Consider the following 57,671-nt stretch of genomic DNA (forward strand, 5'->3'; position numbering starts at 1 on the left):
CCCCAGCCCCATCCGCCTCCGTGATGATGATGGTGATCATAGTGATTGTGTCCTCCATGGTGATGATGTCCACCGTTATGATTGTGCCCACCATGATTGTGTCCTCCATGATGATTTCGATAATACAATCCATTATTTTCTATATAATTCATGTTTCTCCGCTCCTTTTCGATTTTTTCATTTTCATATGCGTTAAGAGTGGGATAAAAAATGGGATAGTACACTGTATGTAGGACAAATGCGGAAAGTATAGGTGAAATGTCTATATTTTGTAAAAAAAGCAAAACACCTTATAATAAAGATGTCATATTACATCTTCTATTTAAGAAGTCTATATTGAAAAAAGATTAGGGGAATTATATAGAAATGAAGAAGCCTATCGTTCAATTACTATTAATATTTACAATTGTATCTATCGTTCTGTTCCTATTAAATACATCGTATATCTCGTTATATACATTTGTCGGTGCTCTATGGTCCATCACAATCGTAGGAATTTCATTCGTTATTTTTATAGAAAATAGATCTCCACAAAGTACATTAGCATGGTTTTTAGTATTAGCACTTCTTCCTATTATAGGTGTGCTTTTATACGCTATTTTCGGACGCAGCCGCTGGAGAAGAAAAAAACATCTCCATCGTTCAGAAGAACAAAGAAAATTATTCCGTGAAATATTAGAAGGAAGAAGACTAGAGTTATTACTCACAGTCCCACTAAATGAACGTTCCATACATTTAACAGAAGTCATACAAAAATTTGGAGGCGGTCCTGCCGCAGATAGAACAACTACAAAACTTTTAACAAACGGAGATCAAACATTTTCAGAAATTTTGCGAGCTATAGAGCAAGCAAAACATCATATACATATTCAATACTACATTTATAAATCTGATGAAATTGGTACAAAAGTTCGAGATGCTTTAATACAAAAAGCAAAAGATGGTGTTATTGTACGCTTCCTTTATGATGGCCTTGGAAGTAATACGTTAAGAAGACGATTTTTACAACCTATGAAAGAAGCTGGGATTGAAATTGTAGAATTTGACCCTATTTTTTCAGCTTGGTTACTTGAAACTGTCAATTATCGTAACCATCGAAAAATTGTTATTGTAGATGGCGAAATTGGTTTTACCGGAGGACTCAATGTCGGTGATGAATATCTTGGCCGTTCCAAGAAATTTCCTGTTTGGCGTGATAGTCATTTAAAAATAGAAGGAAAAGCATTATATAAATTACAAGCAATCTTTCTAGAAGACTGGCTCTATGCCTCTAGTGGTTTAAATACTTATTCCTGGGATCAATTCATGAATAGACAATACTTCCCAGGTAAAGAGATTTCAAATGCAGAAGGTGCTGTTCAAATCGTAGCAAGCGGACCAAGCTCCGATGATAAAAGTATTCGTAATACATTATTAGCTGTTATGGGCTCTGCAAAAAAATCCATTTGGATCGCTACACCCTACTTTATTCCAGATCAAGAAACTTTAACATTATTACGCTTAAGTGCAATTGCCGGAATAGATGTACGGATTTTATATCCAGGTAAAAGTGATAGCATCATTAGTGATCAAGCATCTCAATCCTATTTCACTCCGCTTTTAAAAGCTGGTGCTTCTATTTACAGTTATAAAGATGGTTTTATGCATGCAAAAATTGTACTCGTTGATGATACAATTGCAACTATTGGAACAGCGAACATGGATGTACGTAGCTTTGAATTGAATTACGAAATTATTAGCGTGCTTTATGAATCAAAAACAGTTCACGACATTAAACGTGATTTTGAAGAAGATTTTAAACATTCAACTGAAATTAAATGGAACTCTTTCCAAAAAAGAAGTATAAAAAAACGCATATTGGAGTCTTTCATGAGGCTCATTTCTCCTTTACTGTAGGCAATCAACTTCATCTTGATTGCTTTTTCTTTTCCCTTTATCCTCCTTCCTTTTCTTTGCATACCATATTAAAACAAGTTATCATAAGATGTATTACTTTATGAAAATAATGTTAGGTGGGAAATACATGTTAGAACAATTTCATATACATGCTGATTTAAAACAACAGCTTTCTACGATTCATGAAAAGAATAAGCAAGAAGCTGGTGAAAATGCACATTTAATGGGAACGAAAATATATAAAGCGTCTGATAATAGCATTATTGAAGATGCGATTACAGCACTTCTTCTTGGCAAGAATATTCTATTAAAAGGACCGACTGGTAGTGGTAAAACAGTACTAGCGGAAACTCTTTCTTCTTTATTCCAAAAACCAATGCATAGCATTAACTGCTCTGTCGACTTAGATGTAGAGGGTATTTTAGGATACAACACACTACAAACGAAAGATGGTGCATCTGAAGTTTCATTCGTTAACGGTCCTCTTATGAAAGCAATGAAGAACGGTCACTTCCTATATATTGACGAAATCAATATGGCAAAACCTGAAACGTTACCACTTCTTCACGGCGCATTAGATTACCGTAAAATGATTACAAACCCATTTACACAAGAGGTTGTATACGGTGATGAAGAATACCGTGTAATTGCTGCGATTAACGAAGGTTACGTTGGAACAAGTGAACTAAATGAAGCGTTAAAAAACCGTTTCGTTATTATTGAAGTTCCTTACATTCAAGGTGATACATTAAAAGAACTATTATTAGCAGAATCAAAATTAAATGATGTTGCAACAATTGAAAAGTTTGTTGCATTTGCAAGCGACCTTATGCCTTTAGCTCGCGATGGACGTGTAAGTGAAGAAGCAGCAAGTATTCGTGGTATTATCGACGCATGTGATTTAGGTGTATATATTCCTGTTATGCGAGCGATTGAACGAAGCATAATTGCAAAACTTAATGATGAAACAGAACAAATGACTGTCCGTGAATTAGCAGAAAGTTATTTCTTTGAGGGATAATTTATGAGACAAATTTTTAGTGACAAAAAAATTGATGCGTCGCTGTTTCTACAAATGGAAAACTTAATGTATGCCCTTCTAAAAGAAGACGATGCCTATCTTGAATATGGCTATAAAGCATACTACGACGAAATTGAAAAGAAAGTTGTCATTAGTCACTTTTGGGATGATCGAAAAGAAGAAGATACAGTAATCGGATTAAAAAGCGAAGTGTTCTTAAAAGCACTTGGTAATAAACATTACTCGGACATGACTTTAATTCGTTCTTATGCGATTGAATTGCAAGAATCGCCCCTAAAAAAGTTTTTAACACAATTATTTGTTCTATTAGAAGATTTACGCGTTGAGGAAATTGTAAAGAACTTACGTCCTGGCACGAAGCATGTTTTTAAAAGAAGAAAAGAAATGTATCGCAATTACTTTAGCTCACAAAATGAAATCAATCGCGTTCGTAACTATCACGGTGATCGTCTATTTTGCCTATGCTATCTTTCATTAACGAGCGATAAATATGAAATGTTTAATAATGAATATTTCGAACAAATTGAAGCTATTTTGCATGAAACATTCCAAGCTCGTAATACGGAAGATATTATGTATATCGTTGAGAAAATTCGCTACCGCTTAGAGGAGCTTCTTGAAAGTGATATGCTTAACAACTATTTCGGACATGCACCGCTTTATTTATCTGTTCTTGCAGACGAAAAGAACTGTCGCGTCGAAGATTTAGCAAATGATGATACGCAGCTTATAGATGACGATGAAAATAAAAACAAAATGGATGAAAGTTTCTCCACATGGCATCGTGAAAATAAAAATAACGAAAACGAGAACTTTTTACGCTTTGAATTAGAAAGCGGAACAAAAACAAACATGATGGGCGATACTGCTCGTGAATCAGAAGATGGCGACCAAGCACTTGGTTCTGTACAAGGTACTTCTCAAAAAAGTACACAATCCAACTTTGATGGCGCTGATACAGAAGAAGCAAGGGCTTCACACGCTTCTAGTCAAAATGATGGTGCATATGGTAAATATAACACTGGCGCTTCTCATACATTTAAAGAAGCACGTAAACCAAATCCTGATGAGAAAAAGGATTACCAAGCTTTCAAATCAGTCGTTAATAAAGATGTAAAAGAATTAAAGAAAATTATCGAAAAAACGATTGAAAATAAAACGAATGCAAATAGTGATAAATATTACGGAAGACTTCGTAAGAAATTCCTTCGTATTTATACTGAAAAGCAGCCTCGCATGTTTTATAAAAAAGGGCAAGAATCACAAGAGCTCGACGTTGCATTCCAACTATTAGTTGACTGTTCTGGTTCTATGTATAACAAAATGGAAGAAACGAAGAAGAGTGTTGTACTATTCCATGAAGCTTTAAAATCTTTAAAAATCCCGCACGCTATTAGCGGATTTTGGGAAGATGCCTCTAGCGCTAAACCTGAAGATAAGCCGAACGTTATCCATGAAGTTGTAAATTATAAAAACTCAACGTTACCAAACGTTGGTCCAGAAATTATGCAACTTCGTGAAGAAGAAGATAACCGCGACGGATATATTATTCGTATCGTTTCTGAAAAGCTTGCCAAAAGACCTGTGAAACATAAATTCTTACTAGTCTTCACAGACGGTGAGCCTTCTGCGCTAGACTATCAACAAGACGGAATTTTAGATACGCATGAAGCTGTTAAACTCGCGCGTAAAAGTGGTATGGAAGTAATCGGTATCTTCATCGAAGAAGGCGAAGCGAAAGAAGCAACTTATCAATTGATGAAAAACATTTATAACCATCACTTCTTAGTTGCAAATCACGCTGAAGATTTACGACTGAAGATTAAACCATTACTGAAAAAATTATTACTGAAGACGATTGAATAGAAAATAGGAGCCTTGTGGCTCCTGTTTTTTCGTTCAATTACTTTGTTTCTGGTTGAAACTTGTATGGAATGGCTACTTCTAACAAATATTCAAATCCTCCGTCATAGTAGGGGAAGCGCTCATTCGCAATTGTTCGATCCACCCACTCTACTGCAGAAATTTCACCTTCATCTTCCGCAATAAGTTCACCTTTTTCTACATTCGCTCGGAATGTAAAGAATAGCGCATGATTCCCTGATTCTTCAAAGAATTTTTCATTGATCGCAACAAGTCCACCTAACGTAGCAGTTAAACCTGTCTCTTCTTTCACTTCTCTTATTAGTGCTTCCTCTAATATTTCACCTTTTTCCACAGCCCCACCTGGCAATGACCAAACGTTTTGTTCTACATTATGTACCATTAATATTTTATCTGTTTCTTCGTCATGTATTAGTGCATATACGACATCAACTCTTTGCATAAGACTTCTCTCCTTCCAAAAATGAGGAAGAGCCGATTCCTAAGAATCGACTCTTCCTATTAATTCATCACTAACTCAGCTGTGAGCTTTTTTTTTAACTTAGCCAGCATGTCAGTTGTCATTTTGTCTAAATCGTATTCTGCTTTAAAGCCCCACTCTTTCATTGCTGCTGTTGCATCAATAGAGTTTGGCCAGCTATCAGCGATTGTTTGACGAGCTGGATCTACTGCATAATCCATTGTAAACGTCGGAATGTGTTTACGAATTGACGCTGCAATTTGCTCTGGCTCGAAGCTCATTGCTGTAATGTTAAATGCATTTCTATGCACTAGCTTACTTGGATCAGCTTCCATTAATGAAATGATCGCTTGTAAAGCATCAGGCATATACATCATGTCCATATATGTTCCTTCAGCAATGTATGAGGTGTATGCACCTTTTTTAATCGCCTCATAATAAATTTCAACTGCATAATCAGTCGTTCCGCCTCCTGGAGGCGCTACGTAAGAAATTAAACCTGGGAAACGGACACCGCGCGTATCTACGCCAAATTTTTGATGATAATAATCACACAGTAATTCTCCTGCCACTTTGTTTACCCCATACATCGTAGTAGGACGCTGAATTGTATCTTGCGGTGTATTATCTTTTGGCGTTGATGGACCAAATGCACCGATAGAACTTGGCGTGAAGAACTTACAGTTTAATTCACGAGCTGCTTCTAGAGCATTTACAAGTCCACCCATATTTAAATTCCATGCAAATAACGGATTTTTTTCTGCTGTTGCTGAAAGTAAAGCTGCTAAATGAATAATTGTATCTACTTCATTACGCTTTGCGATATCATGTAGTTTTTGTCCATCTGTTACATCTAACGTTTCAAATGGACCAGACGTTACTACTTCACTATCTGTTTCACGAATATCTGTTGCAATAACATTTGATGCGCCGTATACATCACGAAGTTTCATTACTAGTTCAGAACCAATTTGCCCTAAAGAACCGGTTACTAGAATTTTTTTCATTTTCCCCACTCCTCATTTGCAAGCTATTCAAAAGATGTCGTTACTTAAATGATGCCCATTTCTTTTCCTACTTTTTCATACTTAAGAATTGCTTCATCTAACATTTCTTTCGTATGAGCTGCTGTAGGCATATTACGAACGCGCCCTGTTCCTTTTGCTACAGTTGGGAACACGATAGATTTTGCGTATACACCTTCTTCATTTAGACGTTTACTAAATTCTTGTGTTAATACTTCGTCCCCAATGATACAAGGTGTAATTGGCGTTTCACTTTCCCCAATGTTAAAGCCAAGTTCTTTTAATCCTTGTTTCAAGTAGCGGCCATTTTCCCATAAGCGATCGTGTAACTCTGTGCTTTCCATTAAGATTTCAATTGATCTCATGCAAGCTGCTGCATCAGCTGGTGTTAATGCTGTAGAGAATAAGAATGGACGTGAACGAACTTTTAACCAGTCAATTAAGTTTTGTTTCCCTGCTACATATCCACCAATTACCCCAATTGCTTTTGATAATGTACCAATTTGGAAATCAACTTTATCAGAAAGACCGAAGTGCTTTACAGTTCCTGCACCTTTTCCAAGTACACCTGAACCGTGTGCATCATCTACGTATGTCATTAAATCTAACTCTTCTGCAATCTCAACAATTTCTGGTAGTTTTGCAACATCTCCATCCATCGAAAAGACACCATCTGTAATTACCATTAATTTATTGTAAAGACCTGATTCTTTCGCCGCGATTGCTTTTTGGCGTAAATCTTCCATATCAGAATGTTTATAAACAATAATTTTTGCTTTTGATAAACGACTACCGTCAATAATAGATGCATGATTTAATTCGTCTGAAAGAATCGCATCATTTTTATCCATAACAGCTGAAATCGCTGCCATATTACAGTTAAATCCTGATTGATAAGCAATTGCTGCTTCTGTATGTTTAAACTTTGCAATTGTTTCTTCTAACTTAATATGCAAATCTAAAGTACCGTTAATTGTACGAACAGCCCCTGCTCCAACACCGTACTTATGAATAGCACCAATTGCTGCTTCTTGCAAACGGCTATCTGTTGCTAATCCCAGATAGTTGTTTGAAGATAAGTTAATATATTCTTTTCCGCCAATTGTAATGATCGGTCCATTTGAACTCTCAAGCGGATCAATTACGTTATAAAGCCCCTTTGATTTTAAATCCTCTAAATTTTCTTCTAAAAATTTCGCAAGTGTTTTACTAGACATCGTGAAGCCTCCCATCGTTCATGTAAGCGGATTATTGTCTTAATAGTTCTAATAATCCCTCTACTAGCTTAACACGTTTTCAGAATTTATTATAGAAAAATAGTTTAAAGTAACCGCTTACAATTCTAGATTATATATGATTCATTACAATAAATCTATCATTTACTTTTCATATTTGATAGAATTAAAAAAATATTTCGGGAGGTTTCAAACATGGCATTTACAGAATCTGATGTATACAATAACACAGCATTTTTCGAACAATATATGAAACGAAGATACCGAGAAAATAGCCCAAATGAATCCATTGAAAAACCAGTATTCTTTCAGCTCATTGGTCATGTACAAGGAAAACAAATTCTCGATTTAGGCTGTGGTGATGCTAAGTTTGGTGCGGAATTATTAGAGAAGGGATGCTACTCTTATACCGGCATTGAAGGCTCCGAACTTATGTATGAAAAAGCTAAAAAACAACTAGAAAATAAAAATGGATCTGTTCATTTTTTAAACCTCAAAGATTATACCTACCCCTCTTCCACTTTTGATTTAGTAACATCTAGACTCGCCTTACATTATATTGAACATCTTGATACTATTTTTCAAAATGTATTTCAAACTTTAAAAACAAATGGCACCTTTACCTTTAGCGTTCAACATCCCGTTATTACTTCTTCATTTGAAAGCTTACAAACAAGTGGTAAAAGAACGATTTGGCTCGTCGATGATTACTTTAAACTAGGCAAACGGGTTGAACCATGGATTGACCAAGAAGTTATTAAATATCATCGTACAACGGAAGAGTATTTCACATTATTACAGCAAGCCGGATTTACCATTACATCATTAAAAGAAGCTACACCAAATCCAACCTATTTTCAAGATGAAGAAGAGTATAAACGTCGCTTACGTATTCCTCTCTTCCTCTTATTTTCTTGTACCAAATAAAAAAAACGATGAATCACTCATCGTTTTTTTATCTCATTGCCTGAGCAACTTCTTTAACTACACGTCTTCCTCTTCCGTGAGGGATACAAAGCGGTGTTCCAAACAACGGATCCGTACTAATTTGACACTCCATTCGGAATACATCACGTACTAGTTTCTCATCTACCACTTCTTCAGGTTTACCTTGTGCATATATTTGTTTATCTTGAATTGCTACAATGTTATCTGCATAGCGGCATGCTAAATTCAGATCATGTAATACCATAACAATTGTTCTTTGTTCTGTTTCATTTAATTCGAATAATAAATCTAGCACTTCAATTTGGTGAGTCATATCTAAGTATGTAGTTGGCTCATCCAGTAAAATGATATCTGTATCTTGTGCAAGTGTCATTGCGATCCAAGCACGTTGACGCTGCCCACCTGAAAGAGCATGCACATCACGCTCAGCAAATTCTGTCATACCTGTTGCTGCAAGTGCCTTCTGTACCATTTCCTCATCTTTTTCTGACCACTGTTTCAGCCATGTTTGATATGGATAGCGTCCTTGTTTTACAAGTTGCAATACTGTAAGCCCTTCTGGTGCTTGCGGTCCTTGCGGTAAAATTGCCATTTGACGAGCAATTTGCTTCGTTTGCATACTTTGAATAGCTTGATTATCTAACAAAATGTCACCAGTTGTTGGCTTTAATAATCTAGCTAGTGAACGTAATAAAGTTGATTTCCCGCAACCGTTGGAACCGATAAAGATTGTAATTTCACCTTTTGGAATTTCTAAATTCAACTCATCAATAATAATTGTTTCACCATAAGACAACGTCAAGCGTTTCGTCTCCAATGCTTTTTGCATATTCATCTCCCTTTATGAATTCCGACTTTTATAAAGTAAATAAATAAAATAAGGTGCACCAATTGCTGATGTAAATACCCCTGCTGGAATTTCAAGTGGTGTGAAAATTGTACGCCCTATTAAATCTGCAGCAAGTACTAGAATTGCACCGACAATAGCTGCAACTGGGAGCAATGCACCGTATAAAGAACCAACTAGCCTTCGTGAAATATGAGGTGCCATTAAACCGACAAATCCAATCCCTCCGGCGAAGGCAACTGCTCCCCCAATTAAAGCCGTACTAAGTAATAACATGAATACGCGTGACTTCGTTAAAGGAACACCAAGTCCTACCGCAATATCATCCCCTAGCTCTTGCGCATTTAAATGTCTAGCAGCTATAAATGATATTACTGTTAAAATGAGAACCCACGGTGCAAGTACCATAACATTTTGCCAAGAAGAGCCATAAACGGTACCCGTAATCCATACATTCGCTTGGCTCGCTTGATAAATTGGTGCTAACAACATAAATAATGTTGTTGCCGCCTTCGTTAATGCCCAAAATCCAACACCAATTAAAACGAGAATAATTGGTGATAATCCATCATTTTTCCATGCAAATAAGTATACAAAAACCGCTACAATCGTTGCTCCTGCAAAAGCTGCTAACGGCATATAATGAATGCTTACAGTTAGCGCATTATTTTTATCACTAAATAGCGCTAAAAATAATACAACTGCGACACTTGCCCCGCCCGTAATCCCGATGATATCAGGAGAAGCAAGTGGATTTCGAACGAGCCCTTGTAAAATACAGCCCGCTACCGCAAGCGCAATTCCTACGAGGATAGCAATTAAAATACGTGGCATACGAAACTTATTTACAACCATATTTGACATTGCATCGCCATTTCCGGTAATTGCTTGCCATACGTCATAAGGAGCAATTTTCATGTCTCCCATACCTGCGCTCGCAAAGAATAATCCTATTAAAACAACTAGTAAACTTAACAAGACGAGACAAGCTCGTTTATACATTAAAAACGAGAGCTCACCTTTTCCTATACGAAACGGAATATATTTCTTCATTTGCTAAGCCCTCTCTTACGTGCAATATAAATAAAGAATGGAGCTCCAATAAATGCTGTCATAACTCCTACTGGTACTTCTTGTGGCATAATGACATATCTTGCTGCTATATCAGCCAATATTAGTAGTATTGCACCTAACAATCCGCTATAAGGCACTCTCCATCTGTGGTCAACTCCAACAAGAAATCTCGCAAAATGCGGAGTAATAATTCCAATAAATCCAATTGGGCCAGCAACCGCAACTGAACCACCAGACAACAGTACAATAATAAGTAACACGAATGATTTCATTAAAATTGTTCGTTGTCCAAGTCCTTTCGCGACGTCTTCTCCCATCATCAATGTATTTACTTTCCCTGCCATCATAAGAGATGCAATCCATCCTATTAATAAATATGGGAATACAGATTGTAAAATTTCTAACTTTCTCCCTTGCACAGATCCAGCAAGCCAAAATAATACCTCTTCAAGTGCTTTTTCATTTAACACAAGTAATCCTTGTGTTAATGATGAAAATAATGCACTAATTGCGACCCCTGCTAACGTTAACTTAAGAGGAGTAGTCCCTTCTTTTCCTAAAGAACTAGAAGCAAATACAAGTACAGCTGCAACCGCCGCTCCTAAAAAGGCAATCCATGTGAAAGCTGATAATGATGTTACTGAAAAGATTACAATTGCTACAACTATAAAGAACGCAGCACCTGAATTTAATCCAATAAAATCTGGAGAAGCAAGTGGATTCTTAGTTAAAGTTTGCATAAGACAACCAGCAATGGCTAAACTAGCACCAACACTAGCTGCAATTAACGCCCTAGGCAGACGTACATTTTGAATAATAATATGTTCATTGGAACCGTTAAAATGGAAAAAAGCATCCAATGCTAGTTTCCAACTCGTATTTGTATATCCGAAAATAATACTTCCCCAAATACAAATAACGACTGCAATGATTCCAACAAATAATCCAATCCATTTTGCTCGATTTGTTTTTAATAACATGCAGCGTTTCCCCTTCAATGTATAATGATACGTTGTTAGTGTATTTCAACTTAATTCTCATTGTCAACGGAAATGAGAATTATTTTCACCCATATGTATTGACAATCAAAAGATAAAGGCTTAATATCATGCTTGCTATTGAAAAATATTCTCAACATATAGGGGGTACATAATGAATTTCATGCGGAAGAAATCGTTTACAGTATTTGTATTTTTACTAGCATTTTCAATGCTTTTAAGCGCTTGTGGAAAATCAAATAACAAAGAAGAATCTACAAAAGAAGATAATAAAAAAGAAGTGGTTACTGTAGAACATGCAATGGGTAAAACAGAAGTTCCTGCTAATCCAAAACGTGTAGTTATCTTAACAAATGAAGGAACTGAAGCTTTACTTGAATTAGGTGTGAAACCAGTTGGTGCTGTAAAGTCTTGGACTGGTGACCCATGGTATCCACATATTAAGGATAAAATGAAAGATGTAAAAGTTGTTGGTGATGAAGGACAAGTTAACGTTGAAACAATCGCTTCTTTAAAACCAGACTTAATTATCGGTAACAAAATGCGCCACGAAAAAGTGTACGAACAATTAAAAGCAATTGCACCTACTGTGTTCTCAGAAACATTACGTGGTGAATGGAAAGATAACTTCAAATTTTATGCAAAAGCATTAAATAAAGAAAAAGAAGGTCAAAAAGTTGTAGCTGATTACGAATCACGTATGAAAGATTTAAAAGGCAAACTTGGCGATAAAGTAAATCAAGAAATCTCTATGGTTCGTTTCATGCCTGGTGATGTTCGTATTTATCATGGCGATACATTCTCTGGTGTTATTTTAAAAGAACTTGGATTTAAACGTCCTGGAGATCAAAACAAAGATGATTTTGCAGAGCGTAACGTATCTAAAGAGCGTATTTCTGCTATGGATGGTGACGTATTATTCTACTTCACATTCGATAAAGGAAATGAGAAAAAAGGATCTGAACTAGAAAAAGAATATATAAACGATCCTCTATTTAAAAATTTAAATGCCGTAAAGAATGGTAAAGCATACAAAGTCGACGATGTTATTTGGAATACAGCTGGCGGTGTAATTGCTGCTAACCTATTACTAGATGACATCGAAAAGCGCTTTGTTAAATAATACACCTCTAGTCAGCACCCTCCTATGGTGCTGGCTATTTTCTATTTCACTGAAGTGTCACATTATTTCATTTTGTATTTTTATTCCCAATATGTTATATTATAAAAGTAAATAGAATATATTTTCTCTATATCGGAATAAATATTTTAATCTAAATTTTCTGATTAATCACTATTTTATTTTCTTTTAGAATTCAATTATTACATTTGAAAGCGCTTATCATCTCGTTTTCAGGGCAAAATACAGTAACGGTTGAAGAAAAATAGAACTTTTTTAGAAATTTTCTTTCTATTTCCATATAATTCTATTGACTTCTAAATATTTTGTAAATTAAAATGATTACATAAATATCCGTTATACAGGATTAGGGGGAAACAAAAATGGATGCAGCTTTAAAATTAGACAAAGCTGGAGAGCAACAATCACCAAAAAAACATCCACCAGGGTTATACTTGTTGTTCTTTACAGAAGCATGGGAAAGATTTAGTTATTACGGAATGCGTGGCTTATTAGTTCTTTATTTAACAACGAGCTTAGTAAGCGGCGGTTTAGGATTTGATAAAGCAGTTGCAGTTCAAATTTACGGTATTTTCACAATGTTAGTATACTTCACACCGATTATCGGTGGTTGGTTAACTGACCATTTCATTACGAAGCGACATGCCATTACTATTGGTGGTATCATCATGGCACTTGGTAACTTTGTACTATTTTCAATGAACACAAAAACCGGACTATTTTTAGGATTAGGATTATTAGTTATTGGTAATGGATTCTTCAAACCAAATATTTCGACTTTATTAGGTCAATTATATAGCGAAAACGATTCTCGTCGTGATAGTGCCTTCACTATCTTCTACATGGGAATTAACTTAGGGGCTTTTGTTGCTCCATTCATTTGCGGTTATTTCGCAGATTATAAATATGGATTCTTAACAGCTTGTATCGGTATGATCATTGGTCAGATTGCCTTTAACTTATTAGCACCTCGTTACTTAGGATCTATCGGAACAACTGTTGTAGGGAAAAAATCTAAAGAAAAAAATGCAAAAGTAATTGAGAAAAAACCTTTAACAACACAAGAGAAAAAACGTACTGCTGCAATTTTAATTTTAACTTGTTTCGTAGTATTCTTCTGGGCAGGATTTGAACAAGCTGGTAGTTCTTTAACACTTTACACAGATAAGTTCGTAGATCGTACAATCGGTGGATTTACAATTCCAACACCTTGGTTCCAATCTGTAAACCCACTATTCATTATCTTATTAGCATTACCAGTTTCTGCATTATGGATTAAACTTTCGAAAACAAAAAATGGTGATTTAAAAATCCCAACAAAAATGGCATTAGGTATGATTTTACTAGGAATTGGATATCTAGTTCTAACTTTAGCTGTATTAAAAACTGGTAGCGATGAAAGTAATATTACAATAAAGGCAAACTTACTATTCATTGTATTCACTTACATGTTCCATACAATCGGTGAGTTATTCTTATCACCTATCGGATTATCTATGGTAAGTGCAATCGCTCCTGTTAAATTAGCATCATTATTAATGGGTGTATGGTTAGCTGGTACTGGCTGCGCAAACTTATTAGCAGGACAATTAGCTGCTTTCACTCAATCTTTAGGATATTTAGAAGTATTCGCAAGTATCGGTATTATCGTAATTGTACTGGGATTAGTACTTCTTATGTTCTCTAAGAAAATTGCACATATGATGGAATAACAAAAAGACGCTTCTCAATTGAGAAGCGTCTTTTTTATTATTTCTCCTCTAAAGCTGTCACGTCCACATGAACGCTCTCACCAGGATTAGATACATCATACACTTGAGCACTCCCCTTCTGCTCATCACAGCTCTCAATCCATACTGGTACGCCCTCATATGTAACGTCAATTCTACTTGAAGAAGATAAAATTTGTTTCACACGTTTCACATCCATACTACTGTCCCTCCTTTTGCTTACTACACTCCTTTCTATTTTTTCTTTTCCTTTTAGAATATATTCCGTAAGGCAGCATGTTGATTGATAGTCATTTCTTCCTCACATGCTAATATTTACTCTCTCGCTACCTTTCTGACAAATAAAAAAAGACGTATATTCCATACGTCTTTTTCCATAATATTCAAATTTTAAGAAAATAATGTTTTTACTACCGCACTTACTTTATCATTATGGATTTGATAATACACTTCTAATCCTCGTCTTTCAAAGCGCACTACTTTATTTTGCTTTAACTTCGTTAAATGTTGTGAAACCGTTGATTGCGGAATTTCTAATACTTCCTGTAGTTGTGTTACATTACATGTTCCTCTTTGCATAAGTTCCATTACTAGACGTAGACGAAGTGGGTGAGCTAACGCTCTTAACATTTGTACATCTTCTTCTGAAATACGACATTCGAATTGATTTTGGCTCATAAAGTTCCCCTCATTTTCGTTTTTATTTGCGTTTTTATGTTCTTTTTATTTATTTATATATCTGTTCTTATATTTCCTGTTACGACATAACTTTATCAACCTATAAAGCCGAAAAATTTTTCCATCTTTATCAGCAAAAATTCAGGAAAAAATCCTTGCTGATTTTGAATATTATACTATATGATATAACGAAAAAGCAAAATAATGGCCTACGAATACTTTGCTTGCAAACGTTGTTTTATCAAGCTTTTTGTTATATTTTCACCTCATTGAAACGCACAGTAACGGTATTGTAAAATACCGTCTATAATTGATAACCTATCGTAATGTAGTTGAACTATAATTAACCTCTTTGTTACGCTAAAAGGAATTTTCAGTAAAAAGAGATGATGTGATATTAAAAATTTGTTTCTAATTTTTTATTCGTATTGCAAGCGGTTGGACTGTTGTGCAAAACTTTCTATTTAAATCCACTCACCGATCCTCCCTCACACTAGATCAAATAGGACAGATAGGTGCATATATTAAACTTTATACTCGATATAAAAGACGGCATCTAATATACACTTATAGGAAACACGCCATCTGAATAAGTAAAATAATATGCAAATAGTTTATACAGCACACTTAAATTCATTTGAGTGTGTTTTTTGTCTACTTTATGAACAAAGCTTTTCTTTTAACACTATTATGGAATAATTATACTTTTTTACGTTGACAATAGTGTTGAAGGAGAATATACTAAGCATGTAAGTTGATTGTGAATAGTTTCACAAATAATGTGAATTTCTTCACATATAATAGATAGGAGTTGTCATTATTATGAGTACTTGGACACAAATTTATGACCCATTAAACAATATTTGGTTATCTGCACTAATCGCAGCACTTCCAATCTTTTGTTTCATCATTTGTTTAATGGGATTCAAAATGAAAAGTTACATGGCTGGTCTTTATAGTGTGATTGTCGCTATTATCCTTGCAATATTTGTTTATAAAATGCCAGCAACAGTAGCTGTAGCATCTGCTGGATTCGGTGTTTTATCTGGATTTTATCCAATTTGTACTATCGTTATCGCCGCAATTTTCCTTTACAAATTAACTGTTAAAACAGAGCAATTCAATATTATTCGCGATAGTATTTCAAGCATTACAAATGATCAACGTTTACAAGTATTATTAATCGCTTATTCTTTCGGTGCTTTCTTAGAAGGTGCAGCTGGTCTAGGGGTTCCAGTTGCTATTACAGCCGCACTACTTGTAGGTATGGGCTTTAATCCATTAAAAGCAGCAGGTATTTGTTTAGTAGCTAATATTGCTGGTGGTGCTATGGGTGCTATGGGTATTCCAGTTACAGTGCCAGCACAATTAACTCAACTTGACGCATTAACTATTGGTCGTCAAACTGTTCTTATTTTACCTTTCATTAGTATTATTTTACCTTTCTTACTTGTTTCAATGGTCGATGGAATTAAAGGTATTAAAGAAACTTGGCAAGGTATTCTTGTAAGTGGTGTTTCTTTCGCTATTACTCAATTCGCTGTGACTTACTTCTTAGGTGCAGAACTTACTAATATTTTCGCAGCAGTTGTAAGTATGATTGCTCTTGCATTATTCTTACGTGTTTGGCAACCAAAATCTTCTACTAAAGAAGAAAAACAAGAAACTAAAGTATCACATACATTCAATCAAATTTTATACGCTTGGTCTCCATTCGTATTCTTAACTGCATTTGTAACAATCTTTAACTTAAAACCGATTAAAGCTTTATTTGCTCCAGATGGTGCGTTAGCAAACTTAGTATTTAACATTCAGTTCCCTGGTCTTCATAATGCTGTTATGAAAACTACACCAATTACAAAAGCTGATACACCTTTCGCAGCTGTTTTCAAATTTGATGTATTCTCTTCTACAACTACTGCGATTGTACTAGCAATTATCGTTTCACTTATCGTTTACCGCGTAAAAGGTAAAATGGTTAAAGAATTAATGATTGAAACAATGAAAGAATTAAAAGCTCCAGTATATACAATTTGTAGCGTTATCGCTTTAGCTTACGTAGAAAACTACTCTGGTATGTCATCTACACTTGGACTTGCATTCTCTTCTACTGGTAATGCATTCCCAGTTCTTTCTCCAATCTTAGGATGGATTGGCGTATTCATTACAGGTTCAGTAGTTTCAAGTGGTTCTTTATTCGCACCACTTCAAGCAGTAACAGCAGACCAGTTAAACATCGTTCCTTCTACACTCGTTGCCTTAAACGTAGTAGGTGGTACAATGGCAAAAATGGTTTCACCACAATCTGTAGCAGTTGCTTGTGCCGCAGTTGGACTAGTTGGTAAAGAATCTGCTCTATTTAAAACAGCAATGAAATACAGTTTAATCTTCTTAGCTGTTATTAGCTTACTTCAATTAAACGCTGTATTTAATATCTTTTAAAAATAAAACACCGATCCAAGTGGATCGGTGTTTTTCACATTACATTTTTTTATTTTTTAATAAAGAAGCTCCAGCAATTTCAGGGTGAGTCATTTCGAATGGATCTAAAATAATATCCAATTCCTCTTCTGTCAGTACACCATGTTCTAAACATAACTCCCTAACAGATTTCCCTGTTTCAATTGCTTCACGTGCAATACGAGATGCTACTTCATAACCAATATGAGGATTAACTGCTGTAATAATTCCAACACTTTTCTCAACATATTGCTTCAGCAATTCTTCATTTGCCGTAATTCCTTCAATACAATATTCACGGAATACACGGAATCCATTATTCATAATACTAATAGATTGAATTAAATTAAATACAAGCACAGGCTCCATTACGTTTAACTCTAATTGTCCTGCTTCTGATGCTAAGCAAATTGTATGATCGTTTCCGATTACTTGGAATGCGACTTGGTTAATCACTTCTGCCATAACTGGATTTACTTTACCTGGCATAATCGATGAACCTGGCTGACGTGCTGGCAATTGAATTTCAGCTAACCCAACACGTGGTCCAGACGCCATAATACGAAGATCGTTTGCAATTTTAGACATGTTCATCATACATACTTTAAGTGCTGCAGATACTTCTGTGTATGCATCTGTATTTTGCGTTGCATCAACTAAATGCTCTGCACCAACAAGTGGGAATCCACTAAACGTTCTTAAATGTTTTACCACTTGTTCAATATACATAGGATTTGCATTCAATCCTGTACCAACAGCTGTCGCCCCCATATTCACTTCATATAAATGCTGACGAGACTGTTTAATTCTTTTTATATCACGCGCAAGCACTCGGCTATACGCTTCAAATTCTTGTCCAAGGCGAATTGGAACTGCATCTTGTAAATGTGTGCGTCCCATTTTAATAACGTGATCAAACTCTTTTGCTTTTTTACGAAAAGCAGAATGAAGTTCTTCCATTGTAATAAGAAGCTTTTCTAACATCATAAGAGTTGCAATATGAATCCCTGTTGGAAACGCATCGTTCGTTGATTGGGCCATGTTCACATGAGTGTTTGGGCTAATTTTCGCATACGCCCCTTTTTCATATCCCATACGTTCTAACGCTCTATTCGCAATTACTTCATTTGTATTCATATTAATAGAAGTTCCGGCTCCGCCTTGAATAGGATCCACGATAAATTGATCATGAAACTTTCCATCAACAATTTCTTGCGCTGCTTCTGCAATTTCATGTCCAATGTCTTTAGCTAAGTAACCAGTATCTATATTCGCAAGCGCCGCCGCTTTTTTCACAATTGCCATTGCTGTAATGAGTGATGGATGAATGCGATATCCTGTAATTGGGAAGTTTTCTACGGCACGTAATGTTTGTACACCATAATAAGCTGCACTTGGTACTTCTTTTTCACCTAAAAAATCTTTTTCTATACGTATATCCTTCGTTGCTATCATTTTTATCACCTATACTTTTTCATTCTAAATCCTTATCCAAAAAATCCGCCCTCTAAAAACACGAGTATCATTCAGAAGAATTTTTCAGTATCCACCTTCACTATATAGCACCTTTTTTGAAAGCGCAAACATTTATTTTTCTGTATATCCTTTTTATTAAAGTTTATAGAAAATCATTCTTCTACTTTCCTTATTTCCACTCGTTTAATTTGATGCATATCCTTTTCAAGGACTTTAAAATAAAAACCGTGTTTCTCAATAATATCTCCTTCAGCAACGATTTGTTTTTGTACCATAATCCAGCCACCAATTGTATCTACATCATCAGCAATTAAATGTATGCCAAGCAAATCATTTACTTCACTAATAAGCACTTTTCCTTCTACGATTTTATAACCTTCACTTATATGCTCTATAGGGGGATTCTCATCTTCATCGTATTCATCTCGAATTTCTCCAACAATTTCTTCTAAAATATCTTCTAGTGTAACAATCCCAGCTGTACCACCATATTCATCATACAATACAGCTAATGGAATGTGTTTTCTTTGCATTTGTAATAGTAAATCATGAATTGGAATATTTTCTAGCACTTCAATAACTGGCCTTGTATATGGCATAATTGAGCACTCCTCATCCCGATTACCATCCATATAACGAATAAATAAATCTTTTACATTAACCATCCCAATAATTTCATCTTTATCTTCACCAAATACAGGATATCTCGTGTACTTTTCTTGCGCGATTACTTTAATATGTGTTTCAAATGGTTCGTCCTCATATAAGCCTACAACTTCCGTACGAGGTACCATAATTTCTTTTGCTACTCTATTATCAAATTCAAAAATATTATTTACATATTTAAATTCCCTTTGGTTAATCTCTCCGCTCTCATAGCTCTCAGATAAGATTAACCTTAATTCTTCTTCTGAATGAGCTACTTCATGTTCAGAAGCTGGATGTAATCCGAATAAACCAGTTACAACCCTCGCTGAACCATTCAAAGCCCAAATAAACGGATACATAACTCGGTAAAAATAAATAAGTGGTTTCGATAACAATAAGCTAACTTGTTCTGCTTTTTGTATAGCAAATGTCTTTGGAGCAAGTTCCCCAATGACAACATGTAAAAATGTAATTACTGCAAAGGCAATAATAAATGAAACTGTACTGGAAATTGCAGGTGAGAATTTTAATTTTAAAAACAACGGCTCGAGTAAATGTTTAATGGTTGGTTCCCCTAACCACCCAAGCCCTAAAGCAGTAATTGTAATACCTAGCTGACAGGCCGATAAATATTCATCTAAATTTGAAGTTACCTTTTTAGCTGCCAGTGCACCTCGTCTTTTTTCGCTAACGAGTTGATCAATACGACTGCTACGTACCTTAATAATTGCAAATTCAACAGCCACAAAAAATGCTGTTAACCCAATAAGAATGACTACCATCAATAATTTTAAAATATCCACATATGCTCTTTAGCTTTCTTAGCTAAAGTTACACCTCCTTTTAAAAAGAAGTTTCACTTTAGTTTCTTCAATTATTGGAAAGCAACTCTATATAAAATCCACCAATTTTCAAACCTCATACAATTCTAAAGGTAAACCATCAGGATCTTGGAAAAAGACGAATTTCTTCCCCGTTATTTCATCAATACGGATCGGTTCCGTCTCAACACCACATTGGTTTAAATGCTTCACAGCTTCTTCTATATTTGTAACAGCAAATGCTAAATGTCTAAGACCGGCTGCTTCTGGAAAACTTTTACGCTCAGGCGGATTTGGAAATGAAAATAATTCGATTTGATACTCTTCTCCTACACATAAATCTAATTTATAAGAATCTCGTTCCTTTCTATATACTTCATTTATCTCTTTAAACCCTAATATCCTAGTATAAAAATCCTTTGACGTCTCATAATTCGAACAAATAATTGCAACGTGATGCACTCTACATATATTCATGCTCTCTCTATTCCTTTCTTTACCAAAGATGCATATTCTCCCTTGAAATGAAAAACATATATAGCAGAATATCTCTTTTAGGGGGCTTACCATGAAATTCATTACTTTTTTCGTCGGACTAATTGTTGTTTTCTTGCTCGCTTATATTGCTAGCAATAATAAGAAGCATATTAAATTTAAACCAATTTTTATCATGCTTATTATACAGTTAATTTTAACCTATTTACTATTAAATACAGAAATCGGCCTCATACTTATTAGAATCATTTCCAGTTTGTTTACCAAGCTACTCGAGTATGCTGCTGATGGAATAAATTTCGTATTTGGTGGTCTTGCAAATAAAGGTGAAATGCCATTTTTCCTTACTGTATTATTACCAATCGTCTTTATTTCTGTTTTAATTGGTATATTACAACATTTCAAAATATTACCATTTTTTATTCGTTGGATCGGGTACTTTCTTAGTAAAATAAATGGTCTTGGTAAATTAGAATCTTACAACGCTATCGCCTCTGCCATTGTCGGCCAATCAGAAGTTTTTATTACAGTGAAAAAACAATTAGCTCAAATTCCAAAACACCGTCTTTATACACTTTGTGCCTCTGCTATGTCAACCGTATCTATGTCTATCGTAGGTGCCTATATGACAATGATTGAACCTAAATATGTAGTAACTGCACTCGTTCTCAATTTATTTAGCGGTTTTATTATCATACTCATCATTAACCCTTACGACGTTAAAGATGACGAAGATATTTTAGAAATCAAAGGTGAAAAACAAAGCTTTTTTGAAATGCTTGGAGAATACATTCTTGATGGTTTTCGTGTAGCCATTGTTGTCGGCGCTATGCTCATCGGATTCGTCGCATTAATTAGTTGTATTAATGACCTGTTCCTCATTATATTCGGTATTACGTTCCAACAATTAATCGGCTATGTATTTGCACCTATCGCATTCCTTATCGGTGTACCCAGTTCTGAAATTGTCGCGGCTGGCAGCATTATGGCAACGAAGCTTGTAACGAATGAATTTGTCGCAATGATGGACCTTAGTAAAATTTCTAATAGCCTTTCTCCCCGTACAGTTGGTATTATTTCTGTTTTCCTTGTATCTTTTGCCAATTTTTCTTCCATTGGTATTATTTCAGGTGCGGTAAAAGGACTAAACGAAGAACAAGGAAACGTTGTTGCGAGGTTTGGCCTTAAATTACTATATGGAGCTACTCTCGTTAGTATTTTATCTGCAATTATCGTAAGCATTATGTTGTAATTAGGTAAAATTTTATCATTTTCTTATCCCTATCTTTTGTATACAATAACGAATAGGTTTCTTATAAATAATCAAGACATCTATTTTTTATACATGTACAATCGCTTTTATTTAGCGTAAAATATTTTTTATGTGTTTGAATACACTTCTAAATGTATACACTTTGATAGTTTTAAAGGAGAAAAAATGATGAAATCCGACACGAACAACAATACGCGAGCCAAAAAAGGACGCTCAAAGAAAAAACGCCTACTTTGGTTCCTTCTTATTCCATTACTAATTGTAGCACTTGGAGCAGGAGGCTACTCCTTCCATATATACAGTAAAGCAAAGTCCGTCTTAAATAACGCTTATGCTGAACTAGGTCGAGGAGATAAGTCCAGTAAACGTGAAAAAGCTGTTAAACCTATGACCGACAATATTTCCGTACTAATTATGGGTGTTGATGAAAGTGATATTAGGGAAAAAGGTTATGGAAAAGCAACTCGAACAGATGCGTTATTACTTGCAACAATTAATAAAAACGATAAATCCGTTAAACTTGTAAGCATTCCACGTGACTCACGCGTCTACATTAAATCACGTGATAAATACGATAAAATCACACATGCGCACGTATTCGGTGGTGTAGACAGCACAATTGATACGGTAGAGAACTTTTTAGATGTTCCAGTTGACTACTATGTAAAATTCAATTTTAAATCCTTTATTAAAATTGTTGATTCTCTTGGTGGTATTACTGTAGACGTTCCAGTTGAGTTCACAGAGCAAAATAGTAAAGATGAAGCAGATGCCATTCATCTAAAAAAAGGACGTCAACATTTAAATGGAGAAGAGGCACTGGCACTAGCTAGAACTCGTCATATCGATAGTGATTATATGCGTGGTCAACGTCAACAGCTTGTATTAGAGGCCATTGCTGAAAAGGCACTATCTCTTAATTCCATTAATAAAATCGGTGGCCTACTAGACGCTGTCGATAAAGATTTAAAAACTAATTTAACTTTTGATGATATGATGACAATTACAAAAAATTCAATGGATTCAAATTTAAAAATGGAAAAAATGCAAGTAGAGGGTACAGATAAATATATAGGTGGTATTTATTATTACGTTCCAAATGAAAAAAGCGTCGATACTATTTCAACTACCCTTCAAAAACATCTCGGTGTTACGAATAAAAATGAACATAAAAAATTATAATAAAAAGGCTGCTAGATCTTTCTAGACAGCCTTTTTATTATATTTTTCAACATATTTTTCATACACATTGTGACAAGAAGTGACAATTATTACAGCGGTGTAACATTTTTTATGAAAACATTACACACACAGTGAAAATAATAGTATACTAGTACGTACATAATGTTATTTTCATCATTTTTATACAAAAAATGTAATACATATATTTATACATAAATTTCTGGGGGGAAATAAATGAAGCTAAGTAAAATACTGATTGGTTCTGCAATTGCTGGGGGCATATTACTTTGTGTAGGCGGTGTTGGGGGATATCAATATGTATCCAAATTAAATAATCAATTAGATACTACTGCATTACCAAATACTACATTTGAAGGTATTTCTCTCGACGGAAAAAATAAGAAGGATATTCAAGCAATTATTAATCAAAAGGTAACTGAGTTAGATCAAAAATCCCTTACCTACATATTCCAAAACGATAAACAAACTTACAGATGGAAAGATTTAGGGATAAATTATAAAGAGAAAGATATTATTGACAAAATCTTCAAAGAACAAGAAGGAAACGTAATGAATCGTTACAAAATGCGTAAGCAAGCTGAAAACGGTGAATTAAAACGTGACTATAAATTAACACCACAATTAAATGCAACAGCTTATGAAACCTTTATAAAAGATAAATATAATGAAACATTAAAAAATCCTGTTAACGCAGAATTAAGTATTGAAGGCTCAACAGTAAATATTAGTCAAAGCCAAAACGGAGAAAAAATTGATAAAGGGAAACTAAGCGGTTTAACAAATGAAGCTATTACTACTGGTAAATCAGATGTTACATTACCAGTTACATTCATAAAACCAGAACGTTCTACAGAAGACATACAGAAAATGGGTATTAAAGAAGTCATTGCTGAATATTCTACTCCAATGGCTGGCCGTAACGGAAATCAATCATTTAACGTAAATAAGTCAGCTAATACTTTAAGTGGGGTTATTGTCGCACCTGATGAAACATTTAGTTTTAACGGTCGCGTTGGCGTAACTGATGCTGCACATGGTTATAAATCTGCAGCAGTATATTCACAAGGTAAAGTAATACAAAGTGCAGGCGGAGGAGTTTGCCAAGTCAGTAGTACATTATACAGTGCAGCTTTAAGGGCAGATTTAGGCATTGTTTCTCGAAGCAATCATTCTATGCCAGTAAATTATTTACCACTTGGGCAAGATGCAGCAGTAGCAGATTATGGTCCAGATTTAAAATTTAAAAATAATACAGGCAATCATATTTATATTCAAGCATTTTCAAATGGAGGTAGTATTACTACACGCATTTTCGGTACAAATACTGGTAAAAATGTTGAAGTTTCTTCTCAAGTAATTAGTAGAACTAGTGATAAAATCACCGCGGTTACGTATAAAAAAGTAACACAAAACGGGGAAGTAATATCAAATGGACAAATTTCAAAAAGCGTATATAAAAGCGCTCCAAAAGAATAGATAATATCAACCGAATAGCATAAAGAAAAAGGCGTGATTTAATCACGCCTTTTTCTTTTGCAGTAATAGTAAAAAAGTTTCAAGATGGTCTTTCGTTTCTTCTAAAGACCACATACGATTTCCTTGCTTCGCAGCTAATACACACGCCTCTTCCCACGCGTTCTTTTTCTTCATATTTATTAATTCATCACGTAATTTCAAAACAATTTCTTCGTCTTCTTGTTCAATAAACTCTTCCATCACGCTTACTATTTCATCCTCATGAATACTTAACGTACAGTACGATTTAAGAAAGTATTGTAATGTCGTATACATAATGTACTCCCCCTTCTTATTTATCAGATGGATAAGAAGTAATAATCTTAAACCCTAATTCTCCTGACTTATCTCTTGCTAAAACAGTAACAGTTTTTACTAACTTGTCTTTTACACTCATATTTTTCTTTATTACCGTTTTTCCAACAGGAAATGAATGAGTTGTATTTAATACGAGACGAGCCTCTTTAGAATTTTTTAACCAATCTTGAATTTCCTTGTCATGTTGCTTCAAGCTATCTTTTACAGCTTTCGTCGCTGTTTCTTTATCATAGTATGTACTTGCGGCTGACACTTTATCTGTCTTCAAGCGATTCTTCAAATCCTCTTCTGACTTGCCTACATGTCTTTCAATCGTATGACCATTTTTAGGTGGTCCTTCCATTTCATCTAAAATATTATCACTAATTTTTTCTACCGATGTAGCTTGATTCCCTGTCTGTTTCTCTGTTTTTTGTTCTTTTCCTGCACATCCGCTTAAGATCAGCATTAATGCCAATAAACTACTGAAGAAAAGACTACTTATTCGTTTCATCATATCACCTCTTCCATGATTATTATCGCAACTTCACTAAAAGTCAATTTCACAACAAAAAAATCTATCAGTTTTCATTTTTTTCATCTATTTTTCCATATTTACCCCAGCAATTTCATCAACCCTCTATTTTTGCCTTTTATAATATATACCCCCTATATTTTTCGATTATTTCCCAGATGAAATCACAGATAACATAACTATAAAACTCTTTTATACAAAGGTTTTTATAGTATTTTTAAAAATATTTTAAAATACCCCTATTTTCATATACCTAATACCCATATAAGGTATAAATACACCTTCTTATCAACGTTTTTCTACATTATGTAAATTTACCCTTGCCTATACAAACGAAATGTGGTGTAATGCAAAAAAAGATAAAGGATTTTAAACAATGGCTGAAACGATTCAAAATTTCTTAACAGAATACTATTCAATCGCAATTCCACTTAGTATCTTAATTAACATCATCATTAGTCTTTTAGGTTTTATCCCTAGTATTTTTTTAACCGCCATTAATATACAGCTCTTTGGCGTAACAAATGGTACTGTTATTTCGATCGTAGGCGAAGCATTAGGGGCTATTATCTCGTTTTATATTTACCGCATGGGCCTTCAAAAGTTCACTCACGATAAAGTAAATAAATACCCAAAGGTAGAGCGTCTTCTTTATGTAGAAGGTAGAGAGGCCTTTCTACTCGTTCTATCGTTTCGCTTGATACCTTTCATCCCATCAAGTATCGTGACTTTATTTGCGGCTCTAGGTAAGATGTCATTACTCTCCTTCAGTATTGCCAGCACAATAGGGAAAATACCGGCATTGTTAATCGAAGTATATTCTGCCTATCATGTCATGAACGGAACAAATGAAGCAAAGTGGATTGTGACAATTGCAGGTTGTATCGGATTATATTATTTGTGGAAAAAATGGAGAAAAAAATAAAGAAGGAGCATAGGCTCCTTCTTTATTTTTGAGGTATTTTATTAATAGCTATCCTTTAAATCCTTAGTTAATACCAACAGCACTAAATGATTGCTTAACTGCTGCTACTTCCGCAGAAGTCGCACCATATAAATCAGCTGCAGCTTGTACTGCACCAGCACGAGCTTGGCTAAATGTAGTAGATTGCGTGAAATATTGTGTGTTTGCACGGTAATAAATTGCACCTAACTTATCTTTACCAATGCCCGTTACAGTTACACCCGAATGCGTACCACCATTTGCTAATAAATAAGCTTGTTTGTTAATGATACCACTGTTTGTATGAACCCCACCGTTATCACTAGTACCAGTGTAACGCTTAGAATAATGGTCTGGATCACCGTATTTCGCTGGATCACTCATAGAGCGAAGCGCATCTCCTGCTTTACCAGGCGTATAAATATCTTCACCAATCTCCCAATCCGGGTTACGGTTATCATAGAATTCTACTAAAGTACCAAAAATATCAGAAATTGCTTCATTTAGCGCTCCTGATTCATTTTGATAAATTAAGTCCGAGCTATTTTCAGTAACAGCATGCGTTAATTCGTGACCAATTACATCAATTCCACCAGATAATGAAGTGAATGTTACACCATCACCATCTCCGTATACCATTTGTGAGCCATTCCAGAATGCATTATTATACTTACTTCCGTAATGAACTGTCGATTTTAACGGAGCTCCTGCATCATTAATAGAGTTTCTGTTAAATGTAGCTTTATAATAGTCATATGTTTTACCTGCATAGTAATGAGCATCTACTGCTGCTGCATCATACGCTGCATTGAAAACATTATCTGCATCTACCCATAAAGTTCCTGGCAATGTAGTACGATTTTTCGCATCATATGTGAAAATTGTTGCCCCGCGCGTATTATCTTGTAAGTAGTAAGATGAACCAGATAACGTTGTATTAAGTGATTTCGTATCTCCTAATACACCTTTACCAGTTCCTACTTTATTTGTTCCTGTTACAGGTTTTACTACTGCTTTCGCATCCTGTTTAGGAGCCTCTTGCTTAACTGGTGATTTATCTTCATTTGTTACATGATCCAATTTATTATATTTATTTAATACTTTACCGCTGTCTGCTTCAATGAAATAGTAGTAGTTTCCTGGACTTGGATCTAAGAAGTTTAGATTTACAACGTATGCATATGTTGTTTCTTCACCATTTTGATATACATATAAGTCCGCTTTTGGTTCTACCTCATATTTCGGTGTTACCCCTAAATCTTGTTGCGCGATTTCAATTGCTTTTGCGCCTTCAATCTTATTTTTATTTTTCAACTTTTCCTTCTTGTCTAAATCAGGTGCAACTGTTCCAGACAATACTTTTAAAGAACCGTCTTTACTTACGTGAGCCACTTGAGTAGAACCCCATACAGGCACTCCTTCGTAAACTTGTTGCATACGTACTACTGTTGAATCAGTTACAGCATCTTTCTTCACTTGTTTCACTTTGAAAGAATCTTGCGCACTCTTTTCCCCTAGCTTGTAATCACCTTTTGCTGCATTTAAGTAATCAAACACAACAGATTCCGCTTTCTTACCAGTCGCTCCAGTTAGATCACCAGAAATAAACTCAGGTGACTGTACTGTCTCATTGTACTTCTTCGTAGAGAGTACATTTTTAGAATCCGCAAATGCAGAGCCTGTCCCTCCAAATGTTGTAACTGCCATTCCTGTCGCTAACACTAACGCTAAACTTTTCTTTTTCATGAACCTTCCCCCTAATAAAAATTTTTTTTGAAAAAGAGTAGTTTTATATTAGCATTATGTTTCCACTATTAATATACTAAAAATTCAAATAATTATTTTCTCAAGTTTTGTAGAATTTTGAGGAACAAATATTGAAAAAACCCTTTCCGATTGGAAAGGGTGGAGATTATAAATTAACTTGTTCAACAGTTTTAGCTTGTTGACCAACAATATCAGGTTTACTGCTATATTGATGTATTCCTCCAGCAACTGTAAGAGTCAATATAAACGCCAATACTCCAAATACCATCTTTTTCATGTTTATTCCTCCTTATTATCATTCATTAAATCAATAACTAACCTATAATATCGATTACTTTCTTCAAATCTCGATAAACTGGAAAAATGTTCTGCTAGTTCAACGTATACTTTCTTTAATTCTATTTTATTTCCTGCAGATTTATACAACGGGATAGCCTCATTTTCCAAAAATGCTTTATAATCTTTTGCTTCTTCAAAATATTTATATCTAAGCATTAAAAGCAAATATAATTTTGCATTAAATCTCTCTTCCTGTTTTGCTGCATCAATTCCCTTATCAATTAATGTCCTTGCCTCTTCCAATTCTTCTAATTTAATGCATACTAATGCCATTTCGTATATTGTATCTAAATAGTTTAAATCTATTTGTTTTTGAAGTTGTAGACTATCTAAATAATATTTTTTCGCTTGCTGATATTTACCTTTTTTATAATAGATACTTCCCATATTACTTAAAGTAATAGCTAATAGTACATCCTTATCAGCAAAAGATGTGGCCTCTCTCAATATACTCTCATACATTTTTAAAGCTTCTTCATACTGACCTTTTTCTGTATAACTTACCGCAATAAGGATTTGGCAATTAATTATATTTCTAAACTTATATTCACTACGAAATCCTTCTAATGCCATATTTACAAAATGAATTGCAAGATGATGAATATCTAAATGAGTATATGCAAGCGCTATATTATAATACAAGCCTGTTTCATGATACCCTTGTTCTTTGGCCATTACTTCTGTTTTTAATAAGTAATCTAGCCCATCCTTCCATCTATACTGTAAACAGCACAATAATCCTCTACTATACATATATAACAACTTCTGAAATGGAGAATATTTTTTATATACCTTCTTCAACTTATCTAATTCTTCTTCGAGTGCAGAAATATCCCTTTTCATAATTAAATAACGTGTATACAGCAGTTTATAATAATTTATAATTTCAAAATCCAACACATGCTTCATTTCACCTTGCAACTCTTCATATATACGTTCTACTTGTTGCTTGTCTAAATGAACTAGTGCATTTAACCATTCATCTAGCTTCCCCTTCACATCTTCTTCTACATCTCTCAAATCCGTCACAGCAATTTCTAGTCTTGTGCAGAGCAATTGTAGAATTTCTTCTGATGCTTCGATCTTTCCATTTTCGATCTTACTTAAGTATGAGACAGAACAAATGCCCTGACATAATTCTTCTTGTGTCATTTTTTGCTGGAGCCGTTTATAAAAGACTTGTTTGCCTATTTTTTCTAATGTTTGTTGCATTGTCCTCCTCCATTCTCATTACCCCCATTACTCTAATAATACATAAAATTTGGAGAAATATAAATTGATAAATATAAATTTTCTAAAAAATATGCATAATTTCATTTTTTTCTCTCTTGACTTCACATCAATATCTCTTCTTTGCTACGAATGGTGAAAAATTGGTATACTATAACCAAATTATGGAGGTGTTCTCGCGATGACTCATTATAAAGACGATAGTTATGCCTTACATACAGACCTATATCAAATCAACATGGCTTATACATATTGGAAAGATGGTATTCATAATCGCCGTTCTGTTTTTGATTTATATTTTCGAAAGCTTCCATTTGAGAACGGCTACGCTGTTTTTGCTGGCCTTGAGAAAATTGTAGAGTACATAGAAAATTTCAGTTTTACTGAAAGCGATATCGCTTACTTAGCAGAATTACAATTCGAAGAAGAATTCCTTCATTATTTACAAAATATGAAATTCACTGGGACGATTCGCAGTATGCAAGAAGGTGAAGTTGTATTTAATAACGAGCCTTTATTACGTGTTGACGCACCACTTGGTGAAGCACAAATTATTGAGACTGCCCTCTTAAATATTGTGAATTACCAAACATTAATTGCCACAAAAGCAGCACGTATGAAACATGCTGCAAGTAATGATGAGCTTTTAGAGTTCGGCACAAGACGTGCCCATGAGTTCGATGCTGCCCTTTGGGGGACGCGTGCTGCCTTTATTGGTGGTTTCTCCTCTACAAGCAACGTTCGTGCTGGGAAACGCTTTGGGATTCCTGTAGCTGGCACACACGCTCACTCTTTCGTTCAAGCATATCGCGATGAATACGTCGCGTTTAAAAAATACGCTGAAACTCATAAAAAGTGCGTCTTTCTCGTTGATACATATGACACATTGAAATCTGGTGTTCCAAATGCGATTCGTGTTGCAAAAGAATTTGGGGATCGTATTGATTTCTATGGCATACGTCTTGATAGTGGTGATATGGCTTATTTATCGAAAAAGGCACGAAAACTACTAGATGAAGCAGGGTTTACAAATACAAAAATTATCGCTTCTAGCGATTTAGATGAATACACAATTATGCACCTTAAATCTCAAGGAGCAAAAATTGACGTATGGGGCGTTGGAACGAAATTAATTACGTCCTTTGAGCAACCTGCATTGGGGGCTGTTTACAAACTCGTTGCGATTGAAGATACTGACGGAAAATTAAATGATACAATTAAAATTTCATCTAACCCTGAAAAAATTACCACTCCAGGACTGAAACGAATTTATCGTATTATCAATCGGGTTAACGATCATGCAGAAGGCGATTATATTGCGTTAGATTCTGAAGAACCAGGAAAAGAAGAGCGCTTAAAAATGTTCCATCCAGTTCACACATATATAAGTAAATTCGTAACAAACTTTGAAGCCCGTGAACTGCATAAAGACATTTTCGTTAACGGTGAAAGAACATATGAACTACCAAGTATATTAGATATTCAAAAATATAATGAACAGAGCCTCTCTCTATTTTGGGAAGAATATATGCGAACTTTAAACCCTGAAGAATACCCTGTCGATTTAAGCCAAGAGTGCTGGGATCATAAAATGAATTACATTCAAACAGTTCGAGAACAAGTTGAAAAAAACATACAAAAGTAAACAGAGAAGTTTCCCCTTCTCTGTTTTTTCAATACTATATGGATATTTGTAAAAAATATATTAAAATAATAAGACGAATGTATCTTATTTGTAAATTTTAATATTATACTATTTTAAAGTAAAATAATATTTGATATTATTTTATTGAGTCAATTTCAACAAAATCACCAATAAAAAAGAGGACGCGGTTCGCGTCCTCTTTTTTATAAATCTTTCACTCGTAATACACGCATTGCATTTAACACTGCAAGTAGTGTCACACCAACATCTGAGAAAACAGCTTCCCACATTGTTGCAATACCAAAGGCACCAAGTAATAAAACGATCCCTTTTACACCTAGAGCAAAGATGATATTTTGCCACACTATACTTCTTGTGCGTTTTGCAATTTTTACAGCTGTCGCAATTTTTGAAGGCTCATCAGTCATAATAACGATGTCTGCCGCTTCAATTGCTGCATCTGACCCTAAACCACCCATCGCAATACCAACGTCTGCACGGGCTAATACTGGTGTATCGTTAATACCGTCACCAACGAAGGCAATTTTTTCTTTTCCGTGCTTCGCTGCATCAATTTTTTCAATCTCTTCTACTTTTTGTTGCGGTAGTAATTCCGCATGAACTTCATCTAAGCCTAATTCTTTACCAACAGCTTCACCAACTGGTTTTGCATCACCAGTTAACATTACTGTCTTTTTAATACCTAGTTCTTTTAACTTTTGAATCGCTTGTTTCGAATCCTCTTTTACCTCATCAGAGATAACAATATAACCTGCATATCTTCCATCTACAGCAACGTGAACTAATGTACCTACTGTTTCTGGTTGCTTAAATTCAATATTTTCTTTTCTCATTAATTTTGCATTACCTGCAAAAATTTCTTTTCCTTGTACTTTTACGACTGTACCGTGACCAGAAATTTCGTTATAATCATCGATTATTTTTTCATCAATTGATTTTCCATATGCCTTTCGAATAGATTGGGCAATTGGATGGTTAGAATATACTTCAGCAAATGCCGCATACTCTAATAACTCTTCACTTGTAGTACCTTCGCTCGGTTCCATTTTTGTAACTTTGAAAACACCTTTTGTTAATGTTCCTGTTTTGTCAAAAACAATATATTTCACATCATTTAAAGCTTCTAAATAGTTACTACCTTTTACTAACACACCACTTTTAGATGCACCACCAATACCTCCAAAGAATCCAAGAGGAATGGATACAACTAACGCACATGGACAAGAGATTACTAAGAACACTAAAGCTCTATAAATCCACTCAGAGAATGTAGCTCCTTCTAAAATAAGTGGTGGAATAAACGCCATGATTGCCGCTGTAATAACTACAACTGGAGTGTAGTAACGTGCAAACTTCGTAATAAAGTTTTCCGTTGGTGCTTTTTTACTGCTTGCATTTTGAACTAAATCTAAAATTTTCGATACAGTTGATTCACCGAATTCTTTTGTAACTTCAATTGTCAACACACCGTTTTGGTTCACAAAGCCACTTAATACATCATTTCCAACTTCAACTTCACGTGGTACAGATTCACCTGTTAATGCTGAAGTATCTACCATTGATGTTCCTTCAATTACTTTTCCGTCTAACGGCACTTTCTCACCTGGCTTAACGATAATATAATCGCCAATTTGTACATCTTCTGGTGATACTTGTTTCGTTTCATTTCCAACCTTTACATTCGCATAATCAGGACGAATATCCATTAATGAAGTAATTGATTTTCGAGAGCGGTTTACCGCAATGCTTTGGAATAGTTCTCCTACTTGATAAAATAGCATTACTGCTACAGCTTCTGAGTATTGTTGAATTGCAAAAGCTCCTACAGTTGCAATTGCCATTAAGAAGTTTTCATCAAATACTTGGCCACGAGTTATGTTTCTTACCGCTCTCCAAACGATATCTCCACCTATTAATAAATAAGCAAGGACGAATAACGGAATTGTTACCATTTGTGGTAAGCCCGCTAATGCAGCAATTGCTGTCAAAATTCCGCCGACCACTAATCTCCCTACCATCTTTTTCACATTTGCTTCACCATGATCATGACTATGCCCGTGGTCATGACCGTTCTTCTCTTCACGAACAACTTTCACGTCTGGCTCTAACTTTTGAACGACATTTGTTATATTTGCTACAGTCGCTTCTAGTTCTCTTTTATTCGCAACTTCTACTCGTAGTTTCTTCGATACGAAATCAACAGTTGCTTCTGAGACAGCTGGCATTTCCTGAACTTTATTTTCAATTTTCATTGCACAGTTCGCGCAATCTAAACCTTCTAATATAAATACTTCTTTAGCAATTTTATTTTTTTGTTCTTCTTGCACTTTAATATGCGGTTCTAATTTTGTAACGAGTTGTTTTGCTTCCGTAACAACTTCGTTTTCTTTATTTTGTGCCGTTTCTAAAATCATTGTCTTTGTTGCAAAGTTTACAGAGCAAGAATTTACTCCTTCTATATTCCCAACACCTTTTTCAATTTTCATTGCACAATTCGCACAATCTAAACCTTCTAACATCAGTTTCTTTTTCACTAACGCTTCAGCCATCGTTCTCCCTCCTCGCGTTCTTTTTATTCTTCTTCGTTTACGTGTTCAAACGCTTGCTCGAAGATATGAATTACGTGCTGGTCAGCTAACGAATAATAAACAACCTTTCCTTCTTTACGATTCTTCACAAGTTTCGCTTGCTTCAACACACGAAGCTGATGCGAAATAGATGATTGTGTCATTCCTAATAAATAAGCTAAATCACAAACGCACATTTCAGCTTCAAATAGCGCATGTAATATTCTCGTACGTGTACGGTCACCTAATACTTTAAATAGTTCTGCTACTTTACTTAAACTTTCATCAGTTGGAATTGTTTGTTTTACTTGCTCTACAACTTCTTCATGAATTATCGTTTGAGAACATGTCTCTTGTGGTGTTTCTACTTTATTTCCAGCCATTATAGCTCACCTCTTTAATTGAACATATGAACAATCATTCATATATCTTATACTCTTATTATATGAGCGCCTACTCATATGTGTCAATGAAATCTGAATTTTTTTATGAACATTCCGTTCACATTTTAATAAGTCGTATACATATTTTCCGCACCCTCTATATTCTCATACAAAAAAGGATGCACAATTCGCACACCCTTTTTCATATTCCGACATAAAAATTCAACAAAGTAATATACATTCCCTTTATTTCAACAAAAGAAAAAGCCTTGCGCGCTCCCTAGACGCACAAGGCTTACTATACTTATATCCCTTTTAATTAAGCTTTTAATTAGCTTGTTCTAAATTATCCTGCGAACTTCCATCGTCTTTTAAATGACTATGTTTTTTCGAATAAACAAAGTATACAACTACTCCAATTGCTAACCAAGCACCGAAGTACATCCATGTTTTTAATGGTAGATTTACCATTAAGAATAGACAACATGCAATCGAAATAATCGGCAAGATCGGTACAAGTGGTACCATAAATCCACGTTGTAATTTTGGATGTGTTTTACGAAGAATAATAACTGACACACCAACCATCGCAAATGTTAACAACGCTCCAATATTCGCTAAATTCGACAATTCTTTTAAATCGATAAATCCAGCAATTAAAGCACTACCAATTCCTGTTAACCAAACTGTAAATGTTGGCGCTTCTGTCTTTTTATTAATTTTCGCGAAAGATTCTGGCAATAAACCGTCACGGCTCATCGCAAAGAATACACGTGTCGTTGCATAAATGTAAGCAAAAATTACTGCCATAATACCAATTACAGCTCCAATTGCGATTACACCTGCTACTTTATCTTGTCCTACAACTTCTAACACATATGCCATAGCTTCTGGTACATCTAATTCTTTATAAGAAACCATACCCGTCATAACGAGACAAACTACAACATAAATGATTGTACAAATGACTAACGAAGCGATAATACCAATCGGTAGATCACGTTGCGGATTTTTTACCTCTTCAGCAGAAGTTGCTAATGCATCAAATCCTAAGAAAGCAAAGAATACTGCTGCTCCCCCCGCGAAAACTCCACTTAAACCGTACGGTGCAAATGGTATCCAGTTTTCTGGTTTCACGTAGAATACACCAACTGCAATGAATAAAACAACGATACCAATTTTAATTAATACCATTATGTTATTCACGCGTTTACTTTCTTTCGTACCTCTTGATAATAACCAAGTTATAACTAATGTAACGATAACTGCTGGTAAATTCACCATACCACCTTGAGACGGAATCGTTAGCAGTGCTTTTGGAATTTCAAGCCCTAATCCACTCACTAAGTTATGGAAGTAACCAGTCCATCCGCCAGCTACTGCGGCAGTCGTTACAACATATACGGATAGTAATGTCCATCCCATTAAATGAGCTACAAACTCACCAATTGTTGCATATGAGTATGTGTACACACTACCTGAAACAGGAAGTGTAGAAGCAACCTCTGCGTAACATAATGCTGCAAATCCACAAACGATGGCTGCAATCATGAATGAAAAAATAACTGCTGGACCAGCATCTCTTGCTGCTACTAATCCAGTTAATACTAGAACTCCTGTACCAATTATCGCACCAATCCCTAGCATTGTTAGGTCAAATGCCCCTAGCGTTTTCGTCAAAGTTTTACTTTTACTTTCCCCTAACAATTGCGTAACGGATTTCTTTTTAAATAGGTTGGCCACGATGTATGCCCCCTTTTGCCAAGAAGAGCTAAGAGATCTTCACTCTTAGCTCTTATCATGTTGTTTTATATATTGTTCGATTTTGTTTTGTATAATGCTTCTATTAGCAAGATACTGTTTCTGCTTCTAATAATTCTTTAGCACCTTTGTACTCTACACCGTGAGCTTCTGCAACTGCTTCGAATGTTACATAGCCATCTAATGTGTTAATACCTTTTAGTAATGCAGAGTTGCCTAGGCAAGCTTCTTTGTAGCCTTTGTTAGCAATTTGTACTGCATATGGTACTGTTACGTTTGTTAATGCAAGAGTTGATGTACGTGGAACCGCACCTGGCATGTTTGCAACTGCATAATGAACAACGCCGTGTTTTTCGTAAGTTGGGTTATCATGAGTTGTAATACGGTCAGTTGTTTCGAAAATACCACCTTGGTCAATCGCGATATCTACAACAACAGAACCTGGTTCCATTGATTTAATCATTTCTTCTGTTACAAGTTTTGGAGCTTTTGCACCTGGGATTAATACTGCACCGATTACAAGATCAGACTCTTTAACAGCTTCTGCAATATTGTAAGGATTAGACATTAAAGTTTTTACTTGGTTTCCGAAAATGTCATCTAATTGACGAAGACGTTCTGCACTTAAGTCGATGATTGTTACATCCGCACCTAGTCCAACTGCAATTTTAGCAGCATTTGTACCAGCTTGTCCACCACCGATGATTGTTACTTTACCACGTTTAACCCCTGGAACACCTGCAAGTAAGATACCTTTACCGCCTTTGTTTTTCTCAAGGAATTGTGCACCAATTTGTGCAGCCATACGACCAGCTACTTCACTCATAGGTGCAAGTAATGGTAATGAACGGTTTTCTAATTGTACTGTTTCATATGCGATAGAAACAACTTTTTTCTCGATTAAAGCTTTTGTTAATTCTGGCTCTGGAGCTAAGTGTAAGTATGTGAACAAGATTAAGCCTTCACTGAAGTGTTTGTATTCGCTTTCAATTGGTTCCTTAACTTTCATAACCATTTCCATATTCCAAGCTTCTTCAGCTGTATCAACAATTTTTGCTCCCGCTTCAACATACTGAGCATCTGTGAAACCAGACCCTAAACCTGCACCCTTTTGAATGAATACTTCGTGATTGTTACGAATTAAATGTACAACACCTGCTGGTGTCATTGCCACACGGTTTTCGTTGTTTTTAATTTCTGCTGGTACCCCAATACGCATAATGAAATGCCCCCTTATAATTAACAGAAAAAAGAGATTCTTTTTTCTTTTTGTAATAATTAATAACTTATGTCCTTATTCTAGCATAACTTAAAAGTTATGAAAACGCTAACATATCATTTTCCTAAAGTTTTTATATTTAGAATAGTGTAAATATATAAAACATTGATTCTATTAGGGGTTTCGTGTCATTCCATTATCTTTCACTCTATTTTTATTATACTGCTTCAAAATAAACAGCAATCATTTATTATTTGACAATAATTTAACAATGTAAGAAACCTAAGCGATAACGTATACATATACAGTTATTACTTTACTCAATACTTTAGAGATATATTCTTTTCACAAAAAAACAGCTGCTAGCATTTAGCTAGCAGCTGGGTAACTTATAAATAACTTAGAAAATAAATCATCTGTCGTTTCAGTAATTTTATCAAACAGATCACTTTCTTCCGCTTCTTGCTCTTTTAACATCTTAATTGTTTCACGTGCATCTTCAGGGTAATCGGTTATAATACCATCTACGTTTAACTTATAATATGCCTTTAAATTTTCCATATCATTTACTGTCCATACGTAAATTGGTTTGTTTAACTTCCTTGCTTCTTTTACTAATTTCTTATTTAACATATATTCTTCTGCTACGTAAAAGTCAGCCTTCACATTCTTTAAGTTAGCTCTACTTGCATACAGTATATACCCTACTTTTATATCTGGATTTGCACGCTTAAACTCTTTAATAAGTGGATAGTGTAACGTTTGAATTACACATTGCTTCTCAAATTCATTATCTTTAATCGTTTTTAAGACTTTGTTTACAAAATCTTTTTCGCCCCCATGAAGCTTCACTTCTATATTAAGTTTGATTTTGCCATTTGCTAGCTTAATGATTTCATCAAGTGTACTTATTTGTCCTGAAAGTCCATCTTGACTAAGGGTAAGCTGCCTTAACTCCGCCATCGTTAAATCTGACACATGCACATTAGCATTTGCGAGACGTTTCAGCTTCAAATCATGTATAACCGCTAGCTCACCGTCTTTCGTTTGTAATACATCTATTTCAGCGTAGTCTGCTTTTGCATCAATAGCACCTTGCACAGCTTCTTTCGTATTTTCTACGCCTTTTGATATATACCCGCGGTGCGCCATAATAATCGGTTCTTTATACGAATTTGAAATAAACGTTACAATGAAGGCAACGACCATTCCCGCAGTAATAATCCCTACAATGTATACGCCAATGAATTTCCAACGATGTTTTTGGAAGAAACATTTATCTGCTTTCGTTTTCGAATAATCTAATCCTTCTTCTAATAAAACATCCTCAACTGGAACCTTTTGTAAGTATAATCGCGTAATCGCCATAATATAAAATGGCGTCACGATAAAGCTGAATAAATACAATGTACTCGTTAAAAATACAGAAATCGTTGATTCAGCTAATAATGCAAATGTTCCTTTCGGGTTTGTAAATTCATAAACACCCCATAGGCACAATAAATACATTCCCAAAAACATGACATATACAATTCCAATTGAAATAAAAAATCCTACTAAAAAGAATAGTACTTTAAAAAAGCTTTCCTTTACTAAAGTTGCACTTTTACGTGCTGCCACGCGAAATGGTTTTTGCTCTAAAACAACAATAGGTAGAACGAAAATCCATCTAAGATTCAAATACGCGACTACAGCAAAGAACGTGTAATAACCAACTTGTCCCATCGTTGTCTTAAACAGCTCTCCTGTAATAAAGTTAGGAATTTGAATTTGCGGGATTAATGCCGTTTCATATCCCATATTTAAAAGAGGCAACAATACGACAGCATATAAAATAAATCCTGGTAAGCAATATGTGAAAAGAGTAGGTAAATACGTTACCGTTTTATATAAAATCGGACGTAATTTCACCTTCTGTCTTTTATGAGCGAAATACGAAATAATAATAAGCACCGCAAATTCTGTAAAGATAAGAAACAGTGCTAACAATGATAAAATTACGATTGCTAAGATGCCATAAGGCGTCTTTAAAAACGCTAATAATTCATCATTTGTCGCATTTGCATAACCACCAAAATACAATAACTTATTAAAAATGATTCCAAATAGCGGAACAAACACAATCGCTGCTAATAATTTATAAGCAAGTTGAAAAGTTAATACATTCCAAAAGGCAAATTTAACTGTTTGAAAGGAATGTCTCATTACTCCTGGTATAGATAGTTTTTTACGGTGTTGCATATATTCCTCCAAATTCTAAAACGGTATTTGAGATGGATTCCATATTTCCAGTTCTAATCCATCTTTTTAATAATAATATATTCCGCTTAACATGAACACACTTATACATATAATGAAAAAAGTGATGGCTACTTCCCATCACTTTTTCATTTATTCTATTTTTTCTCTAGCCCTTGTCCAAATGCTTTCAAGAAGCTAAAACCGAATGTAATAGCTCTATTGATATCTGGATCTTTTAATACTTTAAAGAAATCCATCACTTTTGTTTTTTTACCACTATTTAATTCATCTGTTGCAAATTGCAATCCTGTAACTAAACTTGACGTAATTTGCTTCGTTATTTCTGGGTCAACTGAAGATAACGCTTCTCCTGCCCCCATCATATTATTTAACGCATTTTTAACGGGTTCACGATTTAATTGCTCCACAGCGATTTTTGAAACATCTTCCTTCGCAGCAAGTAAACTAATTGCCGCATCTAATATACCAGCCTTCTGCAACTGTGCTAAAAGCTGCATCGTTTCTTCTACTGCTTCACGATTATTAGATAGCTCATTTAGAAGTTCATCTGCTACTTGCTGTTTCTGTTCTTCCTCTGTTACAACTTTCTTTTTAATTACAGTAATTTCTTTCGCCACTATCTCCGCCCCCTAGTCCACAAGTGATACGTATTGTTTTCTTTGCCATTTTTGCTGGATTTCAACACCGTTTTGCGGATTACGCTTTTTATCTCTCGGGTTTGAAGATGGTAACGGACGATTCCCTTTTTCACGTAGTACACGCATCTTTACCATCGTTTGTTTGTACGCTGGTGTACACGTATAAAGATCTGTCGCCGTTCCAGTTAAAATATTGATTGCCTCTTCATTTACCGTTGCATGCATCGGTAAATATAGCTCTTTCCCCGTTACACGCTCTGTAACAAGTGCCTGTACTTTAATTTTCCCAAATGGTGATGCTAATTCTACAAGGCCACCATCTTTCACATTGCGCTCTAGGGCAAGTTCAGGCGAGATTTCAACGAACACTTCAGATACTTTAGATAAAATACCAGCCGATTTATTCGTCATATTCCCTTCGTGGAAATGTTCTAACATACGACCATTATTTAAAAGTAAATCATACTCATCTGGCGCTACAACTGGTGGTACCCATTCATCTAATGATAGACGAGCTAGTTTATCCGGGAAGTTAAATCCGTCCACATATAATAGCCGTGTATCGCTACCATCATGGCTACCCCAACATAAACTATTCCATCCTTCTAAACGATTGTATGTTGCCTGAGAATATAAAGGTGCAAGCGATGCAATTTCATCCATGATTTCACTTGGACTTTCATAATTCCAGTCCCCGCCAAGCGCACGAGCTACTTTTTGTAAAATCCACCAGTCTGGCTTTGAATCACCAAGCGGCTTCAATACTTCATATAATCTTTGAATACGGCGCTCTGTATTCGTAAATGTTCCCTCTTTTTCTAAGCTTGGTGCTGCCGGTAAAATAACATCAGCAAAACGAGCTGTTTTCGATAAGAACATATCTTGAACAACAAGGAAATCTAAATTCGCTAAAATATGTTGTACATGGTTGGCATTCGAATCTACTAAAGCCATTTCTTCACCCATAACATACATACCACGCAGTTTTCCTTCATCTGCCGCAAGTAACATTGCAATATTATTTAAGCCTGGTGCTTTCGGAATTGTAGTACCGTATGCTTTTTCAAATTTCGCACGGAGCGCATCATCTGAAACCGCTTGGTAACCTGGAAGCCAGTTTGGTAATGTTGCCATATCACAAGCGCCTTGTACGTTATTATGTCCGCGTAATGGATATGCTCCTGCACCAGGACGACGATAATTACCCGTAACAAGCAATAGATTTGAAATTGCTGCTGAAGTTGTACTTCCTCCAGTATTTTGCGTTACACCCATTCCCCAAAGTACACAAGTACCATCTGCTTCATATACCATACGAGCCATTTCTTTCAGATTTTCTTTCGAAATCCCCGTAATTTCTTCTGTATAATCAAGCGTATACTTTTCTACCATTTTGCTATATTCATCAAAATTCTTCACATTTTCAGCTATGAACTTTTTATCGTGCCAATCTTGATCAATAATATATTTCGTAATACCAGCGAGCCATACATAATCAGTTCCTTGGCGCGGATGAATGAATAAATCCGCACGCTCTGCCATTTCATGTTTACGAAGATCCGCCACAATTAATTTTTGGTCATGTAATTTATGAGCACGTTTTACACGCGTTGCAAGTACAGGATGTCCTTCTGTCGGATTTGCTCCAACGATAATGACAAGGCCTGCTTCCGCAATATCTTTCACTGTTCCAGCGTCCCCGCCCATACCGACAGTTTTAAATAAACCGTCTGTTGCTGGAGATTGACAATAACGGGAACAGTTGTCTACATTATTCGTTCCATATATTTGACGGGCTAGTTTTTGCATAAGATAATTTTCTTCATTCGTTACTTTCGAAGAAGAAATAAACCCAAATGCATCACTTCCATATTCTGATTTAATATGCTGCATATTGGATGCAACAACTTCAAGAGCCTCTTCCCATGAAGCTTCAACAAACATATCCCCTTGGCGAATTAATGGCTTTGTAATACGATCTTCACTGTTTACAAAATCCCATCCAAATTTGCCTTTTACACATGTTGAAATACCGTTAACCGGCGCATCTGAAACAGGCTGCACTTTCAAAATGTGGCGGTCTTTCGTCCATACTTCAAATGAACAACCTACACCACAAAATGTACAAACTGTTTTTGTTTTATTCACTTTCGTCTTACGCATCGCAGCCTCTACTTCTGAAACTGCTAAAATACTACTATATCCCGGCTCTACATCCTTTACAAAATCAATCATCGGATCTAACACATCCGGTTTCAATCCTGTCATGAATCCAGCTTCACCTAACATTGATTTCTCCATCAACGCATTACATGGACATACTGTTACACATTGCCCGCAACTTACACAAGATGAGTCATTTATACTTACACCATTGTCCCATATAACACGTGGACGGTCTAAGCTCCAGTCTATCGATATAGTTTCATTCACTTGTAAGTTTTGACATACTTCTACACACTGTCCACAAGCAATACATTGATTTGGATCATATCGATAAAACGGATGTGACATATCCACTTCACACGCACTTACTTTTGGCTCATACGGATATTTCTGTTCCTCAATTCCCATCATATGTACTGTATTGTGGACTTTACAGTTACCATTATTGTTATCACAAACGGTACAATACAGTAGATGATTCTCTAATATTCGATCCATTGCCTCAGTCTGTGCCTCTTTTGCACGCTGGGACTGTCTTTCGATATGCATACCGTTCTCTAATTTCGTTGAACAAGCACGCAATAACTTTCCATTTACTTCTACAATACACGTATCACAAGTTTGAATTGGATCTACTTCTGGTACATGACAAATTTGAGGATGTTCCAAATTACTCTCATTAAATAATTGTAGTATCGTCTTTTCACCTGATGCAGAAAATTCTTTACCATCGACGGTTACACGGACTGTCTGTTCTGCCATAGTTTCCCCTCTCCTTACAACCAACTGTACAACACAATCATGAATCCGTTTTCAAAATCGCATTACTGTACATTTTTTTGAAACGCTCTACCCAAATACTTTCTTATGAAGTCGATTCTAGATGTTATAAGGTATAACTACGAAAGCTTGAAAATATCACTATTCTACAGTTCTATTATATCGTACATATACAATAATAACCAAAATAATCTGTGATCTTCTTGTTAATAGGTGTTTTTATTTTTCCCATTGTTTTATGATAAATGTGGGAGAGAAATACATATAAAAGGGGAATTAAATATGGGGCCTACGCAAGAGACTTATACAATTGTACGTTATCAATCTGGTACATTTTCAAAACAACTTGATGAGATTGTTACAGAATCTCCTATTACTATTAAATTGAATGGTGAAGAATATGTAACAGTCGTATGCACACCAAATTATATTGAAGATATGGTAATTGGTTTTTTAATTTCTGAGGGGATTATTTCTTCCTATAACGATGTTGAAGAACTATGGGTTCAAAAAGATAACGGAATTGTCCATGTAAAATCATCAAAAGTGAATCCGCTCTATCAAACTTTATATAATAAACGATACGTCACTTCTTGCTGCGGAAAAGGTAGACAAGGTTTTATTTTCGTAAACGATGCGGCAAAAGCAAAAGACTTACATGATATACATGTAAAAATTACTCCTGAAGAATGTTTTTACTTAATGAATACTTTACAACAATCTTCCACTACCTTTCGCCAAACTGGTGGTGTTCACAATACCGCGCTATGTGATCGAAATAATATCCTTCTATCAAGAATGGATATCGGAAGACATAATGCATTAGACAAAATATACGGTCATTGTTTACGCAATGATATATCTGTTAAAGGAAAAATTATCGCATTTAGCGGACGTATTTCATCTGAAATTTTACTCAAAGTTTCAAAAATCGGATGTGAAATTGTTCTATCTAAATCTGCCCCAACAAAACTAGCATTGCAACTTGCCCATGATTTAGGCATTACAGTCGTAGGGTTTATTAGAAATGACTCTTGTAATATTTACACACATCAAAAACGAATTGATGGCTATCAATCCAATGTTTAAAAAATAACTCCTCAATCGAGGAGTTATTTTAGTTATAAAAATGTAACATATTAAACACTTGAATAGTTAATAAAGTTAATATATAATTTCATTACATATTAAAAAACAAAACATTGTAGCATATATCTTTTCATTCTTTTACAAATTAAAAGAGACTGCTAACAAAACACATACACACTCTTATAAAAGTAATGGATTTATTTTATTTGAAATCGACCAAGGAGGTTACAACTATGGAAATTCGCTTATTAACGACAGAGGACGCAGAAATATATTTAAAAGTTTGTATGGAAGGTTTAACGAAGAACCCGGAAGCTTTTAGCTCTTCCTATGAAGACGTTTTGAAACATGAGGATCCTGTAGCTGCTATGGCAAAACGATTAAGCAATCCGGATAAGTATACTCTAGGGGTCTTCAAAGATGATGATTTAATCGGCATTGCTACTTTAGAAACAAAGCCTTTTATTAAACAAGAACATAAAGCAAAAATCGGTTCCGTTTTCGTTTCCCCAAAAGCGCGTGGCCTTGGAGCAGGACGAGCTCTTATTAAAGCAATTATTGAAAATGCCGATAAATTACATGTAGAACAACTTATGCTCGATGTTGTAGTTGGTAACGCTGGTGCAAAAAAATTATATGAATCATTAGGTTTCCAGACTTACGGCGTACAAGAGCGTTCATTAAAACATAACGGTCAATATTGGGACGAGGAACATATGGTTCTGTTCTTAAATGATTAATACTTCAATATAGTTTTCCAAAAGCATCTTTTTATTAAGAAAGATGCTTTTTTCATTACAACAATGTAATCTTCATGTCACCTTTATCGATCGTACCAAACCTTTCCATTCATTATACTAAAAATATAAAGTGAAACTTTACTCAGTGGGGAACTACATCCCACGCTGATCGCATGTACTTGATATGTAGAGGAGAATGTGACATGAAACAAAACAAACGAGCTATGCTTTTAATATTTACTACAGCAATTGTAACTTCTGGATTAGCAATTTTACCTTGGTTTATTATATGAACACTCCCCCTAACAATGAAAAAAGCTGATTGCTTCTTAAGAAGCAATCAGCTTTTTTTATATTATAAAATCCCCAAAATTTTATTTACGCAACTTATAATAATAACCATAGATACGGCAACGCACATGACAACCGTATTACGATCTTGCTTTTCTTTTTTTGAAATTTCTTCTTTTGAATTCATGTGTATGATCTCCTTTAAAAAAAAGTGTGAGATAGGAAATTTTTCTTATCCGATGCGAGGTGAATACGAAAACCCTCTCTATCTCACATACACAATAGAATGGAATTGTCATTTTATAAATAAAATGACATGACGTTATGTCGCAACATAGGGTATTTTGTGTCGCTACGTTTTCTATTATAAAAAATAGTTGTGCAAAACTAGTGCATTTTTTATGTCAATTACTCTGAGCGAAAAAATCAGCCCTCCATTCAATCACATAAAAAGAGTTTTTTATTATTTTCATGTAAACTATACAAGTAGAATGAACAGTTTGGGGTGCACAAGATTATGGTAAAAATTTTATTAGTAGACGATGAAGAACGTATGTTACGATTATTAGATCTGTTCTTAAGCCCTCGCGGCTATTTTTGTATGAAAGCTACCTCTGGCCTTGAAGCACTAAAATTAATCGAACAAAAAGAATTCGATATTATTTTATTAGATGTTATGATGCCAAGTATGGATGGATGGGATACTTGCTATCAGATTCGTCAAATTTCCAACGTTCCTATCATTATGTTAACAGCTCGCAACCAAAACTACGATATGGTGAAAGGCCTCACGATGGGCGCAGATGATTATATTACAAAACCATTTGATGAGCATGTATTAGTCGCACGAATCGAGGCTATATTACGCCGTACAAAAAAAGATGGCTTTGTTAGTTTCAATGGTATTGAGTGGGATAAAACGAAACATACTGTCACAGTTTATGATGAAAAAATCTCATTAACTCCTATCGAATTTTCGTTACTCGGACTATTTTTACAAAATACAAACCGTGCTTATAGCCGAGATGATTTAATCGAAAAAATTTGGGGCTATGAAACAGATATCGAATATAGAACAATTGATTCACACATTCGTAATATCCGTGATAAACTACGCAAAAAAGGATTTCCTATTGAAGATTACCTAGAAACGGTCTATAAAGTCGGATATAAATGGAAAAGTGAATAATTACTTCGGTCAGTGGGAAATCGTATACCACTGACTCTTTATTATGAATAAGGTATGGTGAAAAAATGAGTAAACTTTCCCTTAAAATTGGGACATACTTTTTAATATTAGCTTTATGTATTGAAACAATTGCTTTCGTATCTTTTTATAAAAGCCTTTCAAAAATGCGTATTGTAGAGGAAACAGATGCTCTTTTAGAGAAAGGTAATCGCTATAGTAAAAAAATTAAAAGCCGCGAGAGACGGGATGAATATTATAAAGAAATGAAACACGCTGAACATAATAAAAATCCTAAACGTCCTGTGTACCCTGAGTTCGATATTACGAATGAGGCTGCACACTTAGTTGAATCGGAATCAATTTCTAACTCCGATATAGCTATCATTATTACTGACCATAACGGCAAAATTATTTCCACCTCAGAACCCGTAACAAAAGATATGCAAAAACAACTTACTTGTAAAACAGAAACTGTCCCAGACGGCGGATTGGTCGTTGAAAGGAACTGGAAAAAATCAAAGTTCATCACAACAGTAAGCCCACTTAACACAACAAAGTTTCAAGGAAAGCTATATATGTTATTAAAAACATCTTTCCTAGAAAATATGTTACTTAAACTCATGAACCAATTTCTTATCATTAGCGTTTTAACAATTATTTTAACAACAATTTCTGTCTTTGTTTTTTCACGCGTTATTACAGAACCACTTGTAAAAATGAAGAGAGCGACAGAAAAAATGTCAAAATTAAACAAGCCAATTCAATTAGGTATTAAACGAAATGATGAACTCGGAAGTTTAGCAAAAACAATTGAAGATTTATCGAGTGAACTTACGTATATGAAAAAAGAGCGCAATGAATTTCTCGCTAGTGTCGCTCATGAACTATTAACTCCATTGACCTATATGAAAGGTTATGCGAAGGTAGCAAAGAGAGACTCTTTAACAAAAGAGGAGCGAGAAGAATACTTACAAATCATTGAGGATGAAACGGATAGTGTAACCGATCTCGTCCAAGATTTATTTATGCTTGTACAATTAGAACAACACCAATTTGTTATAAAAAAACAAAAAGTGCTTCTTCAGCCATTTTTAGAACGAATGGTAGAAAAAACAAAAACAACATTAACAAATAAGCAAATGCAACTTCATGTATATTGCAAAGATGATTTAGAAGTTTGCATAGACGAAAGACGTATGGAACAAGTTATGTTAAATTTATTACACAACGCTTATCAACATTCGCCAGAAAACACATCCATTACGATACGTGTACTCATGGAAACAGATTCTTTTACAATAAGTGTACAAGATGAAGGTGAAGGTATTCCTGAAGAAGATATCCCGCATATTTTTGACCGTTTTTATCGTGTTGATAAATCTAGAACACGAGCTACAGGTGGAAAAGGCATCGGGCTAGCTGTTGCAAAAGAAATTGTAGAATTGCATAACGGTTCTATTCTAGTAACAAGCCAATTAGGAGCGGGAACAAACTTTATAATCGAGCTACCTTTTGAATAATATGCGTGTGAAAACACCAGTAGTAGTAAACACTACTGGTGTTATTTTGTTCATAAAAACAGCTCATATAAGCTAAGCTTTTGAAATTATTCTTATTTCAATATAAAATAAAGGTACATTTGCAAAGATTTGGAGGGTGATATAATTGGATATCCATGTATTAACAAAAGACGAAGCAGAAATTTACTTAGAACTTCGCGTAGAAGGATTAAAGCAAAACCCTGAAGCATTCAGCTCTTCTTATGAAGATATTATTAATAAAGAGTGTGCGATTGAATATAAAGCACAAAAATTAGCACAAGATGAAAACTATACGCTAGGTGCATTTAAAGATGGAAAATTAATCGGGGTTGCAACACTGGAAACGAAACCATATGTAAAACAAGAACATAAAGCTAAAATCGGTTCTGTATATGTATCTCCAAAAGCGCGCGGACTTGGAGCAGGAAAAGCACTTATTAAAGAATGTCTTGAGCTTGCTAAATCTTTAGAAGTAGAACAAGTTATGCTTGATGTTGTTGTTGGCAACGATGGAGCGAAAAAACTTTATGAATCATTAGGTTTTAAAACATTCGGTGTACAAGAACGTTCATTAAAATATAACGGACAATATTGGGACGAAGAGCATATGGTCTTATTCTTAGATGAAAATAAATAATAAAAAACATCCTCATGTTTGGAGGATGTTTTTTACTTTATTGTAAACCATGCCGTGTGTAATAATTGAATCGCTTTCGCAATTTCTTCCTCTGATAATATCGCAAACCCAAGTAAAACTACATTTTCAGGTGCAGTATCGTCTTTATAGTACGTAGACACAGGATATATTTTGATACTATGTTTCGCAGCTTCTTGAATTAATTCTTCTTCCCGCATTCCATTATGCACTTTTAATAAAATGTGTAATCCTGAATCTTCTCCTATCACTTCAACACGATTAGAGAAATACTTCTCTATTTCAAAAACAAGTCGATCTCTCTTCTTTCGGTAGACGACACGCATTTTATGAATATGTTTTTCCCAATAGCCTTCATTTAAAAATCTTCTAATCACTTCTTGGTCCATTCTTGAAACACTTTGTGTATAAAATAAATATTGCTGTTGATACTTTTTAATTAATTTCTTCGGCAACACCATATAGCTCATCCGTAGCGATGGTAATAATGCTTTAGATAGCGTCCCCATATAAATAACTTTCCCCTCTGTATCTAACCCTTGCAGCGCCGGTATAGGCTTTCCAGAATAGCGAAATTCACTATCATAATCATCTTCAATAATATACCTGCTCTCTTCTTTCTTGGCCCATTGTAAAAGCTGCATCCTTCTCGTAATAGGCATAATCATTCCATACGGAAACTGATGGGAAGGTGTAACAAATACAACATTCGCATTGCTATTTTCTAAATCTGCAATACAAATTCCATCTCTATCTAAAGATAACATTTGGACTCTTGCTTCTCCCTGTTCAAAAACAACCATCTTTCTATGATACCCTGGGTTTTCAACTGCATAATTGCTTCCCTTTAACAATTGAAACAATAGTTTCACTAATATTTGTGTTCCCGCTCCTAATACAATTTGACTAGCTGAACAACGTACACCTCTAGATTCATACAAATAATTCGTAATCTCTTCTCTTAAGCTCGCTTCTCCTTGAGGGTGTCCTAGAAAGAGAAGTTCGTTATTATGCGGCTGCCATATTTCATTTACAATTTTCCGATACATATTGAATGGAAAAGCATTTGTATCAATTCCTGTTTGTGTAAAATCAAATTTATAACTCTTCTCCTGAAACGGTACTTCTTCTATTCTATCTCCGCTATCCTCTATATGAACCATTTGCTCAATCTTGCATACAAAATAACCTTTTCTCGATATCGACTCAATATAACCTTCTGCAAGTAATTGTTCGTACGCTGCCTCTACTGTATTTTTACTTACTTGTAAATGTATCGCTAACTTTCGCTTAGCCGGTAATTTCGTAAAAGGGACAATCGATCCATCTTTAATTTCTTTTTTTATATACTCATACAATTGCACATACAATGCCTTTTTACTATTCATATTTAAATTAGGCGTTAATTCTAACATAATATCTGACCCCTTAATAAAACTAAAATCTGATACTTTTTACAGTACCAGAAGTTATATATAATTCCTTTTATCATGTCACACATAAAAAATCAAATACTGGAGAGGAGAAACATGATAATGAACAATGGTAGACGTATCGGACTCATTATGATTATTACAGGGGCTACATTATGGGGATTATCTGGTCCAATGATTCAGTGGCTATTTCAACATACTAATGTATCCTCAATTGATTTTTTAACAATTCGATTGTTGCTTGCAGGAATATTTATTTTGTCTTTCTTACTTATAAAGAAACAAAACATATTTCAAATTTGGAAACACCCTAGATATTCTATACAACTTATTATTTTCTCTATTCTCGGCATGCTCGGTGCGCAATACGCCTTTATCGAAACGGTTCATATTAGTAATGCAGTCACAGCAACGCTATTTCAATTTCTAGGTCCTGTTCTTATTACCATGTATGTTGCATTTGAACAAAGAAAATTCCCTGCTTCCATGCAACTATTCGCAATTATAGCCGCGCTAATAGGAACATACTTTATTATTACAAATGGCTCAATTGAAAATATTGTTTTATCCAAAGAAGCTATTATTTTTGGACTATTAACAGCAATCGGATTTGCATTTTATACCCTTCATCCGGCTTCTCTCATTAAAGAATGCGGGACAACTGTAGTAATTGGTTGGGGGATGTTAATCGGAGGAATTGCACTACTTATTTATAATCGTTCATTCGGGTGGAATCAATTTTCACAAACCCTTACACTAAAAACTTTTTCTATGCTTATTCTTATCATTATTAGTGGTACCCTTTCTTTCCTTCTATATATCGGTAGTCTTAAATATTTAGCAGCAACAGAAACAAGCATTTTATCTAGCATTGAACCCCTTGTAGCTGCCATCGTTTCAATCACTTGGCTAAATGAATCTTTTGGAACATATCAATTATTAGGCGGCGTATGTATCGTTCTGTCCGTTATTTTTTTGACGATGCCTCAAAAAGAAACCGAACCAACCTATACAACGGAACAAATATAAAATGAAACTTTAATTAGTGGGGACTATCTCCCACTAATTATTAACCTACACCAATCGGGCTTTTACGGGATAAAAATGTCAAAAGAGGTCGTACAAAACTTACGACCTCTTTTTATACTTTAAAGGAATTGTCCCGCCTTCTAGCAAATACAATTACACTAACAATAAAAACTAGGAGTGTGGCACCATGAAAAAAATCGGAACTATGCTACTTCTCTCCTTCCTCATCACTGGATGCACACAAACGCAACCGGATTCAAAAGAACAAAAAAAAGACGTAATAGCAACGTCATCCACTCAAGTGAACGCACCTTCCTTCTTTCACCTTAGTGTTTTAAAAGATGTAAATTGGGAAGAAACACCTTCTTTCGTAGAAGGAAAAATACCTTTAAAAGGCATCGAAGGTAAAGTCGCAATGGCTGATAGTCCTATTATCGCAAATGAACAAAATGAAATAATGTGGCACTTTCTAGATTCTGAAATACCAACTGGAAAATTGTCTATTATTGCGCTAAAACAAGGATCTGTAACTCCGACACAAGTACTCTTTCAAAAAGAAACTTCCAAACAAACTTGGACTACTTCAAATACAATCGATTCTACTACAAACGAACTCCCTCTCACTATGTCACTACCTTCATCTGGATTATGGTTATTAAATATATATGTGAATGAAAAATATTATGATCAGTTTGTAATCACTGCTGAGTAAAGTGACAAAAATAAACCACTTTCTTACAACAATGTAATTTCTACGTCATGTACTTCGATAGTTGAATTATCTCTCTTCTCTTATACTTAAAGTAAGAAATGAAACGAGGAGAGATGAGAGATGAAAAAAATGATAGAAGTGATCGTAGCAGTAACTGAGGTTTTAGTGAATGGTAAACAAGTTGCAATGGAATTAAATAAATAGTGAAGAAACATAAATAATTCTACACTTCTTCATTATTTTGATTTCTTATCTCAAAAAAGCAGTGCCTTTTAGGCACTGCTTTTCGCTATTAATAACGTGGTATTTTCGTAATTTGTGCCACGCCTGAATCAATAGCTGCTTTCGCTACTGCTTCTGCAACACTTGGAACAACTCTTTTATCTAATGGATTCGGGATTACATAATTCGCATTACGTTCTTCATCAGTAATGATGTTAGCGATCCCATATGCTGCCGCTAATTTCATCTCTTCTGTAATATCAGTTGCGCGCACATCTAACGCACCGCGGAATATTCCGGGAAACGCCAATACATTATTTACTTGATTCGCATAATCCGAGCGTCCAGTTCCTACTACAGCTGCCCCAGCCTCTAATGCATCCTCAGGGAAGATTTCTGGAATTGGATTCGCCATTGCAAACACAATTGCTTTCTCATTCATCGTCTGTACAAGTTCTTTCGTTAATACGTTAGGAGCAGATACGCCAATAAAAATATCAGCTTGGTGAATTGCTTCTTTTAACGTTCCACGCACATGTTCACGATTTGTCTTTTTTGAAACTTCAATTTGTGCTTCGTTCATCCATGTTTCACCTTCACAAACAATACCTTCTAGGCTAACTAACGTAATGTGCTTTGCACCAGCCTTTAATAATAATTTTCCAATTGCAATTCCTGCCGAACCCGCACCGTTAATAACGATTTTCACATTATCCATTTGTTTGCTAACAACTTTTAATGCATTAATAACAGCTGCTAAAACGACAATAGCTGTTCCATGTTGATCATCATGGAATACAGGAATATTCGTTTCTTCTTTTAATCGTTTTTCAATTTCAAAACAACGCGGTGCTGCAATATCTTCTAAATTAATCCCTGCAAATGTAGGCTCTAAATTTTTTACAAGGGTAACGATTTCATCTACATCCGTTGTGCCTAAACATAATGGGAAAGCATCTACATTCGCAAACTTCTTAAACAAAATACTTTTTCCTTCCATAACAGGCATAGCCGCTTTCGGTCCAATGTTTCCTAAACCGAGTACCGCTGTTCCATCTGAAACAACTGCCACCATATTGCCACGTGCTGTATAGTCATACACTGTTTCTTCATCTGCCGCAATTGCTTTACACGACTCCGCTACACCTGGTGTATACGTCAGGCTTAAATCATCCGCTGAATTTACCTCCACTTTACTTGTAATTTCAATTTTCCCTACTAATTCTTTATGCAATAACAATGATCTTTCATTAATTTGATTTGCTAACATACTTATAATCTCCCCTTAATTTGACAAGCTAGCTATATGAATATAGCTAGCTTGTTTGATCATGAAAACATTTTTAATAATATTGTCGCCGTTACAACCATTGCCGCCCCGCCTAAACGAGTTGAAATTTGCGCGAACGGCATTAATTCCATACGATTTGAAGCCGATAAAATAGCAACATCTCCAGTTCCGCCTAAACCGCTATGACATCCAGTTACAATCGCCGATTCAACTGGATACATCTTCATCACTTTCCCTACAAGAAAACCTGATGCTACCATTGTAAGAACAACCGATGCGCACACAACAACATATCCTACTGAAAGAACTGCTGCTACGTCTTTTAACGGAATATATAGCAATCCTAATCCAACCATTAAAGGCCAAGTTAAATTCTTCGAAATAAATTTATATAAATGGAATGCTCCTTGCTCCATTTTTGCTGGCATTAATTTAAAGTATTTCACAAGTGCTGCTGAAAAAATCATAATGATTGCCCCAGGAATACCGATGAACTTAGAAGCAAATCCTCCAAAGATGAAGAACGTACACGCAATTAATAAACCTGCTCCCATTAATGAGAAGTCAATTGGCTTCTCTGTATTTTGTTCTTTTAATAATTCTGCTTGATTGTCTGTTTTCACTAATACACCGTTACCACTAAGCTCCGGTTTCTTCTCACCTAAACGCTTCATATACCCTGCACTTACAATTGCGAACATATTTCCAATAATAGCTGCTGGAATAAGCTGTGATACAAACGTCGCTGATGATTCATTTAAAATATCACTATAAGCTAGCGACAATGGTAAAATCCCTTCCCCGATACCACCACTCACAATTGGTACGATGATAAAGAAGAATGTGTGCTTCATTTCAAATCCAAATAATGAACCGACCAATAACCCTACTGCTACAGAAGCTAACGTCCCTACTACTAAAGGAATAAACATACGAACGAAACCTTGTACTAACACTTTACGGTTCATTCCTAAAATACTTCCGACTACTAAACAAGAAATATATAAATATAAAAAGTTCGATTTTTTCATTAACATAGTCGCAGCTTCCATTGAAGCTGGATTCATCCAGTTAAAAAATACAAGTAATGATGGAATAAATAACGAAAGTATTGCTGGACCGCCGATATTTTTTAAAATTGGAATTCTCATCCCAATATCGCCTAAGAAAATCCCCATGATCATAATAACTGCAAATCCACCAATCATATCTGCTGGCAATTTATTATATACAGATGCCCCATAAATAATAGCAGCCAATACTACATATAACGGTAAAGGTATAACACCGATTTTTACATTCATAATTTTAGAAGCGAAAGATTCTCTTTGTACTTCATTTCCTTCAGAAAATGATACCGCTTCCACATTCTTTTGAATTCCCATATGGCACCCCCTCGTTTTCTTAATAACAATATTAAAACGCTTTCAATAGTAAAAATAGTTTTTGTAAGTTTTGTAATTGATTTTGTAATTAAAAAAAGTATAAGCGACTTATATTAAGTCGCTTATACGTAAAACTCTATTTTCTTTTGATCAACACATCTTAATTTACTTACAGGTCTGCCCACATGTTGGTACATCATTTCGTTTTCTAACACTCCAATGTCAGTCAAAAACATTACATATTTTCGAATAGAAACTCTTGAAATTCCAACTAATTGTGCCATTTCATCTGTTGTAAACACTCTTCCATTCAACGACTCGATCTTCTGCCAAATTAATTGCAACGTTTGCTTCGTTAACCCTTTCGGAAGCTCTTTCGTGACAGTAGGCTCCCTTTTTTCTTTTTGTAAAATTAACGAATCTAATTCCGATTGACTAATTTTTTGTTGTTCTTTCATGAAAGTAAGTTTTTCTCGATATATAGTTAATGCCTCTTTAAATCGTTCAAATGTAAATGGTTTAATTAAATAATCTACTACACCATATTGTAATGCTTTTTTAATACTTCCCATATCATGTACAGCTGAAATCATTATAATATCAATTTCTTTTTCTTGGTTCCGGATATACATTAAAAGCTCAAAACCAGTCTCTTCAGGCATAAAAATATCAAGTAATACTAAATCTACTCGTGATTTCTCTAATATTTCGATCGCCGGCTTTACTGAGTTAACTGCTTGAACAAGTTCAAATCCTCCTACTTGCTCTAAATAATGCGTATTTAGCATTGCTACCATCGGGTCATCTTCTACAATTAAAACTTTAATCATATTTGCCTCTCATCCCTACCTTTAGGTATTTCAATTGTTATCGTTGTTCCCTTACCTACTAATGAATGCATATGAATTTCCCCATTTATTCGCTGTATACTTTCTTTTACAAGATACAAACCATAACCGCGGTTATCTCCCTTTGTGGAATAACCTTTCGTAAATAATTGCTCTATTTCTTTTTCTTGTATACCTTTTCCCGTATCTTGTACTGTAATAGTTAGTATATCCCCATGTTGTATCTTAACTTCAACTCGCTTCTTTTCACAATTCGTAACTGCCTCTAATGCATTATCAATTAAATTTCCGACAATCGTAATAAGTTCATGAGTAATACTTTCATCATCTATTTCCGGCATATAAGAATCTTCACTTATAATTAATTTTATATTTTTCTCTCTAGCATAGCTGAGCTTACCTAGTAAAAAACCAGCAAATACTGGACTTTTTATTCTTTTCATAACTCCACCAATTTCATATTGATGCTCTGATACCATGCCGCTTATATACTTCTGTAATTCTTCATACTGCTTCATATGTGTAAGCCCTAATACGACATGCATCTTATTCATAAACTCATGAGATTGTGCCCGTAATGCTTCTGCATATAGTCTAATACCAGTTAGTTCCTCTGCTAGTTTTCTAATCTCTGTTTTATCACGAAATGTTGCAATTGCACCAACTATTTCTCCTTTTACATATAAAGGAACTCGATTCGTCACAATCGTAATTCCATAAATATTTTGTTCTTCGTTTAATTGTACTTCTCCCGTTTGCAATACTTCTTTTATACGTGAATTTGGCATATACAACTCAACATCTTTACCGATAAAATCTTCTTCAAGTCCGCTTTTTTTAAATAGACGTTTCGCTTCATTATTAATTAATGTTACTCTAGCCTCTTTATCTACAGCAATAATACCTTCCTTTACAGATTGTAGCATCGTATTTCTTTCTTCAAGAATTTTTGCTATCCTGTGCGGCTCAAGACCGAATAAACTTTTCTTTATATGTCTAGCTAGCAATATTGCTCCTATAATTCCGACTAATACACCAACTCCGACACCAATATAAATGATATGTCTACTTTCCTTAACTCTCTCTTTTACATTATCTGCTGAAATACCAACAGCCACAGCTCCAAGTTGTTCACCTGTTTCAGAAAATATTGGTACAAACACTCGCATGGAAATACCTAAAGTTCCTTCTGCTAACGATACATGTTCTTTTCCTTTCAATGCAGGCCCTTCATCTCCCCCAATAAAATGATGCCCTATTTTTTGAGGATTTGGATGTGACTTTCTTATTCCATTCATGTCCATAACTACAATAAACTGAACACCTGTGTTTTGTAATATTCTATTTGTATACGTTTGGATTGCAGAGGTATCTGCTTTCCCAACCAAACCATCGATTACAATCGAATCATTCGCCACAATGTGTGCAATTGTTTTTGCCTTCTCTGCTTGGCTATCCTCCGTCGTCCGTTCTACATTATGACTAATTAATATATCTGTCACAAGTAAAGAAAAAATTACAACTGTACAAACTAACAATGTAATCGTTTTCCATAAATTCCATAGTCTTTTTCTTTTTTTCATCCCGTTAATGACTCCCCTAATTGCTGAATAGAAAAATAAGTAAGGTGATATTATTTTCACCTTACTTATCTGCTGTTATTATACTTTAAATTTACTAGTCATCGCTTGTAGTTCTTCTGCCATCTCAGCTAAGTTTTGCGAAGCTGAACTAATTTCCTCCATGGAATTAACCTGTTCTTCTGTTGAAGCTGCAACACTTTGCATACTAGCTGTATTTTCTTCTGCAGCAGCTGCAATTTCATCAATAGCATTTGTCACTTC

At 35.0% G+C, this 57,671-nt stretch carries 49 protein-coding genes and 1 pseudogene (1 of these 50 running past the window's edge); 19 read left to right on the plus strand and 31 right to left on the minus strand.

Annotated elements, in window-relative coordinates; translation table 11 throughout:
* Window positions 1-152: pseudogene (locus DN401_RS10710) on the minus strand (cobalt transporter); the annotation flags it as partial.
* Between the two features lie 214 nt (window positions 153-366).
* On the opposite strand from DN401_RS10710, the gene DN401_RS10715 reads away from it, so the two are divergent.
* The 3 genes from DN401_RS10715 to DN401_RS10725 all read left to right on the plus strand — a co-directional run bounded on the left by DN401_RS10715 (window position 367) and on the right by DN401_RS10725 (window position 4,804).
* Entirely contained in the window at window positions 367-1,896 is a 1,530-nt protein-coding gene (locus DN401_RS10715; RefSeq protein WP_000743034.1) for a cardiolipin synthase, read from the plus strand.
* 127 nt (window positions 1,897-2,023) lie between these two features.
* On the plus strand, window positions 2,024-2,917 hold the full coding sequence (locus tag DN401_RS10720) for an ATP-binding protein (protein ID WP_149287672.1): 894 nt from the start codon (window positions 2,024-2,026) through the stop codon (window positions 2,915-2,917).
* Window positions 2,918-2,920: 3 nt separating this feature from the next.
* Window positions 2,921-4,804, plus strand: a complete 1,884-nt coding sequence (locus DN401_RS10725; protein ID WP_149287673.1) for a vWA domain-containing protein — start codon at window positions 2,921-2,923, stop codon at window positions 4,802-4,804.
* A gap of 37 nt (window positions 4,805-4,841) precedes the next feature.
* On the opposite strand, the gene DN401_RS10730 is transcribed toward DN401_RS10725, so the two are convergent.
* The 3 genes from DN401_RS10730 to DN401_RS10740 are packed head-to-tail and all read right to left on the minus strand — an operon-like array spanning window position 4,842 to window position 7,524.
* Window positions 4,842-5,264 carry an NUDIX hydrolase gene (locus DN401_RS10730; protein ID WP_001189941.1) on the minus strand — a complete coding sequence of 141 codons (423 nt, stop codon included), beginning with the start codon at window positions 5,262-5,264 and terminating at the stop codon, window positions 4,842-4,844.
* Window positions 5,265-5,323: 59 nt separating this feature from the next.
* Window positions 5,324-6,289, minus strand: coding sequence for an L-threonine 3-dehydrogenase (locus DN401_RS10735; RefSeq protein ID WP_000723125.1), 966 nt, complete (start codon window positions 6,287-6,289; stop codon window positions 5,324-5,326).
* 44 nt (window positions 6,290-6,333) lie between these two features.
* On the minus strand, window positions 6,334-7,524 hold the full coding sequence (locus tag DN401_RS10740; RefSeq protein WP_000095905.1) for a glycine C-acetyltransferase: 1,191 nt from the start codon (window positions 7,522-7,524) through the stop codon (window positions 6,334-6,336).
* 213 nt (window positions 7,525-7,737) lie between these two features.
* On the opposite strand from DN401_RS10740, the gene DN401_RS10745 reads away from it, so the two are divergent.
* Window positions 7,738-8,469 carry a class I SAM-dependent DNA methyltransferase gene (locus DN401_RS10745; RefSeq protein ID WP_000885971.1) on the plus strand — a complete coding sequence of 244 codons (732 nt, stop codon included), beginning with the start codon at window positions 7,738-7,740 and terminating at the stop codon, window positions 8,467-8,469.
* 28 nt (window positions 8,470-8,497) lie between these two features.
* On the opposite strand, the gene DN401_RS10750 is transcribed toward DN401_RS10745, so the two are convergent.
* Genes DN401_RS10750 through DN401_RS10760 form a run of 3 tightly spaced genes read right to left on the minus strand, consistent with a single transcriptional unit; the run spans window position 8,498 to window position 11,391 of the window.
* Window positions 8,498-9,319, minus strand: a complete 822-nt coding sequence (locus DN401_RS10750) for an ABC transporter ATP-binding protein (RefSeq protein ID WP_001167962.1) — start codon at window positions 9,317-9,319, stop codon at window positions 8,498-8,500.
* A 12-nt stretch (window positions 9,320-9,331) separates the two neighbouring features.
* Window positions 9,332-10,390, minus strand: a complete 1,059-nt coding sequence (locus tag DN401_RS10755) for a FecCD family ABC transporter permease (RefSeq protein WP_000760056.1) — start codon at window positions 10,388-10,390, stop codon at window positions 9,332-9,334.
* On the minus strand, window positions 10,387-11,391 hold the full coding sequence (locus DN401_RS10760) for a FecCD family ABC transporter permease (RefSeq protein ID WP_000925232.1): 1,005 nt from the start codon (window positions 11,389-11,391) through the stop codon (window positions 10,387-10,389). The genes DN401_RS10755 and DN401_RS10760 overlap by 4 nt, the downstream gene beginning before the upstream one ends.
* A gap of 172 nt (window positions 11,392-11,563) precedes the next feature.
* On the opposite strand from DN401_RS10760, the gene DN401_RS10765 reads away from it, so the two are divergent.
* Both DN401_RS10765 and DN401_RS10770 read left to right on the plus strand, forming a co-directional pair.
* Window positions 11,564-12,532 carry an ABC transporter substrate-binding protein gene (locus tag DN401_RS10765; RefSeq protein ID WP_001010276.1) on the plus strand — a complete coding sequence of 323 codons (969 nt, stop codon included), beginning with the start codon at window positions 11,564-11,566 and terminating at the stop codon, window positions 12,530-12,532.
* 380 nt (window positions 12,533-12,912) lie between these two features.
* Window positions 12,913-14,262 carry a peptide MFS transporter gene (locus DN401_RS10770; protein ID WP_000338317.1) on the plus strand — a complete coding sequence of 450 codons (1,350 nt, stop codon included), beginning with the start codon at window positions 12,913-12,915 and terminating at the stop codon, window positions 14,260-14,262.
* A gap of 37 nt (window positions 14,263-14,299) precedes the next feature.
* Here the strand turns inward: DN401_RS10770 and DN401_RS10775 are convergent, their stop codons facing one another.
* Both DN401_RS10775 and DN401_RS10780 read right to left on the minus strand, forming a co-directional pair.
* Window positions 14,300-14,479 (minus strand): acid-soluble spore protein H, encoded by a 180-nt coding sequence (locus DN401_RS10775; RefSeq protein WP_000382679.1) that lies wholly within the window; start codon window positions 14,477-14,479, stop codon window positions 14,300-14,302.
* Between the two features lie 191 nt (window positions 14,480-14,670).
* Window positions 14,671-14,958: an ArsR/SmtB family transcription factor gene (locus DN401_RS10780; RefSeq protein ID WP_000081428.1), complete on the minus strand. Its 288-nt coding sequence runs from the start codon at window positions 14,956-14,958 to the stop codon at window positions 14,671-14,673.
* Window positions 14,959-15,780: 822 nt separating this feature from the next.
* On the opposite strand from DN401_RS10780, the gene DN401_RS10785 reads away from it, so the two are divergent.
* Entirely contained in the window at window positions 15,781-17,400 is a 1,620-nt protein-coding gene (locus tag DN401_RS10785) for an L-lactate permease (RefSeq protein ID WP_000109096.1), read from the plus strand.
* Between the two features lie 39 nt (window positions 17,401-17,439).
* On the opposite strand, the gene aspA is transcribed toward DN401_RS10785, so the two are convergent.
* From aspA to gloA2, 3 genes are all read right to left on the minus strand, one after another.
* Window positions 17,440-18,873, minus strand: a complete 1,434-nt coding sequence (aspA, locus tag DN401_RS10790) for an aspartate ammonia-lyase (RefSeq protein WP_000562128.1) — start codon at window positions 18,871-18,873, stop codon at window positions 17,440-17,442.
* Window positions 18,874-19,046: 173 nt separating this feature from the next.
* Window positions 19,047-20,345, minus strand: a complete 1,299-nt coding sequence (locus DN401_RS10795) for a hemolysin family protein (protein WP_000353313.1) — start codon at window positions 20,343-20,345, stop codon at window positions 19,047-19,049.
* Window positions 20,346-20,453: 108 nt separating this feature from the next.
* Window positions 20,454-20,840, minus strand: coding sequence for an SMU1112c/YaeR family gloxylase I-like metalloprotein (gene gloA2, locus DN401_RS10800; RefSeq protein WP_001017675.1), 387 nt, complete (start codon window positions 20,838-20,840; stop codon window positions 20,454-20,456).
* A 91-nt stretch (window positions 20,841-20,931) separates the two neighbouring features.
* On the opposite strand from gloA2, the gene DN401_RS10805 reads away from it, so the two are divergent.
* The 3 genes from DN401_RS10805 (at window position 20,932) to DN401_RS10815 (ending at window position 24,810) form a co-directional block, all read left to right on the plus strand.
* Complete coding sequence (locus DN401_RS10805) at window positions 20,932-22,110, plus strand: NupC/NupG family nucleoside CNT transporter (RefSeq protein WP_000668866.1); 1,179 nt, start codon at window positions 20,932-20,934, stop codon at window positions 22,108-22,110.
* Between the two features lie 186 nt (window positions 22,111-22,296).
* Entirely contained in the window at window positions 22,297-23,313 is a 1,017-nt protein-coding gene (locus DN401_RS10810; protein WP_002163841.1) for an LCP family protein, read from the plus strand.
* Between the two features lie 234 nt (window positions 23,314-23,547).
* The gene (locus DN401_RS10815) at window positions 23,548-24,810 is read left to right on the plus strand and encodes a VanW family protein (RefSeq protein ID WP_000777349.1); all 1,263 of its coding nucleotides are present in this window, start codon (window positions 23,548-23,550) and stop codon (window positions 24,808-24,810) included.
* A 42-nt stretch (window positions 24,811-24,852) separates the two neighbouring features.
* On the opposite strand, the gene DN401_RS10820 is transcribed toward DN401_RS10815, so the two are convergent.
* Window positions 24,853-25,125: a hypothetical protein gene (locus DN401_RS10820; RefSeq protein ID WP_000288803.1), complete on the minus strand. Its 273-nt coding sequence runs from the start codon at window positions 25,123-25,125 to the stop codon at window positions 24,853-24,855.
* 16 nt (window positions 25,126-25,141) lie between these two features.
* Window positions 25,142-25,660 carry an RNase A-like domain-containing lipoprotein gene (locus tag DN401_RS10825; RefSeq protein ID WP_000822694.1) on the minus strand — a complete coding sequence of 173 codons (519 nt, stop codon included), beginning with the start codon at window positions 25,658-25,660 and terminating at the stop codon, window positions 25,142-25,144.
* Window positions 25,661-26,057: 397 nt separating this feature from the next.
* Between DN401_RS10825 and DN401_RS10830 the strand changes: the two genes are divergently transcribed.
* The gene (locus DN401_RS10830) at window positions 26,058-26,606 is read left to right on the plus strand and encodes a TVP38/TMEM64 family protein (protein WP_000852226.1); all 549 of its coding nucleotides are present in this window, start codon (window positions 26,058-26,060) and stop codon (window positions 26,604-26,606) included.
* 63 nt (window positions 26,607-26,669) lie between these two features.
* Here DN401_RS10830 and DN401_RS10835 read toward each other — a convergent pair whose 3' ends face one another.
* From DN401_RS10835 to DN401_RS10845, 3 genes are all read right to left on the minus strand, one after another.
* The gene (locus DN401_RS10835; RefSeq protein WP_000730381.1) at window positions 26,670-28,370 is read right to left on the minus strand and encodes a M4 family metallopeptidase; all 1,701 of its coding nucleotides are present in this window, start codon (window positions 28,368-28,370) and stop codon (window positions 26,670-26,672) included.
* A 166-nt stretch (window positions 28,371-28,536) separates the two neighbouring features.
* Window positions 28,537-28,668, minus strand: coding sequence for a quorum-signaling peptide NprX (gene nprX, locus DN401_RS10840; protein WP_000738910.1), 132 nt, complete (start codon window positions 28,666-28,668; stop codon window positions 28,537-28,539).
* Window positions 28,669-28,670: 2 nt separating this feature from the next.
* Window positions 28,671-29,942, minus strand: a complete 1,272-nt coding sequence (locus DN401_RS10845; RefSeq protein WP_001187961.1) for a tetratricopeptide repeat protein — start codon at window positions 29,940-29,942, stop codon at window positions 28,671-28,673.
* Between the two features lie 199 nt (window positions 29,943-30,141).
* Here DN401_RS10845 and DN401_RS10850 point away from each other — a divergent pair, with 199 nt between their 5' ends.
* Window positions 30,142-31,605, plus strand: coding sequence for a nicotinate phosphoribosyltransferase (locus DN401_RS10850; protein ID WP_000150184.1), 1,464 nt, complete (start codon window positions 30,142-30,144; stop codon window positions 31,603-31,605).
* A gap of 203 nt (window positions 31,606-31,808) precedes the next feature.
* Here DN401_RS10850 and DN401_RS10855 read toward each other — a convergent pair whose 3' ends face one another.
* From DN401_RS10855 to fdhF, 7 genes are all read right to left on the minus strand, one after another.
* Complete coding sequence (locus DN401_RS10855; protein WP_000796576.1) at window positions 31,809-34,175, minus strand: heavy metal translocating P-type ATPase; 2,367 nt, start codon at window positions 34,173-34,175, stop codon at window positions 31,809-31,811.
* Between the two features lie 23 nt (window positions 34,176-34,198).
* On the minus strand, window positions 34,199-34,576 hold the full coding sequence (locus DN401_RS10860) for an ArsR/SmtB family transcription factor (protein ID WP_000918378.1): 378 nt from the start codon (window positions 34,574-34,576) through the stop codon (window positions 34,199-34,201).
* A 327-nt stretch (window positions 34,577-34,903) separates the two neighbouring features.
* Window positions 34,904-36,319: an amino acid permease gene (locus DN401_RS10865; RefSeq protein WP_001284893.1), complete on the minus strand. Its 1,416-nt coding sequence runs from the start codon at window positions 36,317-36,319 to the stop codon at window positions 34,904-34,906.
* Between the two features lie 103 nt (window positions 36,320-36,422).
* The gene (gene ald, locus DN401_RS10870; RefSeq protein WP_001219742.1) at window positions 36,423-37,556 is read right to left on the minus strand and encodes an alanine dehydrogenase; all 1,134 of its coding nucleotides are present in this window, start codon (window positions 37,554-37,556) and stop codon (window positions 36,423-36,425) included.
* Between the two features lie 369 nt (window positions 37,557-37,925).
* Window positions 37,926-39,797 carry a glycerophosphodiester phosphodiesterase gene (locus DN401_RS10875; protein ID WP_001164716.1) on the minus strand — a complete coding sequence of 624 codons (1,872 nt, stop codon included), beginning with the start codon at window positions 39,795-39,797 and terminating at the stop codon, window positions 37,926-37,928.
* 155 nt (window positions 39,798-39,952) lie between these two features.
* Window positions 39,953-40,435 (minus strand): helical membrane plugin domain-containing protein, encoded by a 483-nt coding sequence (locus DN401_RS10880; RefSeq protein WP_001040540.1) that lies wholly within the window; start codon window positions 40,433-40,435, stop codon window positions 39,953-39,955.
* 12 nt (window positions 40,436-40,447) lie between these two features.
* Window positions 40,448-43,384 carry a formate dehydrogenase subunit alpha gene (gene fdhF, locus DN401_RS10885; protein ID WP_000840665.1) on the minus strand — a complete coding sequence of 979 codons (2,937 nt, stop codon included), beginning with the start codon at window positions 43,382-43,384 and terminating at the stop codon, window positions 40,448-40,450.
* 300 nt (window positions 43,385-43,684) lie between these two features.
* Here fdhF and fdhD point away from each other — a divergent pair, with 300 nt between their 5' ends.
* Window positions 43,685-44,491 carry a formate dehydrogenase accessory sulfurtransferase FdhD gene (fdhD, locus tag DN401_RS10890; RefSeq protein WP_000529242.1) on the plus strand — a complete coding sequence of 269 codons (807 nt, stop codon included), beginning with the start codon at window positions 43,685-43,687 and terminating at the stop codon, window positions 44,489-44,491.
* 233 nt (window positions 44,492-44,724) lie between these two features.
* On the plus strand, window positions 44,725-45,231 hold the full coding sequence (locus tag DN401_RS10895) for a GNAT family N-acetyltransferase (RefSeq protein WP_000405868.1): 507 nt from the start codon (window positions 44,725-44,727) through the stop codon (window positions 45,229-45,231).
* A 355-nt stretch (window positions 45,232-45,586) separates the two neighbouring features.
* On the opposite strand, the gene DN401_RS30135 is transcribed toward DN401_RS10895, so the two are convergent.
* Window positions 45,587-45,709, minus strand: a complete 123-nt coding sequence (locus DN401_RS30135) for a hypothetical protein (RefSeq protein ID WP_001085006.1) — start codon at window positions 45,707-45,709, stop codon at window positions 45,587-45,589.
* A 330-nt stretch (window positions 45,710-46,039) separates the two neighbouring features.
* On the opposite strand from DN401_RS30135, the gene DN401_RS10900 reads away from it, so the two are divergent.
* The 3 genes from DN401_RS10900 to DN401_RS10910 all read left to right on the plus strand — a co-directional run bounded on the left by DN401_RS10900 (window position 46,040) and on the right by DN401_RS10910 (window position 48,889).
* Window positions 46,040-46,711 carry a response regulator transcription factor gene (locus DN401_RS10900; protein WP_000238957.1) on the plus strand — a complete coding sequence of 224 codons (672 nt, stop codon included), beginning with the start codon at window positions 46,040-46,042 and terminating at the stop codon, window positions 46,709-46,711.
* 65 nt (window positions 46,712-46,776) lie between these two features.
* Window positions 46,777-48,231, plus strand: a complete 1,455-nt coding sequence (locus tag DN401_RS10905; protein ID WP_000041024.1) for a HAMP domain-containing sensor histidine kinase — start codon at window positions 46,777-46,779, stop codon at window positions 48,229-48,231.
* 145 nt (window positions 48,232-48,376) lie between these two features.
* On the plus strand, window positions 48,377-48,889 hold the full coding sequence (locus DN401_RS10910) for a GNAT family N-acetyltransferase (protein ID WP_000351212.1): 513 nt from the start codon (window positions 48,377-48,379) through the stop codon (window positions 48,887-48,889).
* Between the two features lie 32 nt (window positions 48,890-48,921).
* On the opposite strand, the gene pdxR is transcribed toward DN401_RS10910, so the two are convergent.
* Entirely contained in the window at window positions 48,922-50,322 is a 1,401-nt protein-coding gene (gene pdxR / locus DN401_RS10915) for a MocR-like pyridoxine biosynthesis transcription factor PdxR (protein WP_000891876.1), read from the minus strand.
* Between the two features lie 120 nt (window positions 50,323-50,442).
* Here pdxR and DN401_RS10920 point away from each other — a divergent pair, with 120 nt between their 5' ends.
* Complete coding sequence (locus tag DN401_RS10920) at window positions 50,443-51,369, plus strand: DMT family transporter (RefSeq protein ID WP_001059054.1); 927 nt, start codon at window positions 50,443-50,445, stop codon at window positions 51,367-51,369.
* 187 nt (window positions 51,370-51,556) lie between these two features.
* Window positions 51,557-52,081 (plus strand): DUF4871 domain-containing protein, encoded by a 525-nt coding sequence (locus tag DN401_RS10925; protein ID WP_000719691.1) that lies wholly within the window; start codon window positions 51,557-51,559, stop codon window positions 52,079-52,081.
* 292 nt (window positions 52,082-52,373) lie between these two features.
* Here the strand turns inward: DN401_RS10925 and DN401_RS10930 are convergent, their stop codons facing one another.
* The 5 genes from DN401_RS10930 to DN401_RS30570 form a co-directional block, all read right to left on the minus strand.
* Window positions 52,374-53,573: an NAD(P)-dependent malic enzyme gene (locus DN401_RS10930; protein WP_000880780.1), complete on the minus strand. Its 1,200-nt coding sequence runs from the start codon at window positions 53,571-53,573 to the stop codon at window positions 52,374-52,376.
* A gap of 59 nt (window positions 53,574-53,632) precedes the next feature.
* Window positions 53,633-54,979 carry a 2-hydroxycarboxylate transporter family protein gene (locus DN401_RS10935; protein ID WP_000512722.1) on the minus strand — a complete coding sequence of 449 codons (1,347 nt, stop codon included), beginning with the start codon at window positions 54,977-54,979 and terminating at the stop codon, window positions 53,633-53,635.
* A 122-nt stretch (window positions 54,980-55,101) separates the two neighbouring features.
* Window positions 55,102-55,809 (minus strand): response regulator, encoded by a 708-nt coding sequence (locus DN401_RS10940; protein WP_149287674.1) that lies wholly within the window; start codon window positions 55,807-55,809, stop codon window positions 55,102-55,104.
* Window positions 55,806-57,410, minus strand: a complete 1,605-nt coding sequence (locus DN401_RS10945) for a sensor histidine kinase (RefSeq protein WP_000746421.1) — start codon at window positions 57,408-57,410, stop codon at window positions 55,806-55,808. The genes DN401_RS10940 and DN401_RS10945 overlap by 4 nt, the downstream gene beginning before the upstream one ends.
* Window positions 57,411-57,488: 78 nt before the next feature.
* On the minus strand, window positions 57,489-57,671 hold the end of the coding sequence (locus DN401_RS30570) for a methyl-accepting chemotaxis protein (protein WP_433846465.1). The gene runs 765 nt beyond the window's last position; only the last 183 of its 948 coding nucleotides appear in the window; its start codon lies off the right edge, out of view; its stop codon occupies window positions 57,489-57,491.

This window comes from Bacillus sp. BF2-3 (assembly GCF_008368795.1).
In the GTDB taxonomy this organism is placed as follows: domain Bacteria; phylum Bacillota; class Bacilli; order Bacillales; family Bacillaceae_G; genus Bacillus_A; species Bacillus_A cereus.

What these genes read in the sequence shown, in the direction of transcription:
- DN401_RS10715 (WP_000743034.1), top strand. Translation starts at nt 367, where the DNA reads ATGAAGAAGCCTATCGTTCAATTACTATTAATATTTACAATTGTATCT.
- DN401_RS10720 (WP_149287672.1), top strand. Translation starts at nt 2,024, where the DNA reads ATGTTAGAACAATTTCATATACATGCTGATTTAAAACAACAGCTTTCT.
- DN401_RS10725 (WP_149287673.1), top strand. Translation starts at nt 2,921, where the DNA reads ATGAGACAAATTTTTAGTGACAAAAAAATTGATGCGTCGCTGTTTCTA.
- DN401_RS10730 (WP_001189941.1), bottom strand. Translation starts at nt 5,264, where the DNA reads ATGCAAAGAGTTGATGTCGTATATGCACTAATACATGACGAAGAAACA.
- DN401_RS10735 (WP_000723125.1), bottom strand. Translation starts at nt 6,289, where the DNA reads ATGAAAAAAATTCTAGTAACCGGTTCTTTAGGGCAAATTGGTTCTGAA.
- DN401_RS10740 (WP_000095905.1), bottom strand. Translation starts at nt 7,524, where the DNA reads ATGTCTAGTAAAACACTTGCGAAATTTTTAGAAGAAAATTTAGAGGAT.
- DN401_RS10745 (WP_000885971.1), top strand. Translation starts at nt 7,738, where the DNA reads ATGGCATTTACAGAATCTGATGTATACAATAACACAGCATTTTTCGAA.
- DN401_RS10750 (WP_001167962.1), bottom strand. Translation starts at nt 9,319, where the DNA reads ATGCAAAAAGCATTGGAGACGAAACGCTTGACGTTGTCTTATGGTGAA.
- DN401_RS10755 (WP_000760056.1), bottom strand. Translation starts at nt 10,390, where the DNA reads ATGAAGAAATATATTCCGTTTCGTATAGGAAAAGGTGAGCTCTCGTTT.
- DN401_RS10760 (WP_000925232.1), bottom strand. Translation starts at nt 11,391, where the DNA reads ATGTTATTAAAAACAAATCGAGCAAAATGGATTGGATTATTTGTTGGA.
- DN401_RS10765 (WP_001010276.1), top strand. Translation starts at nt 11,564, where the DNA reads ATGAATTTCATGCGGAAGAAATCGTTTACAGTATTTGTATTTTTACTA.
- DN401_RS10770 (WP_000338317.1), top strand. Translation starts at nt 12,913, where the DNA reads ATGGATGCAGCTTTAAAATTAGACAAAGCTGGAGAGCAACAATCACCA.
- DN401_RS10775 (WP_000382679.1), bottom strand. Translation starts at nt 14,479, where the DNA reads ATGGATGTGAAACGTGTGAAACAAATTTTATCTTCTTCAAGTAGAATT.
- DN401_RS10780 (WP_000081428.1), bottom strand. Translation starts at nt 14,958, where the DNA reads ATGAGCCAAAATCAATTCGAATGTCGTATTTCAGAAGAAGATGTACAA.
- DN401_RS10785 (WP_000109096.1), top strand. Translation starts at nt 15,781, where the DNA reads ATGAGTACTTGGACACAAATTTATGACCCATTAAACAATATTTGGTTA.
- aspA (WP_000562128.1), bottom strand. Translation starts at nt 18,873, where the DNA reads ATGATAGCAACGAAGGATATACGTATAGAAAAAGATTTTTTAGGTGAA.
- gloA2 (WP_001017675.1), bottom strand. Translation starts at nt 20,840, where the DNA reads ATGAATATATGTAGAGTGCATCACGTTGCAATTATTTGTTCGAATTAT.
- DN401_RS10805 (WP_000668866.1), top strand. Translation starts at nt 20,932, where the DNA reads ATGAAATTCATTACTTTTTTCGTCGGACTAATTGTTGTTTTCTTGCTC.
- DN401_RS10810 (WP_002163841.1), top strand. Translation starts at nt 22,297, where the DNA reads ATGATGAAATCCGACACGAACAACAATACGCGAGCCAAAAAAGGACGC.
- DN401_RS10815 (WP_000777349.1), top strand. Translation starts at nt 23,548, where the DNA reads ATGAAGCTAAGTAAAATACTGATTGGTTCTGCAATTGCTGGGGGCATA.
- DN401_RS10820 (WP_000288803.1), bottom strand. Translation starts at nt 25,125, where the DNA reads ATGTATACGACATTACAATACTTTCTTAAATCGTACTGTACGTTAAGT.
- DN401_RS10825 (WP_000822694.1), bottom strand. Translation starts at nt 25,660, where the DNA reads ATGAAACGAATAAGTAGTCTTTTCTTCAGTAGTTTATTGGCATTAATG.
- DN401_RS10830 (WP_000852226.1), top strand. Translation starts at nt 26,058, where the DNA reads ATGGCTGAAACGATTCAAAATTTCTTAACAGAATACTATTCAATCGCA.
- DN401_RS10835 (WP_000730381.1), bottom strand. Translation starts at nt 28,370, where the DNA reads ATGAAAAAGAAAAGTTTAGCGTTAGTGTTAGCGACAGGAATGGCAGTT.
- nprX (WP_000738910.1), bottom strand. Translation starts at nt 28,668, where the DNA reads ATGAAAAAGATGGTATTTGGAGTATTGGCGTTTATATTGACTCTTACA.
- DN401_RS10845 (WP_001187961.1), bottom strand. Translation starts at nt 29,942, where the DNA reads ATGCAACAAACATTAGAAAAAATAGGCAAACAAGTCTTTTATAAACGG.
- DN401_RS10850 (WP_000150184.1), top strand. Translation starts at nt 30,142, where the DNA reads ATGACTCATTATAAAGACGATAGTTATGCCTTACATACAGACCTATAT.
- DN401_RS10855 (WP_000796576.1), bottom strand. Translation starts at nt 34,175, where the DNA reads ATGGCTGAAGCGTTAGTGAAAAAGAAACTGATGTTAGAAGGTTTAGAT.
- DN401_RS10860 (WP_000918378.1), bottom strand. Translation starts at nt 34,576, where the DNA reads ATGGCTGGAAATAAAGTAGAAACACCACAAGAGACATGTTCTCAAACG.
- ald (WP_001219742.1), bottom strand. Translation starts at nt 37,556, where the DNA reads ATGCGTATTGGGGTACCAGCAGAAATTAAAAACAACGAAAACCGTGTG.
- DN401_RS10875 (WP_001164716.1), bottom strand. Translation starts at nt 39,797, where the DNA reads ATGCAACACCGTAAAAAACTATCTATACCAGGAGTAATGAGACATTCC.
- fdhF (WP_000840665.1), bottom strand. Translation starts at nt 43,384, where the DNA reads ATGGCAGAACAGACAGTCCGTGTAACCGTCGATGGTAAAGAATTTTCT.
- fdhD (WP_000529242.1), top strand. Translation starts at nt 43,685, where the DNA reads ATGGGGCCTACGCAAGAGACTTATACAATTGTACGTTATCAATCTGGT.
- DN401_RS10895 (WP_000405868.1), top strand. Translation starts at nt 44,725, where the DNA reads ATGGAAATTCGCTTATTAACGACAGAGGACGCAGAAATATATTTAAAA.
- DN401_RS30135 (WP_001085006.1), bottom strand. Translation starts at nt 45,709, where the DNA reads ATGAATTCAAAAGAAGAAATTTCAAAAAAAGAAAAGCAAGATCGTAAT.
- DN401_RS10900 (WP_000238957.1), top strand. Translation starts at nt 46,040, where the DNA reads ATGGTAAAAATTTTATTAGTAGACGATGAAGAACGTATGTTACGATTA.
- DN401_RS10905 (WP_000041024.1), top strand. Translation starts at nt 46,777, where the DNA reads ATGAGTAAACTTTCCCTTAAAATTGGGACATACTTTTTAATATTAGCT.
- pdxR (WP_000891876.1), bottom strand. Translation starts at nt 50,322, where the DNA reads ATGTTAGAATTAACGCCTAATTTAAATATGAATAGTAAAAAGGCATTG.
- DN401_RS10920 (WP_001059054.1), top strand. Translation starts at nt 50,443, where the DNA reads ATGAACAATGGTAGACGTATCGGACTCATTATGATTATTACAGGGGCT.
- DN401_RS10925 (WP_000719691.1), top strand. Translation starts at nt 51,557, where the DNA reads ATGAAAAAAATCGGAACTATGCTACTTCTCTCCTTCCTCATCACTGGA.
- DN401_RS10930 (WP_000880780.1), bottom strand. Translation starts at nt 53,573, where the DNA reads ATGTTAGCAAATCAAATTAATGAAAGATCATTGTTATTGCATAAAGAA.
- DN401_RS10935 (WP_000512722.1), bottom strand. Translation starts at nt 54,979, where the DNA reads ATGGGAATTCAAAAGAATGTGGAAGCGGTATCATTTTCTGAAGGAAAT.
- DN401_RS10940 (WP_149287674.1), bottom strand. Translation starts at nt 55,809, where the DNA reads ATGATTAAAGTTTTAATTGTAGAAGATGACCCGATGGTAGCAATGCTA.
- DN401_RS10945 (WP_000746421.1), bottom strand. Translation starts at nt 57,410, where the DNA reads ATGAAAAAAAGAAAAAGACTATGGAATTTATGGAAAACGATTACATTG.